The organism is Halomonas sp. A11-A, assembly GCF_003182195.1.
In the GTDB taxonomy this organism is placed as follows: domain Bacteria; phylum Pseudomonadota; class Gammaproteobacteria; order Pseudomonadales; family Halomonadaceae; genus Halomonas; species Halomonas alkalicola.
The window spans coordinates 1-55,358 of record NZ_QGTM01000021.1 but is presented as its reverse complement, the minus strand read 5'-3'; the positions used below and the strand labels follow the sequence as shown (position 1 = coordinate 55,358).

Here is a 55,358-nt window from a genome sequence, read left to right as displayed (position 1 = left end):
CACGCCGGGTGCGGGGGCACCGGGGGTGCCCAGCGTTGAGTTGGAGGGGGGCATGGCCACAGCGGGGCAATGTGAGCACGACATGACTAAGGATGGTGGATCGTTGGAAAGGCGACAGCAGCAACAGGCCGAGAACGCTCGGCTGCAAGAGGCCAGCGACGTGGGGGAAATGGTGCCGACGCACATGACCGTCGATGAGATGTGCGAGAGACTGATCTATATCAGCGAGGGTCCGCAGGTGGCTTACCTCGGCCCCCGCCGGACGCTGTTCCTCTCGGTCAAGGAGCTGGCAGGCCTTACGCTGTCGGCGGCGACGCTACCCTCGGAGGATGCCAAGAGACCGGTGCCCAACGCCCGGCTTTGGCAGGAGGATGCGCGCCGGGTGTCCGTCATGACGCGCACCTTCGCACCCGGACAGGAGATCATCTGCAAGGATCCCAATGGCACGCGAGCGGTCAATACCTGGCGGCCGATCAAGCGCTGGGCGCCCCGGTCCGATATCACCCCTTTTCTGGATCACTTGGCTTACCTACTCCCCGAGCCCGAGGAGCGGGAGGCCTTCCTGGACTGGTTGGCCCACCTCGAACAGAAGCCGGGTGAGCTGCCTCACTATGGCTGGCTGCATATCGCCAAGCACACCGGCTGTGGGCGTAACTGGCTGGCCTCCGTGCTGGCTCGCCTCTGGTGCGGCTACGTCGCTCCTAACGTCGACCTGGCGGGGCTGCTCAACAGCAGCTTCAACGGCATGCTGAGCGAAAAGCTGCTGGCCATGGTCGACGAGATCCAAGAAGGCGGCAACGACAACAGCTACCGATACGCCAACCAGCTCAAGTCGATCGTCAATGCCGAGCAGCGCCACATCAATCCCAAGTACGGGAGCCAGTACGTCGAGTTCAATGCCTGTCGCTGGCTGGTATTTTCCAACCACGCCAACGCCCTGCCGATCGATACCAACGATCGACGCTGGCGGGTGGTCATGCTGAACGCACCCCCACGGGATGCGGCGGTGTATGCTGAGCTCTACGCGGCGCTAAAGGACCCCGAGTTCATCAATGCGATCGGTGCCTATCTCGCCAAGCGGGAGATCACGGGCTTCAACCCCGGCGAGCGGCCCCCCAACACGCTCGACAAGCAGGCGGTGGTCAAGGCAGCCAAGTCGATGGTGCAACAGCGGGCCGACGAGATCATGGCTCACTGGCCAAGTGAGCTGATCACCAACGAAGACGTGGCGCTCATCTTTACGGAGGATCAGGAAAAGCGACTGACAACCGGCATGCGCCGGGCCATGGAAGACGCCGGCGCCGAATCACTGGATGACCCCAGGCGAGTCATCCGCGGCGAAGGACCGAAGCGTATCTGGCTACTCAGGCGGCCGGATTACTGGCGTCGCCAATCGGCCTCGCAACAGTTTCAGGACGAATACGCCAAGGCTCGGCATCGAGACGAACGCTACCCGCATAGTCCCTGCCAAGTGCTCGCCACGGCGGCCGAACGACAGGACATTGCACAGCAAGCCGCCTGAGCGCTGAGCCCTTGAGCCCCAGCACCGTTACAGCCTGTCCAAGCTGTAACGGTGCCGTTTATTTTATAAGTCATTGAAAATAAAAAGTAAAATATGGATATCACAGCCAAACCGTTACAACGTTACAGCCGCTCTAAAAAGGGCAAACCTATTTTTCGTCAGGAATAATAGAGGGGTGAGACTTATGGCAGATCCGGTAACGTTGTAACGAAATTGAGCAAGTTATTGAAATACAAAGACCTTTCTCGTTACAGACACGGCGGCATTTGTAACGGTTGGCCTCGGTGCGACCGGCCCTGGCACACAAGCCACGAAAAAAGGCACCTGCTCATCGGCACCTAAGGCGAACCCTCCTCGCTCTCACACGCCCCACCGGCCTCACTCCTCGACCAGGCCACGCAGGTAGCCGGCATGCAACGCCACGTCCTCGGCCATCTCCGCCACCTGGCGATCGAACCACTCGGCGGGCATTGGTGCGTTGGGGGCAGGGATACCCTGAAAGCGCAGATTGGCCGCGTCGCTGCACGCCCACATCACCGCCTCGACGGCCTCATCAGCCGGCGGCACCTGATCCCAAGCGACGCCCTGGTCCTGATGGAAGTAGACCCGGCGCAGGTAGTCCGGCAGCTGCTCCCGGTGCCAGGCGGGCAGGATGGCGACGCCTGGATGCCGGCCGGCGACGATCGCTGTGGCCCAGCGCACCTCGACGTGCTGGCGATAGTGCGCCTCGGCCTGGCTGATCTGACCACGCCACCAGGCATACCACGCCGCCCAGGTCATCGCCTGCAGCTCGTCCAGCAGCTGCTCCACCCCGCCTGGCGCATTGAGCCAGGCCTGCCCCTGGGCCTCGGCCTGTGCCTGGGCGTCCACGGCGGCGAGCGTATGCTAGGGTGGGGTAGGGGCCTGGTAGGCCTCTGATACGTCCCTCAGCGCCTCCTCGGCGGCTCTCTTGGGCGTCGCGGACTGACCTCCCGCCTGAGCCTCCTCCATCGCGAGACCGGGCGTCTCCTGGTCCACCCGGCACTGCCCCCTGAGCGCACAGGCCTCGGGTACTGGGCAGCAAGCGCACAGCGCCAGCGTCTCCATGGCGAATCCTGCCGACGGTTGTTCGCCCGGGTCTCCAACGGCCTCGAGCATGGCAGCCTCTTCCTGGCTGACCTCAGCCCGCCATGCCGCCAGAAACGGCCGTTGTGCCCCGCTACAGCGCGCCAGTACCCGACGACTACCTTGGGGTTGCCCTGGCCCCAGCGCCGCCCACAGGCCTTCCAGCAGCGTCGGCAGGTGAGTCAGCTCAGGGTCAGGCTCGGGATCACGCAGTCGATAGAGCTCACCCGGCGAAAAGGCCTTGCCCTCGTGGATCACGGTCAGGACCGCGACCCGCTCACGCTGCTCGGGGGGTAGCGGTTCAGGGAGCGCGTTCACCGCAGGAGCTCGGCAGTGGCCCGGGCATCGGGGGTAAAATGTAGCGCCTCGCCTATCCCGGCGATCGTCTCGCGCAGCTCCAGCGTGGCCAGCCAGGGGTCAGGGATCGCGGCCTCGCCGTGCATGGCCCCCAGCAGGTTGCCGGCGATGGCCCCGGTGGAGTCGCTGTCACCGTCGTGGTTCACCGCCAGCACCACGCCATGACGCAGGTCCTCGCTGACCAGGGCGCAGTAGACCGCGATGGCGAGCGCTTCCTCGGCCACCCAGCCTTCGCCCAGGGCCGCGATCGCTTCTGGGTAAGGGGTAGGGCACCCCGCCAGCCGCCACGCCTGCTGCAGGGCGTCTCGCGTCTCCTGGTGGCCCTCCTCGTCGGCCAGCAGCGCCAGGCTCAGGGTCACGCCTTCCTCCAGGCTGCTGCCCTCGACCAGGCGTTGAATCAGCACCGCCAGCACGCCGCCGGTCAGATACCCGCTGGGGTGGCCGTGGGTCAGCCAGGCCAGTTCCTTGCCCAGGGCAAACGTCTCGCGCGGATCGAGGCCATGGCAGGCCCCGAACAGGCCCACCGGCGCCACCCGCATCACCCCGCCGCAGCCCTTGCTGTCGTTCACCGCGCGCTCGCCCAGCACTGTCATCGCCCGCAGCGCCGACAGACAGGTATTGCCCGGGGCACGCTGGGCATGCAGGGCCGGTTCAGCCAACAGGGCACTGGCGTCTGCCTGAGCCGCATCTGTCAGGGTGCTACGTCCGCCCTGGGTGACCAGCCAGCGCTGCAAGGCCGCCGCCCCCGCCTGGCGATGCCCCTCAACCTCTCGAACGGCCCCCAGTGCCTCGGCGGCCAACAGCCCCTCGGCGGTGAACAGGGTCATCTGGGTATCGTCGGTGATCGCGCCCACCCGACCATAGGCCTTGAGGTAATCGGTAATGCCCGGCTCACCCAAGCGCGCGATGATCTGAGAACGGCGCCAGAACTCCACCGGCGCGCCCAGGGCATCGCCGCAGGCCCCGGCGAGCAGGCAGCCGCGGTATCGGCTAAGCCGGTCAGGGACCGAGGCGGAATCCAGCGAGCGGGCGGGTTGCCCGGTGGGGTGGGACGGTGTCTCAGGCATGGCGCAGGGCCTCCAGTAGCGGTTGGTCGTTGGGGTGGTGCAGCACCTCGCCGAGGCGCGCGAACGGCACCAGGCTCACCGCCTGGCTCTCCCAGCCCATGGCCGTCGGGCTGCCGCCGATCCGTCGGGCCAAGAAATAGCGGCAGACGCTGGTCGAGCGCGGCACGTCGACCAGCCAACGGATCAGGGCGATGACCAGGCCAGCCTCCTCGAAGGTCTCCTTGATCGCGGTCTGCTCAAGGCTCAGTCCGGGCTCCTGCTTGCCCTTGGGGAAGGTCGCCCGATAGCCCCCGAAGGCATTGCTGGGGTGGATCACCCACACCCGACCGTCAGGCTCCATGACCACCGCGCCGGCCGCGGGCGCCTTGCCCGGCAACAGGGGCAGGGAGGGGGCATCCTGGCTCCAGCCGCCGTCACCTTTGGCTTGGGTAGGCATCCGGTCCGGTGTCGCCCCTGCGGCTTCCCAGGGCCATTCGCGGCCCCTGGCCCCGTCGGCGGTCCATGGCGCCAGCGCCAGCCCGTTCAGCTGAGCCGGCAGCGGTCCGTCCGGCACCACCCTGGCGATCGCGGAGGGGTCGTCCCAGCAGGCCAGAGGTGTCGGGGTTGAGGGCGAAGCCAAGACCACCGGCGTTCCGGTATCGTCACGGCGAGGGTGCACTACAGGCATGGCATGGCCTCGAAAGCGGAAAGCACCAGACTAGCCCGAGACGGCCAGCATCGCCATGGAATCAGGGGGTTAGCCTGGCTGCTAATGTCTTGGCTGACTCAGAAAGGCAGGGGCGTGGTAAGCTACTGGCAGATCATCTGGCAAGGGCACTTCATGGCCAACCTACTCGACCCCAAGAACGACTACGTCTTCAAGCGGCTGTTTTCCGAAGCGCCGGATCTGCTGGTGGCGCTGATCAATGACCTACGGCCGGATCTACCCGATATCACGGCAGTCGAAGTGCTCAATCCCAACATCGAGCCCAGCGAGCTCACCGGCAAGTACATCGTTCTCGACGTGTTGGCCCGTGATGCCGATGGCCACTGCTATAATGTGGAGATCCAGGTTCGTCGTTACGGCGCCTGGCATAAGCGTGGTCTGTTTTACCTGGCGCGGACCCTCGGCCTGCAGCTGGACGCTGGCGAGGATTACCAGCACCTCAAGGCATCCGTCGGGATCCACCTGCTGGACTTCGATCTGTTCACGGCCACCGAGGCCCAGAAGCGGCAGGCTGTGTGGCGGTTTGAAATGCGCGACGAATCCCAGCCTGACGTGACGCTGGGGAACATCTTGCAGATGAACCTGATCGAATTGGGAAAGGCCGACCGCCTAAACCTTGCCCCCGGCCCGATGGCCGCCTGGGTGACCTTCTTCGAGCACTGGCAGGAGGAATTGACCATGGCAAATGTTGCCCATGAGCCCGTCAAGCAGGCCATGAGCCGTATCCGGCAGCTCAGCGCTGACGAAGAGGCACAGCGCCTGGCGTTTGTGCGGGAGCGGGCGCTACGCGATGAGGTGTCACTGCTCAATGATGCCCGGCGGGAAGGGCGTGAAGAAGTCGCACGGGCCATGATCCTCAAAACGGAAATGGATGATGCGTCTATTGCCGATATCGCCCAGCTCTCTGAGGATGAGGTAGCCCATCTCCGCGCAGAAATTCTACGTAGGGATTCTTGATGACTCATTCCTCGACGAGCTGTTCAAGCACTGACGCGGCGCGTCACTGAGGGAGGTATGACGGTTTCCTTCACACGCAAACGGCTGTATCGGGTCGGCTCACGCCCTCTAGAGCTTGCCGTCGAGGATGTGAAGCAGCTGGCCGAAGTCGTCTGGTACCGGGGCTATCGGCCGACGCAGGCGGAGATGGATAGGCTGCGCGACGTGATGTCTCGTGAGGAGTTCCAGCGGGCGCTCTGTGTACTCGAGCTGCTAAGCCAGTACCCGGTATGCCGCCGAGATACCGCACGACACCTGCAACAGCTCACCCGGCATTTCCATCGACAACTGCTGGGAGGCGACGGAATACCCACCCAAGGGCGATATTCCCCCAGCAAGCGATGGGGCCTGAACGATGCCACCGCGCCACTGCGCAAAGCGTTGCTTCCCATGCAGACCCGTACCTACGCCGACGCGACCGGGCACCGGCATGGTTTGAGTGCCTGAGGACGCATCCCCTCACTTAGTTACCGTCACGGCTCGACCCGCCACACCCCTAGCGATCGCCAGACCCCGCTGAGTGGGGTGTTCAGCGTCGAGAACGCCGGTGAGAGCTGGGAGGCCCTACAGCGCGCCGTGGACCGCATCGTGGCGATCATCCAGGCCGACCCCCACAAGGAGCGCATCGACCGGATCATCACCCGCTGGCTCAAGCGCCATTTGCATCGGCTGGGGGCCGGGATCAACCTGGACCGGCTCAATAGCCTGGTGGAGGACAAAGCTATGTTGGCAGAGAACCTAGAGAACCTGGTCAAGAAGGAGCGGCTCGAAGGCCGCCAGGAAGGTCGTCTAGAGGGTTTCGCTGGGCTGCTGCGCATGCAGTTGGCCTTCAAATTCGGAGATCTGCCCTCGTGGGTAGACGAGAAGCTCGCGTCAGCCACCGATGAGCAGCTCGGCGAGTGGGGCACGCAGATGCTGACGGCCAACTCTCTCGAGGAGCTGTTCAAGCACTGACCCCCTGGCGGATCATGGCTCGATCCGCCACGCCCCTCCCTTGGCGATCAACTCGCCGTCCAGCAGGCGCTCCGCGGCCAGCAGCGCCAGCTTCACTACCTCCTGTCGCGTCTTGCCGTGGGTCTGGCTCAGCCGGCGTAGCCTCTCGTCGCTGCCCGCATCCAGGCTCACGGTCACTTCCTTGTATCCTTGCGCCCGTCGGCGCTGGCGATAGCGCTGCTGGTGGCTGGCGGCCATGGGGGCAATCTCACGACGTGATGGGGAAGGTCCCAGTCTGTTGTCACGACGTGATGGGCAGCGCTGGCTCGTTGTCGGGTGGGCGGTCACTCATTTCTGAGTGGCGTGGCGCTCATGGTTGAGCGTGGCGACAGGGGGCTACCCAAACAAAGGCCGCCCCGTTTGGAGCGGCCTTGTCAGTCGGGGCTGCGGTATGGCGAGCGCCACCGCTCAGCCGTGGGCGTCAGGCCGCGAGAGGGGTTCAATCGTCAGGCGCAGTCCCAGGGCGTTGGCCACCTTGCTGATCGTGGAGAACGCCGGATTGCCCTCGCCGGACAGCGCCTTGTAGAGCCCCTCGCGGCTCATGCCCACCTCCTTGGCGAGCTGGCTCATGTTGCGTGCGCGGGCGACGTCTCCCAGCGCGGCGGCGAGCAGCGCGGGATCGTTCTCTTCCATCACCGCCTCGAGGTAGGCGGCAATGTCCTCCTCACTCTGCAGGTAGTCTGCGGCGTCGTAGTGGCTGAAGGTGACGGCTTGCTCAGTCATGGGATGACTCCTTCCATTGCGCGGCAATGGTCTTGGCCTGGTCGATGTCGCGGGGCTGGCTGGCTTTGTCGCCGCCGCAGAGCAACACCACGATCACCGGCCCGCGGTTGATGTAGTAGATGCGGTAGCCGGGGCCATAGGGGACGCGCAACTCGGAGACGCCTTCCCCGACCGGCTTCGCGTCGCCCGGGTGTCCCGCAGACCGCGCAGCCACCGATCGAAGACATCGGTTTTTATGAGTTCGATCATCTGTCCACTCTAGTTAACAGTCCGGATGGTGTCAACTTTGGTTCACACTCGCTGCCAGCAAGAAGGCCGCCCCGTTTGGAGCGGCCTGGCGCGGGCAAATGCCGGGAGCCCATACGGTCCCCGGCTATCGCTCATCCCACCATGCTCTGCGTCACCTCGACCGGTGGTGCCGGTAGATTGACCGGGCCGGCCAATGAGGCGCTGAGCATCGAGCCCACCCCGTTGGCCGCGCTCAGCAGCGTCTCCTGGGAGAGGTGGGCGTAGCGCTGGGTGGTGCGCACATGGTTGTGCCCCAGCAGGCGCTGCACCTCGTAGAGCGAGCGGCCGCTGTTGATCAGGAAACTGGCGAAGCTATGCCGCAGGTCGTGCAGGCGAACGTCCGCCAGGCCCGCCTTCTCCCGCGCGCTGTTCCAGCTGTACGTCACGTTGGTGAAGGGCTTGCCGGTCTGTGGATTGGCGAACACCCATTCCACGTCCTCGGGGACCACCTCGCGCCGCGCGGACAGGATCGCCAGCGCCTGGTCGGAGAGCGGCACGTGGCGCGCCTCGCCGGCCTTGGGCAGCGGAATCCGCCAGCGCCGCTGCTCCCAGTGGATATCGTCCCAGCGCGCCTTCAATACCTCGCCGCGCCGCGCGCCGGTCAACAGCAGCAGCCCCACGATCGGCGTTAGCAGCGAGTTGGGGGAGGCCTCGATGGCCTGGAACAGCCGCTTGGCCTCCTCCGGCGTCAGGTAGCGCTCGCGCTTGTTGTTCTCCTGGAACTGGCGAATGCCCTTGGTGGGGTTCTCCTTCAGCCCCGGGATCTCCCACTCCAGCGCCAGGTTGTAGACGTAGCGCAGCAGGTGCATCACCCGGTTGGTGCTGGCCGGCTTGTGGGTCTGGCGGTGGGCGTGGAACAGCGCGATCAGCTCCGCCTTGGTGATCCGGTCCAGCGGCTTATGGCCCACCTCGGGCAGCACATGGCAGCGCAGCAGGATCTCGTCGGTGATCCATGAACGCTTGTGGACCTTCACATAGGGCAGGTAGCGCTCGGCGACGAAGGCGGAAAGCGTCGGCACCTGGCGAGCGAGCTTGCGCTGCTCGGTGGGGCTCTCGCCCATCAGCACCTGGGCCTTGATCTCCTGGGCCAGCTGGCGCGCCTGGGACAGCTTCAATACCTGGGCATCGCCGAGCTTATGCTGGAAGCGCTTGCCGCGGTCGTCGGTGTAGCGCACATACCAGGTGCGCCCGCCGGATTCGCGCAGCTCCAGCAGCAGGCCGGTCACCTGGCGGTCCATCACGTTGAGCTTGCGCTTGCCCTTGGGGCAGGTCTGCTTGTCGACCAACGATTGCGTGAGCGAGAGGGTGGCCACTATGCTATCTCCTATGAGCCCAATGAACCAATAGGGTCAATATAGCAGAACAAGATTCAAAATGACTACTAAGAGTGCAATGCCATGAACCCGCACCCAGCATCACCTAGCCTCAAGGTGGCCTACCAGATCGCCATCCTGGTCAAATCCCTGCGCACCTTCTTTCGCCTCAGCCAGAGCGATCTCGCCAAGCTCTCACGTATCTCGCGTCCTACCCTGGACCGCATCGAATCCCTGCGTGGCATCGAACGGGCCCGGCAGGAGACCCTGGATCAACTGCTGGACGTCTTTCGCGACCTCGGGGTGACCATCACCGTCGATCCCGAGCAGGGCGCCCAGGTGAGCTACAGCCTCACCGCCATGGCGCTCAGCGTGGAGACCCTCACCGAGGGCACCGACCTGCCCGAGCAGCTCAGCCTGTTCGAACGGCCCGAGGCCCACACCCCGTCCGACTTCGATCGTCTGCTGGCGCTCACCGCCACTCAGCGCTCGCAAACCATGGATCGCTACCGGGACAAGCCGTTTCCCTCAGCCGCCGATCCCGCTTGGCAACAGGCCCAGCGCGAGGTACATGCCGTGCAGGCTCGCGCCCTGTCGCCTGGCGAATCCGCGCCTCCCACGGCGAAAGAGGGGGACGATCGGGGGACGGTGGAGGATCTGCCCGAGGCACCGCAACTAGCTGATATTATTGGGGAAGACACGATGGAGCGGATGCGGCGTTCAGCGGCCAAGAAACGCCCCGGGAGGACAAAGGGAGGAAAGGGCCCGGAGAGCGAATAGGCGAGGGCTAAGTGACTGATTACATTGCATGATTCAAAATGACTCACCTTGGCTCTCACTGAACTGCTGGAAGCCTACCTGGCTACTGTTGAGGCCAAGGACGACTTCCTGACCGACGCTGCTGCCATCGAGGCAATTGCCGCGATTCTGGCAGAAGATGCAGTCGACGCGGAAGATCCGACCAACGAAGAGATCGAAGCGGCTATTGCTGATTATCTGACCGATGCTCGCGGTGATCTGAACGGTTTCACCGCAGTTGGTACCACTACCACGGTTCTTGCTGGTGATTCCGACCGTGTCGTAGCCGCCAAGATCGAACAGATCACCGAAGACCTCGAAGAAGCTGTTGCTGATGCGCAGGAAGACGTCAACGACGTCCGTGGTCTGAATGGCCGTATCGACACCCTGCTGAATCGTAAGTCGCAGCTGGAAGCTTCTGCCGAAGCAGCCACCAAGCTCGATGTCGCTCTGAACGCGGAAATCGCCAAGTTTGAAGTGGCAACAGCTGATCTGACCGTTGGTGACCTCGAGATTGTGTACGGCACTGCTGGCGAGCGTGGCACCTTTGCTGTGCGTGATGCGACCACTACTGCTGAGGTTTATCTCGAAGTCAAGGATGGCAAGGTTGTCGTAGGCGAGACAGGCAAGGGTCTTGCTGGCATCGATGCGCTGCTGGCCGCAGGTCAGGCTCTCTACAGTGGCCTGGTGTCTGCCGATACCGCTCTGACCAACTTCGAGACTGCCCTGCTGCGCGTGGTTCAGCTGGAGGCCGAGTCTGAGGTGGATGGTTACGATGGCTCCATCGATGACCTGGTGGCTGCTGATTACTACACGCAGGATACCAGTGGCCCTGGCGGCGTTTGGGGTGTCGATGGTGATGGCAAGGCTGAAGATCCGACTATCGATCTTGAGGCAGGTCCGCTCACCGCTGGTTCCATCTCCCAGACTCTGATCGACGCTCGCCTTGAGCTGAGCGCTTTCCAAGTGGTCGTTGAAGCGTATCTGGAAGCCAAGTCCCTGAGCGAGCAGCTCGAGGCCCTGGAAGACGATATCGATGATGCGCTGGACGCACTGGAAGACGCTGGCTTCTTCGTCACCGTGGTTGACGACTCTGTCGACGGCACCATCGAAGATGATGTCTTCCTTTATGTCGAGGACACCGAGGCTACTGGCCTCGAAATCACCAACTTCAGCGACGAAGGCTCCGACGTCCTGTACGTCGGCGATGCATTCGCACAGCTGACTCGCCTGGAAGACGAGGCTGACCTGTCTGCCGAGCGTCTGGGCTCCAACGACGTCCGCGAGATCTTCGTGCAGCAGGACGGTAATAACACCATCCTGTTCATCGAAGCCGAGGCGGCTGCCGGTGGCGACCGTAACCTGGACGAGATCACCACCATCACGCTGACTGGCGTGAATGCAGACGATCTGGTTCTGGAGAACGGCTTTATCTCCATCGCCTAAGGTTCTCTGAACCTCGCTTGACCGAGAGGGTCGCAAGGCCCTCTGCTTGAGCCATGAACCCCCGGCCCACAAGGCTGGGGGTTTTTCATATCCACCGAGTGCTGCGAAAATGCTGTTCTGGTCCGTGCGACATTTCCTCAATGCTTGTCCACCATTTCGACCATTTTCAGGAGACCCCATGACCACACCCCTCGTCCTCAGCCCCAAGGAGTGCCAGGGCAAGACCTGGCACCCGCCCGTCGATCTCGCCTTTGCCACCCACCAGGCGCTGCTGCCCCTGCATGCCGGGGAGTTGGCCAAGGCCGCCGCCAGCATGCCCTTGGCGCTGGTCAAGGAGGGCCGCGAATGGCGCCTGGTGGGTGTCTGCGGCCTCGAGACCGGCCACAACCTGTTCCTCAAGGACGGCAAGTGGCTGGGCAACTACCGGCCCGCCTGGCTTGCCACCTGGCCCTTTGCCGTGGTCGCGGTGGGGGAGAAGGGCATCGTCACCTTCGACCGCGACAGCGGCCTCGAGGACCCCCACGGCGCCGGCGAGCCCTTCTTCGATGACGCCGGCCAGATGCGTGAGGCCGTGGCCACCCGCGTCGAGGCGCTCAAGACCCACCACCGCAAGCACCAGGCCACCCACAAGGCCCTGCAAGCCTTGGCCCGCGCCAAGGTCATCACCCCCTGGCCCGAAGCGCTGACGAGCCAGCTGGGCCTTGCCATCGACGGCCTGCACATGATCGACGAGCGGGCGCTGAGCCAGCTCGACGACGAGGCGTTCCTGGCCCTGCGGAAAGCCCAGGCGCTGCCCATCGCCTACGCGCTCAACCTCTCGATTCCCCAGACCCACCTGCTGGCTCGCCTGGCGCGGCTCAATCCCGCCAGCCAAGCTGCCCCCGACAACCTGGACGAGCTGTTCGGGGAAGGCGACGACGAGTTTGTGTTCAACTTTGACAGCTGAGCCACATCGATCCCCCTGACGTCGACTGAATGGAGCCAACGCCCCGGGCAGGAGACAAGCCGCACGCGACCACGAGCCGGGACCGCCCCGCCGGGGCCGGGGTGTCCCGCTTGTCTTCCGACTGCCTGGCGACTGCCGACATGACCACCCTATTGACCCCCACCGCGGCTGACCGCATGAGCCGCCTGATCCTCCTGCTGGTGCTGGCCCTGCTGGTGACGACCCCGCTGCGGGTTCACGCGCTGATTGGCGTGCTGCTGCTCTATGCCCTGGCCTACCTGGTCGCCCATCCCGAGGCGCGCCGCCTCACCCGTCAGGATGGCGTGATCCTGGCCCTGCTCGCGCTCTATGCCCTGAGCCACCTGCCTGTCTTCGTGCTGGACGGCTATGCCTGGCGCTACCTCAGTCCCGGGCTGCACATGCTGGTGCTGTTCCCGGTCTACCTGATGACCCGGCATGTGCTGTCCCGGCGGCAGGCCTCGGTCGCCGCCTACCGGGCGGCCATGGAGCTCGGGCTGTGCCTGGGCGGGGCCGGCGCCGCGGTGCTGGCCATCTACCAGACCCTGATCCTCGGCCACTACAAGGCCGATGGTTTTCTGTTCCACATCAACTTCGGCTACCTGGTCGCCTCCCTGGTACTGCTGGGGGTGGCCCTGCTGCCGGGCGCCCGCTGGCCCGCGCTGGTCGTCGCCGGCGTGCTGGGTGCCTTCCTGGCCACCCTGCTGAGCATCTCCCGGGGGGCGCTGTTCCCGCTGCCGCTGGTACTCGGCCTGGTGTGGCTCATCAACCTGCGCCGCTGGGGCGGGCGACGCGCCCTGCTGGCCCTAGGCGTGGCCCTGGTGCTGGTCACGGTCAGCGTCCTGGTCGTGCCCCTGGTCCAGGAGCGTCTGCTCTACACCTGGCAGGAGTTCAGCCACATCGCCGCCGGTAATCTGGCCGGATCCGAGTCCAGCGGTGGGCGGCTACAGCTGTGGATCGCCGCCGGCGAGGCCTTCCAGGCCCGCCCGCTGATCGGCCTCACCTATGCCGAGAGAGAGCTGCTCAATGCCCAGTTGGTCGAGGCCGGGCGACTCACCGAGTGGGTCAACGGCGTCTCCCGTGGCCACGCCCACAGCCAGTACTTCGAGACCTTGGCCACCGGTGGGCTGATCGGCATGCTGGCCCTGCTGGGCTACCTGGTGCTGCCCGCCGGGTACTTCGCGCTCGCCTATCTCAGACACCGCGATAACGCCCTGGCCTTGGCGGGCTTTGTGGTCAGCACCGGCTTCGTGCTGTTCTGCCTGACCGAGGTGGCGCTACAGCACGAGATGATCGGCACCTACTATGCCTACCTGCTGCTGACCCTGTTCCTGCTTTACCGGCGCAGCCGGGTCGAGGCCACCCTGGCCCCTGCCGAGGCCCACGCCCCTCCCCACGCCAGCGCCCATGCCGATCCTCAGACTCACACCTCCACTCAGGAGGTGCCCCGGTGAGGTGGGTCAAGGTCGATCTCGACGGCACCCCGCGCCGCTATCTGCTGTTCCAGCGCCACCATGCCGCGCGTCCCTACCGGCTGGTCAAGGACGCTCGGGCCCGCCGCCTGGAGAGCGTGGCCAGCAGCGAATTCTTTTTCGATCTCGACACGGGCGCTCTGGCCAAGCTCAAGGGCGACAAGCACGCTCGCTCTGGGCGCTTCTTCCGCTGGCTGTTTCGCGACTACCTGGACAAGCGGCTGTTTTTCCAGTTCGAAGCGCGTAAGGAGATCCGCAGCAAGCGGATCGTGCAGGCGGCTGGGCTGACCACCCCCGAGTGCGTCGCCTGGGGCGTCTCCCTGAACCCGCGAAATCCCCTTGGCTCGCTGCTGCTGATGGACCACGTCGAGGACGCCGTGACCGGCGCTCACTACTTCAGCCGCTTGGCGGAGGCCGACCGTCCGGCCTTCCTGTCGCGGCTGTGCGACGATCTGATGCGCCTGGCCAGAGCCGGCTACGTGCATCGCGACCTGCACATGAACAACTTTTTATGTCGGCCATCTGGGGCGCTTATTTGGGTGGATACTCATGTGCGCCCCTTGCCGAGGGGGAGGCGGGCCGGATGGCGGGCCATGGTGCGCTCGATCAGTCACCGCGGCCTGCTCGATGAGGGCTACCGGGAGCAGCTGCATGGGGAGCTGAAACGGCGCTGGCGGGAAGGGTGAGGTGGCCGAGCGGCCTCAAGGCGCGGACTCGGCAAGCTGGCCCCTGGTCGTGCACCGTTCCTCTGCGCACCAGGATGGGGGATGTTGAGCAGGGGAGGGGGAACGCCATGCGGATGGTGAGTATGGAGAGGTTGAAATGAAATGGAGATGGATTGCCCTGAGTATCGTGCTGCTGCTCACCGGCTGCGGCCGGGTGCCGTGGGTGCCGATTCTCTGAATGAGCACCTGTTCGGCGAAGGTGGCGATGAGCCGAGCTTTGATTTTGACCGTTGACCAAGGAAAGGATATGACGCGTTACCTGGCGCTACCGCTTGGCCTCACCCTCTGGCTGGCTCAGGCGGCCCACGCCGAGCCGTTCTCCCCCGAGGCGCACTACGACACCGTCTACCGCACCTGGGACATGGGCTGGGTCTGTGTCGACACCTCTCACGGGGGCATGAACCGGGAATGCGGGAGCTTTATCACGGCAGTGGAGAACGAGTACCTGGCCGCCGCTGAGCGATTCCATGCCGAGTCCGAGCGTATCGGTCACCTTATGCTGCGCACCTTCTCCGAGGAGGAGTGGGAGGATCTGGCGATCATGCAGCGCGAGATCAACGAGCTCTACGTCTATGCCGACCGGCTGCGCCAGGAGGCGCTGTCTGGGGCGCAGCGGCCATAACTGCTGGATGCGGACTCGGTCATGGATTCGCCATCACTCAAGGAGACGCCCCTGATGTACCTGTCATCCCCCGCCGAGCTGCAATCGGCGCTGGACAAGGTCCAACCACGACGCGTCGCCGTGGCCTACCTGGGCGCGGGCTGGCGTGACTACCTGCCCCTGCACAGCCTGGACGAGATCCTCGTGTCGCCGACCCTGGGCTCCAACCCCTGGGCGCTGGCGGGCCTGCTGGCCGAGGCGGAGCGCTGCGGCCGTCCGCGGGTCTACTTCCTCGAAGCCCTCCACGCCAAGCTCTACCATTGCACGGGCGAATTGGACTATAACGAGGCCGCAAGCGATGGCGAAGCCCACGCCAAGACCTTCCTCGAAGGCGATGATATCCGGGTCGGCGACTGGCTGCTGTGCTGGGAAGCGAGGGCCGATGGCCGCCTCTGGAAGGGCAATGCCGACGACTGGAGTGCCAGGATCGCCTGGCCGACCGCCCAGCGCTTCCTGGCGGAGCTGAAGGCGGCCTACTTGGCGGCTCACCCGCCTGCCGGGGACCACTGAGCGGTGGCACGCGGCATTGTCTTGCGCTTTTGTAGTTTAAGAACTACAATTGGCCGATGCTCGATATCAAACAGACCGACACCTATCGCAAGTGGGAGCGCAAGCTCCGGGATCAGCGTGCCAAGGCGCTGATTGCGGCGCGTGTTTTCCGGCTGGCCAATGGCTTACCGGGCGATGTGAAGCCCGTGGGGCAGGGGGTCAGCGAGCTGCGTATCCATCACGGTCCTGGCTACCGTGTCTACTACAAGCAGCGTGGTGACGAGATCATCATCCTCCTGTGCGGTGGCGACAAAAGCACCCAGCAAGATGATATCGAGACGGCACAGCGTCTGGCAGCCGAGTGGGAGGCGTCATGAGCGATAAGGTTTACGATTACGATCCGGCAGCGGCACTCGAGAGCGAGGAAGCCATTGCGGTCTTTCTCGCCGATGCCCTTGAGACGGGTGATACGGCTTACATTGCCAAAGCCATGGGCGTGGTGGCCCGCGCCAAGGGGATGACAGAGCTGGCACGCGAGACCGGGCTCTCCCGCGAGCAGCTGTATCGCTCCTTCAGCGAGCAAGGCAACCCGACCCTGAAAACCATGCTCGCCGTGATGCGCGCCCTGGGCGTGGACTTGACGGCACGTCCCCACAATACCCCGGCCGCGTGATGCGATGAGCGAGTCCAGCACGCCCCTGATCGCCTTCTATCGCGGCGAGGCCCGTGACCACCAGGGGCGAACGATTCACGACCTCTGGGCCTTGGAGCCGTTCTGGCTGGAACACACCCACGATTATATCCAGTGGCTGTTCCCGATTCCCGAGGCGGGGCGCTTCAACGGCTACGCGCCGCTGCTGAGCGACGCCGACCGCGCCGCCTTCGCCAATGACGAGGCGCTGCGGGCCAATCAACGCCGTTCGCTGGACGTGATGCTCAAGTTCTTCGGGCTCTCTCGCCGGGGGCTGACGATTGAGGCGCTGCCCGCGCTCAACATGCGCGAGCACATCTGGCTCAAGCGCGGTGGCCACAACCACCTGCGGATCTCGCGGATCATCCGCAGCCTGTATCTCTGCCACCAGCCCGAGCTCGCGGCGGCCTTCCAGCAGGCGATGATCGAGATCGGCACGACCCAGGGCGTGGTGTCGGAGCAGTCAATGGCTTACTGGCGTGCGGCCGCCCAGCCCTGAGGGCGTGTGACCGAAACCCGTTACCCCTGGATCTCGAGAATCACGATCTGGAACGCGCGATTGGCCATCGGCAGGTGGTCATGATTGAGGAACGGGTGCTGTGGTTCGGAGGCGATCAGGTTCACATCGAGATCGTCCAGCCCCTCAGCGTGCAACCTGTTGCCGATGCGTTCGATCAAACGGCCGGTGGTATCCCGGTTCGAGGGGCAGCGGCGGGTCAGCACCAAGTAGTTGGTCTTGAGGCTATGTCGTCCGGCATGGCGGCTGACCTTGGCCAGCCGGCGGATATCGCTGATCAGCCCGCGCATGGCATCACCCCGCTTGAACTCCAGGATATGCGCCGTGCGTCCCCGCTTGTCCGTGTGCAGTACCAGGTCGAAACGCCCGTCAGGGCGCAGGTCGGGTTCCCGAAGCAGCTCGGCGATGTCGTCGACCTGCATGTCCGAGGCCTCTAAAGTGCGCTTGACCTGCGCCTCCAAGCGATAGCCGAAATTGTCGAAATGGACAGCGAAGTAGTCGGCCACCCGCATGGCCATGAAGAACTCCGGCATGCGATGCAGCGAGGACCGCGACAACCGTTGAGCGTCGTCATGGGCGGCCAGCAGCGCCTCCATCATGGCGTTGAGGCGGTTGTTGGGTGAAGACCTCATGGGCGAGCTCCCTGGTCAGTAATAATGCCAAGACCATGACAGGCACGCTGAGCAGCCAGGCGATGATCGATACGATCGGCATCTCAAGCTCCCTTTGATGGCCGGTGACGTTGATACCGTATAGATCGGCAGATGGCGTGGATCCTTGAATGACCTCCCTGTCTCGCCGTATCACGAAGCCGCCCCGAGGCGCTGTGACCCCTCACGGCCGATTAGCCCGCGTCAGCCACCCCACACCCCGTACACCTCATCTCCAGCACACTGGCCCGACGCCGCGCCTGCATCACCCCCTGGCGACAGGCGTCGCAGCCATAGCCCACCGCCCGCCAGGCCTCGCCGATCATCTGGCCTTCCTCGCCACAGTCAGCCACAAAGCCCGGTATAGAGCGACAGTTACTCTGGCCGGCCGTGTTGCCTCGACGACGGCGGGTTGCCGATCGACAACAACCGGGCGGAGAACCTGATTCGCCCCTGGGCGTTGGGTCGCAGTAACTGGCTGTTTGCCGGGTCGCTGCGCAGTGGCCAGCGCGCCGCCAACATCATGAGCCTGATCCAGTGCGCCAAGCTGAATGGCCATAAGCCCTAGGCCTACCTGAAGGACGTGCTGGAACGGCTGCCGACCCAGAAGGCCAGCCAGCTCCACGAACTCCTGCCCCACAACTGGCAGCACACCGGCTGATCACTGACAAGCGGTGATGCCCGGCCGGTTACCGAGTTGCCGCCCTTTGCGCGCGTATATCGCAACATTGCGCTTGCTGTCTCTGCGCTAGTCTATGGCCTCCGGCAACAACGTGGAGTATTCACATGACCCCGACTGGCTGGCTTGGCGTGCTGGTGACCGTCCTGCTGCTTGCAAGCCTGATGCTCCTGAGTGCCGATGATCCCGTGGCCCTGCTGAACGTGCCGGGATTAGCTATTGTACTGCTTGGAACCTTGGGCGCCGTGCTGATCAGCTATCCCGTCAAGGAGCTGCTGCGGGTAGCGAGCCTTGTGGTGCGAGTGTTTCGTGATGGCGGGCGGCGAGATGACCGCGATATCGAGGCGCTGGTTCATCTCGCCCGGCTCTGGTTTACCGGTGACCCCAGGAAGGTGGAGACTGCTCTCAATGAGGTTCGCAACCCCTTTCTGCGCACTGGGGTCGAGCTGGTCATCGACAACACCCCAGAGCACGAGGTGCTGGACCTGATGCGCTGGCGAACCGTGCGCATGAAGGCCCGTGAGCGCGCTGAGGCGCAGATGTTTCGCACCATGGCACTCTATGCCCCCGCTTTCGGCATGGTGGGTACCGTGGTTGGCCTGATCAGCATGCTTGCCGTCATTGACATGGACAACTTGGCCCTGGTGGGTGAGCGCATGGCGGTGGCGTTGCTCTCAACCTTTTACGGGATCGTGCTGGCCAACCTCGTGTTCAAGCCCATTGCCGTCAAGCTTGAACGGCGCACCGAGGAGCGCCTGATCACCATGAACATGATCATGGAGGGGGTGGCACTGCTTTCTCGCAGACGCGCGCCCGCGTTTATCGAGGCAACGCTCAACTCCTTCGTGGTCCAGCACCAGGATGAGCTGCAGGATCCAGAGCCTAAGCAGAAGCTCTCATTAGGCAGTGGGCGAGGATGGCCGGGCCGCTGGTGGTTACGGTCGGGGGCGGTCGATTCCTTCGATGCCCACCGAGCCGGCGAATCCCGTGATTGAGGCGCACCGCGGCTCAAACCGCCATGATGACCTCCTCGACCCTGTTTTCGACGATGAAGGGCAGGGCGGCTGGATGATCAGTTACATGGATGTCATGACGCTTCTGGTAGCGTTGATGGTGCTGATTCTTGTGGCCTCAGGTCTGACTTCGCTACCCCTGCGCTCCGAGTCGACAGATATGGCGGACATGGATTCCTTCATGCCGCCGCTGGCGCTGGGGGTGCCGCTACCGAGCGAGCTCGTGCGAGCTGGTGTCGAGCATGACCCGCGCCGGTCCACCAGCGCGTTGCTGCCAGCCGCGATCAGCGCAGCCCTGGGCGTGTCGGGTCTGCCTCAGCGAGTCGGGCCGGTTCCGCTTCACGCGCAACGTGATTCAGGACCTATTTCTGCCTGGCCGCCCAGGCAACTCGGGACGGACCCGTCGGTCTCAGCGTCCTTGCCGGTGTTTGAGCCCTTGCCAGGTCTTGCATTGCCATCGGGCATTGATACTGCTCTACCGGTGAGTGGCTACCTTCGAGCGCTTGAGGATGATCGTCCGGGCAATGCTCCGCCACTGGCGGCGGGCGAAACGCAAGCGCAGTCACCGACGTCATCCTATGAGGCGTTCGAACTGCTTGATCTCCAGGGCGTGGTGGTGTCGAGAGTGCAGGAGGGCATTCGATTGAGGGTCGAGGACCATTTGCTGTTCGCGTCTGCCGAGGCCGAGCTGACGGAGGAGGGGATGGCCTTGGTGACTGACCTGCTCGAGACCATACAGCGCTATGCGGGCCGTGTCTCCGTGGAGGGCCACTCGGATGATCGACCTATCAGCACGCCCGAATTCTCCTCGAACTGGGCTCTCTCCAGTGCTCGGGCAATCGCCATCGTGCATGCCTTGGAAGCGGCAGGCGTGGAGCCTAAGCGCCTGCAGGCGGTGGGACTCGCGGATACTCGCCCGTTGGCGGATAATGCTAACGAAGATGGCCGGGCGATGAATCGGCGAGTTGAGGTTGTGATTCATGCGAAAGAGGGGTAGAGGAATGTCGGAAGCGTCGGTTAGGGTCAAGAATGTCGTTGTGCTGATGACTGGGCGATTCATAAAGCTGGTTGCCAATACCATAAAGGTGACAAGCTACGGATTTCATTTTTTGTTTCCTCGCAAGCGCTTCAGCTTGCCCGAGCACGCCGCGCCTTGGCTGAAAACACGGCAGCCAAATGGTGGCATTCCGCACGTTATCTGGCAGACCAACTTTACCAATAAGGTAACGTTTCCGGTATACCTTAACTATCTGTTTAATCGTCTGATGGCGCCGACCTTCGAATATCGCTTCATGATCACCGAGGCGCGCGGAGAGTTCATCAAGGCGAACTACCCTGATGATATCTACCAGAACTATTTGAAACTACAGATTGGTGCCGCTCAGGCCGATGTATGGAGGGTGCTCGTCCTTCTTAAGTATGGAGGTGTCTACATGGACATCGATGCCCATGCGGTATGGCCTCTCGCAAGCATTCTGAAGCGGGGAGGTGAAGAGCTTTTCGTGACGACGAGGAAGGGGGAGCTGAGCAACTACTTTATTGCCAGCATGCCCGGTAATTCCCGTCTCCAACTGGTTGCTGAACGGATCAATGAAAATATTGCCGAACGTCGCTATCCTGGCGTCTTCCAGTTGACCGGCCCAGGTGTCTTTAATGAGGTGCTTTCCCTGGATGAGGTGGATACGGTTTCGTATCGTCACGCCTGCAACCAGGGAAGTTTCACCAATCGCCACTTCCAGTACATCGACAAGAAGGAAGGGAAGTGGCATGAGCAGCAGCACAAAACTGAAGTCGTCCGAATAGATGATTGACGGTGCTCATGATGGAGCTAGCTCCTCAGCTAGTGTGCCCACCATAGTTTCGTTTTTCTAATGAATCAATTTCAGATGGCAAGCCGCTCTCCATTAAAATATTTGGTTCAATGCCGTACGCATTTATTTTGCTGCGCTGTATGTATCCAGTCAAATAATCTGCAGGCTGTCTTATTGGGTAAGCATTTTCAACAAGCTTTTTTGCACCATCCAATGATAGCCAATATCCTACTGCGCCAATGATTGTTCGTTTGGATCTTTTGCTTGGATGACGATATCTCGCTAATTTATAGCCATTTGCTAGAGTTCTTTTGATGGGCCATGACTTGGCTTTTCCATGATATAGGTAAACTATCTCTGATCGCTTCGGAATTTTTTTCATCAGTGCTGTGAGCACTTCCTTGAAGTTTTCAAGTGGCTTGGCGTCGTCTTCTAATATAATGGCGCTTCCAATCCCTTTTTCAATCATGTGTTCATACATGCGGATATGGCTAAGGGCACATCCTATCTCTCCCTTGCCTAGCCCATGTCCCCACTCCTTTTGGGTGTAATCAGTGTCAATTTCAGATAGCTCTTCATCGCTCAAGTCTTTTCCACTTATCCCATCCCAGAATTGAAACTTCACATCCATTTTTTTAAATTCGGCATGAATGTTCTCGCGTCTCTTTGAATTCGGTAGGGATATTATATAAATAGGCGGAAGTTTAGTCATTTTTCACTCTGTGGTTTTGGATTTTGGCTTTGCGATGATCGATATTTTATCGGATAATGATGGCAATTTTCAATCCTGTGATTATGAGGGTAAAGCTGAAAGATGAGGAAGTGGATCAACCGCCTGCGTGCCGGCCGTGACAGCCTCCGTATTGCCATCAGTCGCCGCCGCCATGATCGGCCCAAGCCATTGGTGGATCATGTCGATCATCTGAAGAGGGTGGTATTCATCCGCTGGGACGCGAAGTGGGGCGATTCAGTGGTGTTCTCCTTCGTTCCCAGGGCGCTGAAGGCATTCGACCCGGAGATCTCGGTGGAGGTGGTGTCAACGCCGGAGATGGCGCCCCTGTTTCGCGATACCTTCGCCGTAGATGTGGTTCATGAAACGGTGCGCAAGCCGGGCAAGGACGCCATGCGGACTCTTGCCGAGAAGATCGGCGAGGTGGATCTGGTGGTGTTCTTCAGCCACCTGATCAAGCATCGCGACATTTTCCTGCTCAGCCAGCTCAGGACTAGGCATATTGCCAGCTTGGATGACAGCGTGGGGCTGGTGGACCTGAAGCTTGGTGAGGCCACCCGCGGACGGCATATGGTAGACAAGTACCTGGTGATGCTCGAGAAATGCGGTATTACCGAGGTGAGCACCGAGTATGTGGTTCCGCGCAGCGATGAGGCCGAAGCTCGTATTGAGCAGTGGCGCGAGGGTCGCCCCCCCATGGTTACCTTCAACGCCTACAGCAAGGGCAGGGCGAGAAGCCTGACCCCCGAGACTTCAGAGCGGCTGATAGGGCTTGTACTGGAGCGTTTACCCGAGCATGAGGTGTGCGTGATGTCGGCGCCTGGCAAGCAGGCCGAGGTGGAGGGTCTATGCTCACGGTTCGAGGGTGGCCGAGTGGTCTGCCTGCCCGAGACACGCGCCATTCATGACAACATTGCCCTCATTGCCCACTCGGATGGCTTGATATCCGGAATCACCGCCACCGTGCACATGGCCGATGGGCTGGGTGTGCCGTCTTTCGTGCTGTTCCCCTACGATCCCGATGATCGAGACGATTGGCATAGCCGCCACCCTGCATCGATCAACCTGTTGTCTCTACCGGGCGACCCGCAGGATGTGAATCGGCTGGACTGGAGAGCCGTTGAGCGTGAGCTTGACGCCTTGGAGTGGAAGCGCCTTTGCTGAGCCAGCAACACTGCCATTCGTCGAGACGCCGAACCGCCCGCGGAGCGTGGCTACCATCAGTAGTGCCCATGGTGGTGACTAATCACGCTGCGTCGGTTTCTACCTCGAAACCCACGATCTGGCGCTTGTCGCGTGAAAATTCCACACCGATCAGATGTATCACCTTGCCTTGGCCGCGGTACTTGTCGGCGTAGCCCTTGTCCTTGATCTGCTGTAATGCGCGGCCTTCGGGGAGCTGCTCCACCACCTTGAACTCGAACAGGTAGAGGTGGCCGGCGAAGTCGACGGTCATATCGACGCGGCCATGGTGGCTGGCGTCTTCCACGGTGACGCGCAGGCCCAGGGCGGCGAAGTGACTGTAGAAGACGCTGGCATAGTGACCCTCATACTTCGCAATCGGGTTGTTTCGGTACCAGTCGTGGGGCAGGCCGGCGAAGAGCGCCTTGAGGTGGGCTTCCAGGCCGGGCAGGTCGGCGGTTTTCAGCAGGCGAGGCAGCCTTACCATCAACTCGTCGAGGCTGTCGTTGTTGATGCCCAGTGCCGGCAACAGCGCTTCGTTCAGGCTGGCCTCTACCTCCTGGTTGGGAAACCCCAGTGCATAGATCGGGCGGTTTGGGATTTCCTCGCGTATGGCCTTGATGGTCAGGTAGCCGGTCTGGAACAGCAGCGCCTCGGTGGCGATATCATCGACGTCGAACCTGCTCAGCAGTGCCGGTCGGCTATGCCAGGCCGTTAGCGCTGGGGTAAAGACACCGCGCTGCTTGAGCACCTCGACCAGGAAGGTCGGCGTGGCGCTCTCGAACCAGTAGGCGCCGAAAAGGCGCTTCTGAAATAGTAACAGGACATCGAAGGGATTGTAGACGGAGGGGGCCTCATGTCCACCCCACCGGTAGCCGTTGTACCAGGCTCGTATTTCGTTGCGATCGAGCGCCTGAAGCTCTGGGGCGAAGACGCTGTCGATGTCTTCGTCGGTGTAGCCGCAGATCGTGGCTAAGGGCGCATCCAGGGTGATGTCATTGAGGTTGTTTAGCCCGGAAAAGAGGCTGACCTTACTGAACTTGGAGACGCCGGTGAGCAGCACGAAGGCCAGGTGCGGGTCGGCATCCTTGAGCACGCTGTAGAGGTTCTTGAGCCCCTCGCGCAGCTCGCGGGCGCGCTCGGGCGTGAGCAGGTTGTCGAGGATCGGCTTGTCGTACTCATCCACCAGGATCACGACGCGCTGGCCATGCTGTTGGTGGGCCTTGTGGATCAGCTCGCGAAACCTGCCGGCAATGGAGATGTTGTCGAAGGCGACGGCATGGCGTGTGGCTTCGGCCTGCAGCAGCTCGTTGATGTGCTGGTCCAGGGCCTCACGGCTGCCGATGACGCCATCGGCAAAGCTCAGGCGGATGACAGGGTGTTGAACTCGCCAGTCCCACTTGTCGTGGATGTACAGACCGTTAAACAGGGCTTCGCGGCCCTCGAAGAGGCAGCGCAGGGTGTCCACCAGCAGGCTCTTGCCGAAGCGCCGCGGCCGCGACAGAAAGTAGTACTTGCCTTCTTCCACCAGGCGATGGATGTGGGGTGTCTTGTCGACGTAGTAGTAGCCGCCCTCGATGATATCGGCGAAGGTCTGGATGCCAATGGGCAGCTTCTTGCGAGTGAGGGTCAAGGCAACCTCCGGTAGGGGCACGCGTCGTCAAGGATAGCAGAGTTACCTGAGCCGCTTCTTGATGCTGTCCATCCAGCCAAGGGCACCCGGGGTGGCCTGGAAGAGGTCGCGCATCTCCTGGCGGTAATACCACGCCTGATCGGGGCCACCGATGGTCATGCGCTGGGGGTCGAGCTTCGGCGGCTTGCGTTTGCTGGCGATCAGGTAGTTGAGCACCTTGGGTAGCGCCCGATAGGCCTGGGAGAGGGCCTTTTCGGCGTCATGCAGGCGGTTGAGTCGCACCAGGGCCAGCACTCGGCCATAGCGGGTCTCGGCCAGTGCGTCGTCTGGGAACTGCTCACAGATGGCCAGCGCCGCTTCATCCTGCCCATCGCGCAGCAGGGCGTTGACCAGTGGGGCGCGCGCGCCAAGGTTGTCATTCGGGCAGAGGGCCAGCAGCTGCGAGAGGCCGCGAATGGCGGCGCCCTGGTCCTCCTGGTCGAGGGCGTGCTGCATCATCAGCCTGAGCAGGGGGCGATGTTCCAGCCATGCCCAGGGCAGTTGGCCGCCCTCGGGCAGGGCGTCCAGGATATGGGCAATCACTCGCTCCTGCTGCCGCTGCAGCGCCTTGTTGAACTGCTCGTGAGCGGTGCTGAAGGCAGCGCCGGCAAAGGCATCGAGCTGCTGTAGGAAGTCGGGGCTCTGCAGCAGCGCCGGTTGCTGGCGAATCAGCTCGGGGTCCAGCGGGTTCTGTGGATTGCCAGTCTGGTAGAGAGCCGCCTGGGCCTGCTCGACCTCGGGTGGCAGCATCAGCACCCACTGGGCTCCATCGCCGTCGGGGCCGGGCGGGCCCGGCTCGAATGTGACCGGGTAGAGCGGCTGGCGGAGTGCGCTCTTCAGCAGGCCGGCAATCGGCCTCAGTAGCTCATCCGGCGCGCCGAACAGGGCCATCAGGCGGTCGTCTTCCGGGGCGTCGTCGGCGAACGCTTCGGGCTCATCCTCGTCATCCGGGATGTCGTCCGGCAGGGTGGCCAGGCTGGTCTGCTCCTCGAAGAAGGCGATGGCATCCTCGAGTCCCAGCTCCCGGGCAACCGGCAGCCACTCCTGGGCGGTACGCTGGGCCTCGGCATCGGCGCCGATATCGCGCAGGCAGACCACCTTGAAGAGGCCGTTGGACAGGTTGTCCGGGTCCAGCGTCTCGGCCTGGTGGAGCAACGCCATGGCGTCGGCGGGGCGGCCATCCAGCAGCGCCTGCCCCGTCAGCCAGTGGAGCGCCTCGGCGGCGGCCGGCGGCTTAAGGCTGGGGAGCAGATCGCTCATGGCTTTTTCGCCGGCCGATTGATGGCCGAGGGCGTTATAGGCGTCGCCCAGCAGATGGACGGCCTGGGCCTGAAGGTCGGCCTCCAGGACGCCCTGCTTGAGCAGTTTCAACAGCTGGGTGCGCGCCTTGCCGGGGTGGTTGTCATCCAGTTCCAACTCGGCAAGCACCAGCCGCAGCCTGGGCGGTGCCTTGCTGGCGGCTTCCTTGCGCTGCTTGGCGGTGAAGAGTGACGCGGCGATCCGCAGCACCGGCAGCTCGTCGTCGAGGCCCAGGGGGAGTTCCTGCCGCAGCGGTTGGCAGCAGCGCTTGAACTTCTTGCCCGAGCCGCAGGGGCAAGGGTCGTTGCGTTTCGGCTCGGGAAGCGGGTCCGGCCGGAAGCCCCGCGAGGGCAACGGCGCGTTGTCCCAGAGGGTGTGCGCGATCGGCCAGAAGGGCATCTGCGGGTCGAACCATTCGGTAACGCCGCTGCGTCGGGTGATTTCGTCTAGCGCTGCGAAGTAGGCGTCGGCACTCTCGTACTGGAGGATGTGCCGTAATGACGCCTCCAGGAAGGCGTCGATGCTGATTTCGAGCTCTGCAGGAATCTCGGGAAGATCGGCGTCAACCATCGGTACCTTGTCTCTCCTGTCGAGTTCGTGATCGAAGGACATGAATCCTCTACGCTCAGGCGTTAACCACCTCGGCCCAGAGGTCATACTCGTCGGCATGGGTCACCCGGGCCCGAATGATCTGGCCGGGGCTGAGTTCAAGATCGGTCTCGAGGAACACCATGCCGTCGATCTCCGGGGCGTCGGCGTGGCTGCGGCCGATGGGGCCTTCGTCGGTGATCTCGTCCACCAGCACCTCGATCTCGCGGCCGATCTTGGCCTGCAGCCGGGCGGCGGAGATCTGCTGCTGGTGGGCCATGAAGCGCTCCCAGCGCTCCTGCTTGACGTCGTCCGGCACCGGCTCGAGTTCCATGTCGTTGGCCGGGGCGCCGTCTACCGGGGAGTACTGGAAGCAGCCGACGCGGTCTAACTGGGCCTCGGTGAGCCAGTCGAGCAGGTACTGGAAGTCCTCCTCGGTCTCGCCGGGGAAGCCGACGATAAAGGTAGAGCGGATGGTGAGCTCCGGGCAGATCTCCCGCCAGCGCTTGATGCGCTCGAGGGTCCTGTCCTCGAAGGCCGGGCGCTTCATCGCCTTGAGCACCTTGGGGCTCGCGTGCTGGAAGGGGATATCCAGGTAGGGCAAGAGCTTGCCCTCGGCCATCAATGGGATCAGCTCGTCCACGTGGGGGTAGGGGTAGACGTAGTGCAGGCGTACCCAGATGCCGAGCTCGCTGAGCGCCTCGCACAGCTCGGTCATGCGGGTCTTCACCGGGCGGCCGTTCCAGAAGCCGGTGCGGTACTTGAGGTCGACCCCGTAGGCGCTGGTGTCCTGGGAGATCACCAGGAGCTCCTTGACGCCGGCGCGCTTCAGCCCCTCGGCCTCGCTGAGCACCTCGCCCACCGGGCGGCTGACCAGCTTGCCGCGCATGGAGGGGATAATGCAGAAGCTGCAGCTGTGGTTGCAGCCCTCGGAGATCTTCAGGTAGGCGTAGTGGCGCGGGGTTAGCTTGACGCCCTGGGGCGGCACCAGGTCGATGCGCGGGTCGTGGTCCTGGCGGGGCGGCACCACCTCGTGGACGGCGCTGACCACCTGCTCGTACTGCTGGGGGCCGGTGACGGCGAGCACGCTGGGGTGAACGTCGCGGATGGCGCCTTCCTCCACGCCCATGCAGCCGGTGACGATCACACGGCCGTTCTCGGCGATCGCCTCGCCGATGGCATCGAGCGATTCCGCCTTGGCGCTGTCAATGAAGCCGCAGGTGTTGACCACCACCACGTCGGCGTCGTCGTAGCTCGGAGTGATCTCGTAGCCCTCGGTGCGCAGCTGGGTGAGGATCCGTTCGGAATCCACCAGCGCCTTGGGGCAGCCGAGCGAGACGAAACCGACCTTGGGTGTGGACATGCAATTGACCTTTGCTTGGAAACGCGGAAAGCGCGGATTTTACCGTGTCACGGGACCTGGGGCCACAGGAGGGGCCTGTCCTGGCATGAGCTGCCATGGCGAATGGAGGGCGGTGCCGAGCGGTGTGGGCTGTGACATGGCGCCAGAGGCGCTTGCATGCCCGATTTGCTATGCTGGGCGCAATGCTCTTGGGGTGGCAAGCACTGGGAGGTAAGTGACTATGCAGCTTGAAGAACTCATTGCTAAGGTGAGCCGTCTGCCGGAAGTTCGCCAGCAGGAGGTGATGGATTTCGTTACCTTCCTGGAGCAGCGCTACGGCCAGACCGATCCCGGAGAGGCGGAACAGCTCGATTGGTCTGAACAGCAGTTCCATGCCATGAGCATCGATCAGGCCATGCGTGATACCGAGGCCGAGCCCGACCTCTACTCTGAGGATGATCTGAAGGAAAGATGGCAATGACCCTCTCAAATGGTAATTGACCCCATGGCCACCATCGAACATAGCGCGATCCTCAAGGCACCGCCGGAGCGGGTCTTCGCCCTGCTGGAGCGGGTAGAGGACTTTGCCGACTACTCCGACCTGATCCACGCCATCGAACCGCTGGGGAAGGACCGCTACCGCTGGCACGTGCGGGCGGTGGGCCGCGACTGGCACTTCGACGTGGCGGTGACCGAGTCTCGTGCACCGGAGGTGCTCTCCTGGGAGTCGCTGGACGGCGTGGAGAACCAGGGCTGCTACCGCCTCACCCCGGTGAAGGAGGGCACCGAGGTGGCGCTGACCCTCACCTATGTGCTGCGCAACAAGCTGGTGGAGAAGGCCGTCAACAAGGCGGCGAGACCCCTGGTGGGGCGGGTAAGCCGGCAGATCCTCGAGCGGGTGGAGGAGAGGCTATAGCTTCCTCAGGCCTGATGGAGAAATTCTATTAGGCTGCTATCTACTTTTTCCGCCGCGATAGACCTATCATGACCTTGACGAGGCCGCCGGCCTCACAGAGGAATCCGCCATGATCAAGGGGCTTATGTGGTGCTTCGCCATCCTGGGCGTGCAGCTTGGCCTTTTGCGCTACATCGATCTGCGCGTGGCTGCGATGCCGCGGCTGCAGGACCCTTCCGAGGAGCCGGGCCATCCTGACTCTCAAGCCACCGAGGCCGTTGCTTCTGGTGGGAGCCACGCTCTGCGGGGCGAATAGGCGGATGGCGGCACCGCTGGGCGCCTGCGGCGCCATTCGCCGGGCGGAGCCCAGCTCCCACCAGTAACTTGAAGCGCTGGCAATACAGCCATTCGCTCGGCAGAGGCGGTCTCCTACCTGTGGCTTGGATGTGTGGCTTCTTTGGTCGCTGGCTAGGGCTTGGCGCTCTTTAACTAAATGTATTTTGATTGATGGGTGAGTTTAGTTAAAGAACCACGCTCTGCGGTGCAAGTAGACGGATGGCGACACCGCTGGGCGCCTGCGGCGCCATTCGCCGGGCGGAGCCCAGCTCCCACCAGTAACTTGAAGCGGTGGCTATCCAGCCATTCGCTCGGCAGAGCCGGTCTCCTATCGGTAGCGATAGACCCGCAGGCTGGGTAGGAAGGGCTCGTCCTCGAGCTTCTCGTCGCGCCTTCTGGCGCGGGTGCGCTGCTCGGGGGGCGCGAGCGGGGGGAGGTTGTGGTCCGGCAGGCGGCCGTCGGGGCTGGGCACGAAGAGCGGCAGGGCGACGTTCATGGCGCGGCGGCTGCGGCCGTCGTCGAGGGGCTCCCGGTAGAAGAGGTTGGCGCGCATCAGCGGGGCCTGGCGCTGTACCTGGGCCAGCGGCTCTGCGCTTGGGATGCCGGCGAGCTTGCGCAGCTGGATGCGCACGTGGGCGGCCTCCGTATCGAGCTTCGTCAGCTTCTGCTCCGCCTCCTGCACCGTCAGGCGCTTGATGGAGCGCCCGCTCGCGTACCAGGCGAGCCGCACCCGGGCGAGGGGCGCCTCGGCCACGGGGATCGCTCGCCAGCACTGCTTGAGGTGCACTCTGGCGAGGCCCTGGCCGCGCAGGTGATCGTGCAGCTCCGGGTGGCGGAAGGGCAGCACCGCCTTCGCCTCGGGAATCAGCTCGGGTTCGCACTCCTTGATGCGGGCGAGCAGGGCGGCGAAGTCGGCCTTGGCGATGTTGGTGCGTGCCACCGCGTCCATCAGGGGCTCATCGGCGGCCACCAGCCCGATATGGGTGCGGGTGGCGCGGCCGTCCTGGCCATCCTGGTACCAGACATCCAGCAGGGCGTGGCGCAGCCAGGTCTCAGCGCGTTCGGCGCTTACCGTTTCCGGCTCGCCAAAGATCCAGCAGGCGCCGGGGCGGTAGCGATAGGCGGCCGACACCGCCTCGGCAGCCTCGAGCAGGGCGTCGAAGGCAGCCTCCAGTTCGGCCAGCAGGCGGTACGCGGGGCGTGGCATGGTGCTCAACGCGAAATCACGCTGCAGCGCTCTTCAGCAGAGGCCAGGCACCCTGTTTGGATGCCTCCAGAATCACGACTTCTACAATGGAGCCATCCTCGGCGTAGCTGATATGGGTGTTCCAGTCCTGGGAGGCCTCCTTCACGATCGGCTTGTCGGCCAGGTGGAGCACCAGGATATCGTCTGCTTCGTCATAGGTGGTTCTCATTTCAACCCTCCCGCTCCTGCAGTCCACGCTCGGCGCGCAGGATCATCTCGTCGATCTCGGTCTCGTCCATGGCGGGCTCGCCTGCAATGCGGTGGCTGCCATCCGCCCAGGCGCCGAGATCCAGCAGGCGGCAGCGCTCGCTGCAGAAGGGACGGTAGGCGTTCTTCTCGCTCCACACGACCTTCTTGCGGCACTGGGGGCAGGCGACTTCCAGGGGGCGTTGGGTGTTGCTCATGGGGCTCCTGTGGGTCAGTGTCGTTTATCGGCTTTCATGTAGACGTCATTACGCTCGCGTTTGCCGATGGCAATCACGACGACAACCAGTTCATTGTTTCTTACCTCGTAGACGAGGCGGTAACCAGCACTACGAAGCTTGATCTTGTATCTGTCGCGGTTGCCATGCAGACGGGCCGCCGGAATTGAGGGTGAATCCAGTATGGCGGTCAGCTTCTTCTTGAACTGAGCGCGAACACTTCCGTCCAGCTTTCGCCACTCTTTTAGCGCCTCCTTGCGGAAGCGTAACTCATAGGTCATCCAGACTCACCGCAATTTCAGGTTGCTGGCTGCGCTCATCGGCTATCCGGTTAAGCTCAGCATCCTCGAGTTTCTCAAGCAGCTCCTCATAGGCAGCGGCCGGGATGCAGTAGAAAGCGGGTTCATTCCGGTTGAGCACGGCAACCGGGAAGCCCTCGCCCGCAGCGACGGTAGCCATCGGATTCTTCTTGAGTTCGGAGATGCTGGCGGTGGTGTTAGCCAGGATGGTATGGGGCATGTGAATCACTCCTTATGCTTCAACTGCCAGCATTGTAGACCTTTTAAAAGTCTTTTAACAGGTCTTGGATCGCTCGCTCGTCAGCTCCCGATACCGCCGATCCAGCTCGGCGACCCGGCGGCGCATCTCCTCTTCGCTGCCGCCATTGTCCAGCACATCGTCGGCCCGGGCCAGGCGTTCGGCGCGGGGCATCTGGGCGGCGACGATGGCGCGGGCCTGGGCCTCGTCGACGTCGTCCCGGGCGGCGGTGCGCTCGATCTGCAGCGCCTCGGGGACGTCGATCACCAGGCAGCGATCGGCCATCTCGCTCTGGCCGGATTCGAACAGCAGCGGCGAGACCAGCAGCACGTAGGGGGCGCCTGAGGCCTCGAGGCGCGCCAGGTGCTCGACCAGCCGCGCGCGGATGCGCGGATGGGTGACGGACTCCAGCCAGCGGCGCTCCGCCGGGTCGGCGAAGACGATCTCCCTGAGCGCGCGGCGATTCAGGGTGCCGTCGTCGTTGAGCACCCGCCGGCCGAAGCGCTCGTGGATCTCCGCAAGGGCGGGCTCGCCGGGCTCGACCACTTCGCGGGCCACGTCGTCGGCGTCCACCCAGGGCACGCCCAGGGCCTCGAAGGCCCTGGCCACGGTGGACTTGCCCGAGGCGATGCCGCCGGTCACGCCTATGATCATCCCGTCATGCTCTCCCTGCTGTCGTCAGCCGATGCTGTGGGTCCATACAGTCTATGGAGTTTGAGCGAGAAGAGCGAGTGGGCGCCATTCCTACGACTTTAGGCGCAAGTTGGCGGTTAATTCATGCCCGCTCATGGACTTGCCATGGGCAAGGTAAGACCATTGGATCGCGAGATGTCATATCCTATGGAGGCATCCGTAGTCTCATTAGATTCCATCAGGTTTCCCAACCGTTCCCGCTAGGAGAGTCGCATGAGTGCTATCGTTCTTCTGGTCCTGGGTCTTGCCGCGATGGCTGCCGGGTACTTCCTGTACTCGAAGTTCATTGCCGAGAAGATCTATCGACTGGACCCCGACTTCAAGACGCCCGCCCACGAGTACGAGGACGGCGTCGACTTCGTGCCAACCAACCGCTTCGTGCTGTGGGGCCACCACTTCACCTCGGTGGCCGGGGCCGCGCCCATTGTGGGGCCCGCCATCGCCGTGATCTGGGGCTGGCTGCCGGCCTTCCTGTGGGTGGTGTTCGGCACCATCTTCTTCGCCGGGGTGCATGACTTCGGCGCCATCTGGGCCAGCGTACGCAACAAGGCCAAGTCCGTCGGCGCCCTGACCGGCGACGTGGTGGGCAAGCGCGCCCGCAGCATCTTCATGATCGTCATCTTCCTGGTGCTGCTGATGGTCAACGCGGTGTTCGCCGTGGTGATCGCGGGCCTGATGATGAACTTCTCCAGCGCCGTGGTCCCGGTGTGGGGCGCCATCCTGGTGGCGCTGATCATCGGCCAGCTGATCTACCGTCGCATGCTGAGCCTGCCGATGGTCTCCATCATCGGCGTGGTGGCGCTCTATGCGCTGATCGGCATCGGCCCCTCGGTGCCGATCCAGATGCCCGCCGAGGTGGCCGGCCTCTCCGGCAACGCGGTGTGGATCCTGATCCTGTTCGCCTATGCGGCCATCGCCTCGCTGCTGCCAGTGTGGGTGCTGCTCCAGCCCCGCGACTACATCAACGGCCTGCAGCTCTTCATCGGCCTGATCATCCTCTACGGCGCCATCGTGCTGATGAACCCGACCCTGGTGGCCCCGGCGTTCAACACCAACGTACCGGCCGGCACGCCCTCGCTGTTGCCGCTGCTCTTCGTGACCATCGCCTGTGGCGCCATCTCCGGCTTCCACGGCCTGGTCTCCTCCGGTACCACCTCCAAGCAGCTCAACCGCGAGACCGATGCCCGCTTCGTCGGCTACTTCGGCGCCGTGGGCGAGGGCATGCTGGCCCTGGCCGCCATCCTGGCCGCCACCGCCGGCTTCGCCACCTTCGGCGACTGGCAGGCGATGTACAGCGCCTTCGGCCAGGGCGGCGTGAATGCCTTCGTCGAGGGCGGTGCCTTCATCATCCATAACGGCATCGGCCTGCCCGAGGCTACCGCGGCGACCCTGCTCACCGTGATGGCGGCGCTGTTCGCCGGCACCACCATGGATACCGGCCTGCGCCTGCAGCGCTACATCTTCCAGGAGTGGGGCGAGATCTATAATCAGCAGTGGATGAAGAAGCCGGCCATCGCCACCTTCCTGGCCGTGGGCAGCTGCCTGCTGCTGGCCTTCGGCGCCGGCGGCGCGGATGGCTCCGGTGGCCTGATCATCTGGCCGCTGTTCGGCACCACCAACCAGCTGCTGGCGGGCCTGACCCTGCTGGTGATTACCGTGATGCTGGTGCGTCTGCGTCGCCCGATGTGGTACACCCTGGCGCCGCTCTGCTTCCTGCTGGTGATGACCATTGCCGCGCTCCTGATCCAGCTGCGCACCTTCTATCAGCAGGGCAACATGTTCCTGCTGGTGCTGGATGTCGTGGTGCTGATCGCCGCGATCATGGTGGCCATGGAGTGCGCCTCGGCGCTCAAGCGCTCCCGCGCGGAGATGGCCGCCGAGCAGAAGTGATGAAGGAGTGACCCATGAACGATGATCATGACCGCGATCATGATCCTCGTCTCGAACGGATTCGGGCCTGGCTTAGCCAGGCCCGTTTCTTCGCGGAGGAGGTCTACTCCTCCCGCTACCGGGGCGCCATCGCCCGCGCCCGTCGAGACGAGGATGACCTCTTCATGCTGCTGGTGTTCTCCGAGATGATGGGGGTGCCCAACCCGGCGGCCTATTACACCCTGGAGCTGCAGCCGCTGCTGCTGGAGCGCTTCCACGACTGGCACCGGCGTATGGGCATGGAGCGCTCGCCGCTGGATCATTTCAAGTGTTGCTGAGGCCCTGATGAAAGAACTGCTGAACAAACGCCTGCTGTGGGTGGGCGGCAAGGGCGGGGTCGGCAAGACCACGGTGGCCGCGGCCCTGGCGGTGCTGGCGGCGCGACGGGGCAGGAAGGTGCTGGTGGTCTCCACCGACCCGGCCCACAGCCTTGGCGACGTCTTCGACCGCGAGCTTGGCGACGTGCCGCGCCGGCTGTTACCCAACCTCGACGCCATGGAGATCGACCCCGATGCCGAGGTGGAGGCCCACCTGGCGCGGGTCACCGAGCAGATGCGCCGTTACGCCGCCCCGGAGATGATGAAGGAGCTGGAGCGGCAGATGCGCCTGACCCGGCAGTCGCCAGGCACCCAGGAGGCGGCGCTGCTGGAGCGGTTGTCGCGGCTGATCACCGATGACGAGGCCGACTGGGACCTGATCATCTTCGACACCGCGCCCACCGGCCACACCCTGCGCCTGCTGACCCTGCCCGAGGCCATGGCCGCCTGGACCGACGGCCTGCTGGCTCACAATCGCAAGTCGGAGGAGCTGGGCAAGGTCCTCTCGCACCTGACCCCCAAGCGCGGCCGCGACGTGGCCACCCCCTTCGACGATCCCCAGGAGGACCCGCTCGCCGACCTGGACGACAAGACCCGCGACGTAGCGAAGACGCTGATCGAGCGTCGGCGGCTCTTCCACCGGGCGCGGCGGCGCATCGAGAACGCCGAGGAGACCGGCTTCTTGTTCGTGCTGACCTCGGAGCGGCTGCCGATCCTCGAGACGGCGCGGGCCGTGGCGACCCTCGAGGAGGCCCATGTGCCGGTGGCCGGCACCCTGGTCAACCGGGTGATTCCCGAGGATGCCGACGGGGAGTTCCTGCGCGCCCGCCGGGAGCAGGAGGCGACCTACCTGGCCCGCATCGATCAGGAGCTTGGCCACCTGCCGCGCCCGCGGCTTCCCTGGCTGCCCACCGACGTCCAGGGCATCGCGATCCTCGAGGAACTGGCCGACCGGCTGGAGGGTGAGGGCTTCTAGCCCTGCGTCAGGCGCCGCCGCGGTGGCGCTCCAGCAGAGCCTCGCGCACCCACAGCACACCGCGCCCTAGCCACTCGTGCAGGGCGCGGGTGCTTTCGTTGAGGTGGTAGGCGCGCGGGATCCAGCCGTGCAGCCCTGGCGGCGGCGCGCTGGCGAACTCGGTCGGCGCGGCGATCACCGCAAGCCCCGCGCGTTCGAACTCGGCGATGGCCCGCGGCAGGTGCCAGGCCTGGGAGACCAGCGCCACCCGCTCGATGTCGGCGCCCGCCAGCATGGCGGCGCTGAAGCGTGCGTTCTCCGCGGTGTTCCGGCTCTCGCCCTCCAGCCATCGCACCGGCACCTCGAACACCTCGCGCAGCGCCGCGGCCATCAGACTCGCCTCGGCGCTGTGCTCGTCATGGACCCGCCCGCCACTGACCAGGATCGGCAGGCCGCTGCCCCGGTGCAGGTGGGCGCCATAGGCGAGCCGCCGCCAGGTGGGGTTGGAGGGGGCATCGCCCCAGCCGAACTCAGGGGCTACGTAGTCGCGCCCGCCCCCCAGGATGACGATAGCCTGGGCGCCGCGCAAAGTGCCGGGACCCTCCAGCGGCGCGGGCTCGAGTCCCTGGCGCAGGGCGTGGCTGACCCAGGGGGTGGCGAGCAGCAGCAGGCTTACGAGGCCGAGTGCGACCAGCAGCCCACCGGCTAGGCGCCGGGCCCCCAGAAGCAGGCCTGCCAGCACCAGCAGGACGTTGATCAGCGGCGGCAGCGCCAGGTACTTGAGCACGTCCATCAGCGTGGCCTCCCGATGCCGGTCTCGAGCAGGTCGAGGCGCCGCGTGGGCCAGTGCACCACGGCGGTGTGGCGGTGCATGCGCTCGGCGAGCCAGGGGTGACGCTCCTGGATCACGCGGCTCGCGAAATCGGCCAGGAAGTGCGACTTGAGCTCGGCCCTGGCGCGATCCACCCCCACCGCCCGGTAGGGGGTGGAGGCGAGCAGCATGAGGCCGTCATCGGGAATGCGCCCAGCGGCCATGTTGGCATCGATGATGTCGGCCGCGGTGCCGATGGGCTCGGCCAGGCTCGGGCCGTAGGGGCCGATGATCAGCGCGGTGTTGGGAAGGTGCAGGAAGTCGAAGCCGCGCCCTACGCAGATCACCCATTCGCGATGCTCGATATCGAGCTGGCGAGCCACACCGCGCAGGCTCGCCGTATGGGCCAGGTTGCCCTCGAGCAGCGGCAGCAGATCGCGGAGGATATCGGCCGGCATGTCCGGGCAGAGCGTAGCCACCCGGTGGTCGAGGTTCTCGCCGTCGTCGGCCTCGAACGTCCCGATATCCAGGGTCTGTTCTCCCTCGCCGTGCAGGATCAGGGCGTCTGAGTCGGTCTCGAAGCCGCATACCAGCGGGTAGACGTGCTGGTGGTCGGTGCCGAACAGCCGCTCGGCCTGGGCGCGGATCTCGCGGGCATGGGCCAGGGCGGCGCCGGCATCGCAGCCGAAGCCGGCGCAGCCGCGCAGCCGCTCCCCCCGGGAGAAGTGGTAGGTGATCATCAGGAGCGACCCGTGGCCCGCGCGGATCCCCTCGGCCACCGCCTCGGTCACCAGCTCCCCCAGGTAGGGCCAGCCCAGGTCGAAGATGCCACCGAGGTTGCGAAAGGGGGTGATGATGCCCAGCGGCGTACGGGTGGCGTGGGGAATATGAATGCGCCCGTCCATGCACTTCAGCACCAGCAGGCGGGTGGGGTGACGGGCCAGGTAGCGCTCCCGGGCCAGGCTGGCCGAGGGGCTGCAGTAGGTGTCGGCGTGCTGGCGGGAGAGGGCCAGCAGCGCCGCGATGCGCTCGGCGATGGGGCGGTCGTGGAGTGGGATGGGCATGGGGCTCCGAAAGGGCTCTTGTCGTTATGGGCCTATCCTCGCCCAGCCGCCGGCGGCTGCCAACCCGCCGTTCGGCGCATGCCCCCAGCATGCGCCCTACAGCTCTGTCTTCTCCTTGAATTCGCAAAGGTCCTCGATGACGCAGCTGCCGCAGCGCGGCTTGCGCGCCACGCAGGTGTAGCGGCCGTGGAGGATCAGCCAGTGGTGGGCGTCCTGGCGAAACTCCTTCGGAACATGGCGCAGCAGCTTCTTCTCGACCTCGACCACGTCCTTGCCCTTGGCAATACCGGTGCGATTGGAGACCCGGAAGATATGGGTGTCCACCGCGATGGTGGGCTGGCCGAAGGCGGTGTTGAGGATGACGTTGGCGGTCTTGCGGCCCACTCCGGGCAGCGCCTCCAGGGCGGCGCGGGTCTCGGGGACCTCGCCGCCGTGCTTGTCGAGCAGCAGGTGGCAGGTCTTCATCAGGTTCTCGGCCTTGGTGTTGAACAGGCCGATGGTCTTGATGTGATCCTTGAGCCCCTCGAGGCCGAGCTCGATGATCGCCTGGGGGGTGTTGGCGATGGGGAAGAGCCGGGCCGTGGCCTTGTTGACGCCGACGTCGGTGGCCTGGGCCGAGAGCAGCACCGCCGCGAGGAGCTCGAAGGGGGTCGTCCAGTGGAGCTCGGTGGTGGGCTCGGGGTTGTGCTCGCGCAGCCGCGCGAAGATTTCAAAGCGTTTCTGGGCGTTCATGGCGTCTTTTTCGTTTTTCGGAAGCTCGGCCTTCGGGCTGTGTAAGTTATCCGGGCGCCTGCGGCGCCATTCGCCGGGCGGAGCCCAGCTCCCACCAGTAGTCTGAAGCGGTGGCAATACAGCCATTCGCTCGGCGGAGCCGGTCTCCTACCTGTAGCTTGGAGCGGTGGCGGCACAGCCGTTCGCTCGGCAGAGCCGATCTCTTACTAGTAGCTTGGGGCGGTGGCAACACTGCCATTCGCTTGGTGGGGCCCAGCTCCCATCAGTTGCCTGCTGCCACCGAGGCTGTTGCTTCTGGTGGGAGCCACGCTCTGCGGGGCGAATAGACGGATGGCGACACCGCTGGGCGCCTGCGGCGCCATTCGCCGGGCGGAGCCCAGCTCCCACCAGTAGTCTCCGGCCTTGGTGACTAACACGCCATCACCGTGACCTGCTCCTTCTGGGACCAGTAGGTTGAAGCGATTTAGACTTCGCCTTCGCCCAGCGGTGTGATTCCGCTTAATCGGCCGTGTCAGCCTGCTCAAGCGCGCTTCTGGCCTCGGCCAGCAGCCGCTCGGCCTCGGGGAGCTGGGCGCGGGCGGTGGCCTCGGCGTTGGCGTCGCCGCGGCGCCGGGCGCTCTCCAGCTGCTGCTGCACGCGCTTGACGGCCTGCTCGGCGGCCTTGAGGGCCATCTGGCGCTGTCGCTTCACCGCTGGGCCTGCGGTGGCAGGGCCCGAGCCGCCGGGGCGGCGCTGCTGCATCAGCCGCTTCTGGCGCTCCAGGCGCTTTTCCTTGGCCTCCCGGGCCAGGCGCGCCTGGCGGGCGCGGTGGCGGTTGCGCCCGAGCTCGGCACGTCGGGCCAGGTAGGTGTCGCGCTGCGCTTCGCTCTTTGCAGCCTGCCAGGCAGGGTGGGGGACGAGATCGATGCAGTCCACCGGGCAGGGCGCCACGCAGAGCTCGCATCCGGTGCACTCATCAACGATCACCGTATGCATGCGCTTGGCCGCGCCGAGGATGGCGTCCACCGGGCAGGCCTGGATGCACTTGGTGCAGCCGATGCACTCGTCCTCGCGGATCACCGCGGCCAGCGGCAGTTGGGCGGGCTCCGTCAGGGGCTCTACCGGCAGGCCGGTGAGCGCCGCCAGGCGTACAAGCGTTGCCTCGCCGCCAGGCGGGCAGCGGTTGATGGGCTCGCCCGCGGCGATCGCCTCGGCGTAGGGGAGGCAGCCATCGAAGCCGCACTTGCCGCACTGGGTCTGCGGCAGCAGGGCGTCGATGGCCGCGATCCGCTCGCGCTGGCTCACCGCCTCAGGTCACCCGCTGGCCGGGCTCGGCACCGGTGTCCGGCGAGAGCAGGTAGATGCCCTCGTCGTTGGCCGAGGCCAGCACCATCCCCTCGGAGAGGCCGAAGCGCATCTTGCGCGGGGCGAGGTTGGCCACCATCACGGTGAGCCGGCCCTCCAGGGCCTCGGGGGCATAGGCGCTGCGGATGCCGGAGAACACCGTGCGGGTCTCGCCGCCCAGGTCCAGGGTCAGCTTGAGCAGCTTATCGGCGCCCTCGACGTACTCCGCCTTGGCGATCCGCGCGATGCGCAGGTCCACCTTGGCGAAGTCCTCGAAGCCGATCTCCGGGGCGATGGGTGTCTCGGCCAGGGGGCCCTTCGGGGTCTCCTTGAGCTTCTGTTCTTCCACCAGGTCCTCCTTTGACGCCGCCATCATGGCGTCGATCTTCTCCCGCTCCACGCGGGTCATCAGCGGCTTGAACTTGGCGATCTCGTGATCCAGCAGCACCGAATGGCGGCTGTGCCAGTCGAGGCTGTCGAGCTTGAGGAACGCGCGGGCGTCCTCGGCCATGGCCGGCACCACCGGTGCCAGGTAGATCATCAGCTGGCGGAACAGGTTGAGGCCCACCGAGCAGATGTCGAGGACCTCCTGCTCGCGGCCCTCCTGCTTGGCCAGCACCCAGGGCTCGGCGTCGGCGATGTAGGTGTTGGCCTCATCGGCCAGCTCCATCACCCGACGCATGGCGCGGCCGAACTCGCGGGCCTCGAAGAACTCGGCGATCTCATCGCCGGCGGCGATGAAACGCGCCACCATCTCCGGCTCGGCGCAGTGGGACGAGAGCCTGCCGCCGCCGAGCTTCTTGACGAAGCCGGCGCAGCGGCTGGCGATGTTGACTACCTTGCCGACCAGGTCGCTGTTGACCCGGGCGGCGAAGTCCTCGAGGTTGAGGTCCAGGTCGTCCACCCGGGAAGTGAGCTTGGCGGCGAAGTAGTAGCGCAGGTACTCCGGGTTCAGGAAGTCCGCGTAGGTGGCGGCCTTGATGAAGGTGCCGCGTGACTTGGACATCTTGGCACCGTTCACCGTCACGAAGCCGTGGCAGTTGACTGCGGTGGGGGTGCGGAAGTCGGCGCCGTGGAGCATGGCCGGCCAGAACAGGGCGTGGAAGTAGACGATGTCCTTGCCGATGAAGTGGTAGACCTCGGCCTGGCTGTCCCTGTGCCAGAAGGCGTCGAAGTCCAGGCCCTTGCGGTCGCAGAGGTTCTTGAAGCTGGCCAGGTAGCCGATGGGGGCGTCCAGCCAGACGTAGAAATACTTGCCCGGGGCGTCGGGAATCTCGAAGCCGAAGTAGGGAGCGTCGCGGGAGATGTCCCACTCGTTGAAGCCGGCCTCGAACCACTCCACCAGCTTGTTGCGGATCTGGGGCTGGACGTGGCCGTCGTTGATCCACTCATGCAGGAAGTCGGCGAAGTCCGGCAGCTTGAAGAAGTAGTGGGTGGAGCTTCTCACCTCAGGGGTGGCGCCGGAGATGGCCGACACCGGGTCGATCAGCTCCGCCGGGGTATAGGTGGCGCCGCACGCCTCGCAGTTGTCGCCGTACTGGTCGTCCGCCTTGCACTTGGGGCAGGTGCCTTTGATGAAGCGGTCGGCCAGGAACAGCCCCTTGACCGGATCATACATCTGCTCGATGTCGCGGGTGGCGATATGGCCCTTGTCGCGCAGGCGGGTGTAGATCAGCTCGCTGAAGTAGCGGTTCTCGTCGGAGTGGGTCGAGTGGTAGTTGTCGAAGGCCACGCCGAAGGTGGCGAAGTCCGCCTGGTGCTCCTGGCTGACGCGATCGATCAGTGCCTCGGGGGTGATTCCCTCCTGCTCGGCGCGCAGCATGATGGCGGTGCCGTGGGCGTCGTCGGCGCAGACATAGTGGCACTCGTGGCCGCGGCTCTTCTGGAAGCGCACCCAGATATCGGTCTGGATGTACTCGAGCAGGTGGCCGAGGTGGATGGCGCCGTTGGCGTATGGCAGGGCGCTGGTAACCAGGATCTGGCGCTTGGCGGTCGTCGACATGTCGGCTCTGGATTCCCATGAAAATCAGGCCGTCGATTGTAGCGGTCTTGGGGCGTGGCTGCACCCGGGGGCGGTCTCACGAGGCGTCGTTATCCTGCCTAGTATCGTCGGCCATCAGCATGTCGTGGTCGCGGGGCGGCTGGCACTGGGTATGCGTGCCCGCGGCCAGGTAGTGGCGCAGGATCGGCTCCATGCCCTTGAGCACCTGAACCGGCAGGGCCGAGGTGAAGCGGAAGCGGTCCGACTCGCTGCCGGCCACGTAGGCGGTGAGGGTGCCGAAGTGGTCGTCGCCCAGGTAGAAGACGAAGGTGGCGGTGCGGTTGCGCGCTTCGGAGTGCACCACCTGGCCGGAGCGGGTGACGGTCTGGAAGCGGTTGTTGCCGGTGCCGGTCTTGCCGCCGAGGGTCAGCGGGGTGTCGTCGTCCAGCCGGAAGCTGCCCTGCAGGCGGCGGGCGGTGCCGCCCTCCACCACCTGGGAGAGGGTGTGGCGCAGCACCGCGGCCACCTCCGGCGCCATGACCTGGCGGGCGCGGCCGTGGTCAGGCAGGAAGCGGGTCTCGTAGGGGGTGCCCTCGGCCAGGTGCAGGTCGTCGATGCGTAGGGTGGGCAGCCGCACCCCGTCGTTGAGGATGATGCCCATCAGCTCGGCCAGGGCCGCGGGGCGATCCCCCGAGCTGCCCACCGCGGTGGCCAGCGACGGCACCAGGTGGTCGAAGGGGTAGCCGAGCCGCGCCCAGCGCTGGTGGATGTCGAGGAAGGCCTCGACCTCCAGCATGGTGCGGATGCGGGTGTCGCGGGCGCTACGGTGGCGGGTGCGCAGCAGCCAGCCGTAGACCTCCTGGCGCGCCTCGCGGCTGGCGGCCTCGGCGTCGGCATAGCCGGCGTCGGGCTGGTCCTGCAGGAAGCCCACCAGCCACAGCTCCAGCGGATGCACGCCGGCGATATAGCCCTGGTCGGAGAGGGTGAGGGCGCTGGGGTCGCTGCCCTCGAACAGCACGCTGGGCCGGAAGCTGGCGTCGCGGCCGCCCAGCCGCTCGGCGACGAAGGCGGTAAAGCCGATGGGGTCCGCCTCCGGGTAGAGATAGCGGTAGACCGCCGCCAGCCGCCGCGCGCCGGGGCGGAGCCCTCCGAGGAAGGCCTCCAGGCGCTCCTCGGGCGGCAACGCCTGGTACTTGCGCCAGAAGCGTTGCAGGAACACCCGGCCCTCGCGATCGGCGAAGCTCGCCAGGTAGTCCAGGCGGCGGGGGTCGCCGTCATCCTCGAGGAGCTGTCGCCGGTCGGCGTCCCGATGGATGCTGTAGTTCACGAGGTCGCGCATCACGCGAATGAAGGGCAGGTTGAGGGACTCCCGCATGGCCTCCTCGAGGGTGGGGTTGCGGCCGTTGTCCTCGCGCCGGAAGTTGCTGAAAGTGTGGCGCCCGCCCCCGGTGAAGAAGGCCTCGTGGGGGCTCGCCGAGTAGCGGCGCTGCATGGCCTGGGTGAGCAGCTCGTCGAGCGGCACCTCCGGGGTGGCGATCAGCCGCTCGATCACCCAGCGGCTCAGGTGGTCCTGGCGGTCCACCGGGATCTGGCGCAGGGTGTCGGCGGGCAGACCGGCGTGGCGGGCGTGCAGCTCGGCGATCACCTCCAGGTAGGTGGCCAGCACCCTGAGCTTGGCGGTGGAGCCAAGCTCCAGCTTGCTCCCCTCGTTGATATCGAAGGGCTGGCCGCTGTTGTCGGTCTGCACCCGCACCCGGAACCCCTCCTCGCTGCGCTCGAAGAGGGTGAAGCTGTAGCGCACCTCGGCGGTCTTCTCCGGGGCGAGCAGGCGCTCGCCGAAGAGGCCGATCTCGCCGGCGAAGGCCGGGTCGGCGATCCGATACAGGTAGTCGGTGATCTCGACCTGCAGGTCGGGGTGCAGGGTGGTGCGTGCGGTCAGATCCAGGCGGTCCAGCTCGTGGAGCGAGACGCCCAGCATCCCCGCCAGGCGGGTGCGTGCCACCTGCAGCCCCTTGTCGCGGGGCACCCGATGGGCCACCGGGGCCGCCTGGAAGTCCCGGAACACCAGGCGCTGGGCAAGGGCCGCCTCGCTCAGCTCGACGGGCAGCACGCCCTCGCTGGCGAGCAGCCTCAGGTGGCTGTCGGTCAGCCGTTCCAGGGCCTCTCGGCCGCCCCGCAGGTACCAGGAGGGGCGGCGCTGGGCGATCATCAGCGCGAGCACCTGGCGCGTTGCCAGCCCCCGGCGCGCCAGGGCATCGGGGCCGTTGAAGTCCGGCACCAGCAGGCGGTTGATCTCGTCGGGGTCGGCGCCGAACCAGACCCACAGGCCGTCGGCGAGGCCATGCACCTCGCCGTGGCCGGGGGCGGCGGCCAGCGGCACGCTGTTGAGGTAGTCCAGGGCGATATCCTGGCGGGCGGTGAGGGTCTCGGGGCCGTGGCGATACCCGCGTACGCTGGCCGAGGCCATCTGGCGCAGCTTTTCCATGGGGGTGTCGGTGCGCCCGCCGGGGGAGTGACGATACTTCTCGATCTGGGTGGCCAGGGTGCTGCCGCCGGCGGACTGGTCCGAGACATCCAGGGCCCGGCTCGCCTGGGATAGGGCGGCGCGGGCGAAGCGTGGCCAGTCCACCGCGGGGTTGGCGTTGGGGGCGCTGGCGTCGAGCAGCTGGCGGTTCTCGATGAACAGCAGCATCTCCAGCACCAGCGGCGGCACGGCGTCGAAGTGGGGAAAGTGGCGCCCGGGGTGGCGGTAGGCGTAGAGCCTCTCGCCGGTGCAGCTCTCCAGGGTCAGACCGGTACGGGTCTTCTCGTCATAGGGGGGGAAGAGCCCGTGGTTGACATACTCCATCAGCGCCGGGGAGAAGCGCGCCTGGCGCTCCACCAGGAAGCCACGCTCCACCAGCCGCGACTGGAAGGCGGGCAGCCGGGTGTAGCCGAGCCGCTCGTCGAAGGGGCCGTGGGTAGGGGCGAGCAGACGCTCGCTGCGTCCCGGGGCGACAGTCCAGGTCAGGGTGGCGGCGTAGCGGGAGAGCTCCTGGGACTGGAAGCGCGAGGTGCGCGCCTCGGCCACCAGCAGGGTCGCCAGCGCACTGGCCACCAGCGCGAGGAACAGCAGCAGCCACAGGCCGAGGTGCCGCCGCTTCCTGGGTGGGGGCTCGGCCGACAGACCGGCGCCCGGTGGCCGCGGCCAGCCGGGATCGAGAAGCGGCTCCTGGGAGTCCAGCCTGCCCATACGCTACCTCCGCCATGGCCCGGTACGAATGCGTACTTCCTTCCATGAGCGTAGAACGATTCTGGCGTTTGAGTAGCGGAATGTAACTATCTGGATGCGGTGTTTCGATAGACGCCGAAGTGGGTGAGGCCGCGATCATGGAGGTGCAGGGCCTGCAGGCGGCTCATCACCCCCTGGTCGCAGTAGAGGAGGTAGCGGCGATCGTCCGGCAGGGCCTCGGCTCGCTGCTGCAGCTCGTAGAAGGGGATCTCCAGGCGCGGTACCTCGGGCAGTGCAAGGGGGGCCTCGTCACGTTCGTGGGGGGCGCGGATATCGATCACGCTGATGGCCTCGTCCGTATCGAGGGCTTCCTTGGCGCTGAGCGTCAGCGGCTCGGCCGGGCCGGCGTCGGTGGCGGCCGGCGGGGCGGCGAGCTCGTCGGAGCGGGTGAGCGTGGCGGCCTCGATGGCGGCATCCAGCACGCCGAAGTCGAAGCCCGCCTCGGCCTCGGCGATCTGGTCGCGGCGCGCCCGGGTATTGGGACGGCGGGAGATGACGCCGCAGTACTCCGGCATCGCCTCGGCGAAGCGTGCGGTATCGATCCGACGGGCCTGGTCGATGATCGCCTGCTTGTCCTCGGTGAGCAGCGGGCGCAGCACCGGCAGGGAGCTTGCCTCGTCGATCAGCGCCAGGTTGGTCAGGGTCTGGCTGGAGACCTGGGCGATGGCGTCGCCGGTGACCAGGGCCGGCACCCGGGCGCGCTGGGCGATGCGCGAGGCGGCGCGCACCATCATGCGCTTGAGCACCACCCCCATGAGGCTATCGGGCACCGTCTTGAGGATCTCGGCCACCACCGGCTCGAAGGGCACCGAGATGAAGTTGACCCGATGCGACAGGCTGTAGCGCTGCCAGAGGTGGTGGGTGACCTCGCGAACGCCGCGCTCGTGCTCGGGGCCGCCCAGGTTGAAGAAGAGGAAGTGGGTCTTGATGCCGCGGCGAATCATGCGCCAGGCGGCCACCGGCGAGTCGTAGCCGCCGGAAATCAGCGCCATGGCCTGGCCCTGCATGCCCAGCGGATAGCCGCCGAGCCCCGGCCAGCGCTGGCGGATCAGGCGCAGGCGAGCGTCCACCACCTGCACCGGCACCTCGACCTCGGCGTGGCGCAGATCGACCCGCGCTGTGGGGGCCGCGGCAAGCAGCTGGGTGCCCAGGTGGCGCTCCATGTCGGCAGAGGTGAAGTCGTGCTCGCCGCGGCGCTTGGCGGTGACCCGGAAGCGCCGCCCGGCGATGGCTTGCTGCCATAGCGGAACCACCTGCCTGGCGATGTCCTCGAGGCCGGTGAAGCCGACCTCCTCGACCGCCTGTACCTCGTGGATACCGGGAATGCGGGTCAGCCGTGCCTGCATCTCCTCCCGATGCCCAGGGGAGAGATCCTCGGGCACCGCCACCTGCAGGATGTCCCAGCGCTCCTGGACCTTCACCCGCGGGTCAAGCGGGCGCAGGGTATTGCGTACGTTGGAAGCGAGGCAGCGGATCATGTGGCGCCGCACGGAGCGTGACTTGATGGTGATCTCGGGGAACAGCTTGAGCAGATAGTACATCGTGAAAATTCTGTAAAGCTTTTGTAGAAACAGTGCCTTACAGTTTACCAGACTCGGCGGGCAGGGGCCCGCAACGATGACGCCCGGCAGGGCCGAGCGTCCAGGGCGTGCTTGAGAGATGCCGGAAAGGCGGGGAGGGGGTGGGCAGAGGCGGCCGCGAGCGGCGTTCAGTAGAGCGCCTGCTCCTCATCCACCACTTCCTTGAGCAGTTCCAGGAAGAGTCGGTCGGCCTCGGAGTGCTCGGCCGGATCCTCGGGGATGTGAACGCTGGTGGTCTCCGAGATCTCGTTGGCGATACGCGCCATCACCGCGCTGCCGCCGCCCTCGGGCAGGTGGCGCCGGGCGATCTCGAGGGACTGGTCGAGGATCTTCGGATCCTGCAGCAGCTTCTTGATGAAACCACGCAGTTCGTTGATGACCCGGGTCTTCTGGATTTCCGATGAGGACATGGCCTTCTCCTTGGGTAGCGTTGCCGTGCCGCAGTGGCGTGACGATATCACGTTTGATCGCTTCGGGAGAGAGGCGGGCGCTGACCCTGGGCGGGGCATCGACGGGACGGGACGCTACAGTGTAATCCCTGGCTTACGTCAAGAAAGTGCGATTTCGTCGGCTCGCCGAAGCGAAGTGAGTGGACAAGTGGCCACATAAGATTACACTGGGTAACAAACAGGGCGGGCATCAGTCTAAAGTGCTGAGCCTCTCCTCTGGCTGGCGACTACCTTTCTGGTAATCCCGCTGGCTCAGGAGCTAGGAGCACGGGAAAGGATGCGCCATTCCGGCGAGCAGGAGCTGCGCCGGGAATGCGACCCGAACAAGAAACAACACACTCCAGCCGGGTATCGACCGTCGTCAGCGCCCGGGGATCATGCAAAAGGGAACCATCATGACACGCGCCACCGTAGTTACCCGTTACCTTCACGACCGGCGTCGTCTCGCCGGCGCCGCCGTCGTCGGCTCCGCCCTGACGCTGCTGCCGCTGGCCGCCGCCGTGGCCCAGAGCCTGCCGCCGGGGCTCGCTCAGCCCGGCTCCACCGACTTGACCGAGGTGGTGCGCCAGGCGCTCGCCACCAACCCTGAGGTGCACGCGGCCTGGAACGGCCTGCGCGCCGCGGGCAACGACGTGGGCGTGGCCCGCGGCAACTACCTGCCGAGCATCGATGCCGCCGCCGGTATCGGCCGTGAAGACCGCCAGGATGATGGTCGTGGCAGCTATGAGACCACCTTCGCCGAGCTGACCCTGAGCCAGATGATCTGGGACGGCTTCGCTACCCGCAGCGAAGTGGAGCGGCTCGATCGGGCCAAGCTGGTGCGCTACTACGAACTGCTCGGGGCCAGCGAGAACGTCGCCCTGGAAGCCTCCCGCGCCTACCTGGACGTGAGCCGCTACCGCGAGCTGGTGCGCCTGGCCCAGGACAACTATGCCGACCACCTGCGCGTCTTCAACCAGATCGAAGAGCGGGTGCAGTCCGGCGCCGGGCGCGGCGTCGACCTGGAGCAGATCAGCGGCCGCCTGGCCCTGGCCGAATCCAACCTGATGACCGAGGCCTCCAACCTCCACGACGTCACCGCCCGCTACCAGCGCATCGTCGGCCGGCTCCCCGCCGAGAACCTGGCGCCGGCGCCGCAGCTGGATAACCGCCTGCCGCCCAGCGTGGCCGAGGCGGTGAACCTGGCCTTCCAGGGCAACCCCGAGTTCCACGCCGCCATCGAGAACATCGAGGCGAGTCGCGCCCAGCAGGCCGGCACCCGGGCCGGCTTCCAGCCGCGCCTGGACCTGCGCGGCCGTGCAGGCACCTACGACAGCAACGACGGCAGCTTCGATCCGCTGGGCCGTCGTGACCGCCACAGCATCGAGCTGGTGGCCAGCATGAACCTCTACCGCGGCGGCAGCGACCTGGCCTCGTTCCGCGCCGCCAGCGACCGCGTCGAGCAGTCGATCAACCAGCGCGAGGTGGTGTGTCACAACATCCGCCAGACCACCCAGATCGCCTACAACGACACCCGCCGCCTGCGGGAGCAGATGCAGTACCTGAACCAGCACCGCCAGTCCATCGATCGGGTGCGCGGCGCCTACCAGCAGCAGTTCGATATCGGCCAGCGCACCCTGCTCGACGTGCTGGACAGCGAGAACGAGTTCTTCGAGGCCAGCCGCGCCTTCGTCAACGCCCAGTACGACGTGGCCCTGGCCGACGCCCGCACCCTGGCCGCCATGGGGCAGCTGATGCCCACCCTGGGCGTGGTGCGCGACGACATGCCGACCCTGGCCGAGATGGGCAGCGATGGCGTGGCGCTCAACCCCGACGTGGTCTGTCCGGTCGAGGGGCCCATGGGCTTCACCCTGCAGGACTTCACCGGCGGGATCAGCGCGCCGGCTCCGACGCGGGCACCGGACGTGACCCTTTCCGCCGATGCGCTGTTTGCCATCAACAGCGCCGAGCTCTCCGCCGAGTCCCGCGGGGAGCTCGGCCAGTTGGCGCAGCAGATTCGCGGCATGAGCAATCTGGAGCGCGTGTTTATCGCCGGCCACGCCGACAGCACCGGTAACGATGCCATCAACGATCCGCTCTCCCAGCGGCGCGCCGACAGCGTGGCCGGCTATCTGGTGAGCCAGGGCGTGGAGCGCGGCCTGGTGCAGACCCGCGGCTACGGCTCCCGCCAGCCGGTGGCCACCAACGATACCGTGGAGGGACGTCGCCAGAACCGCCGCGTGGAGGTGACCCTGGAGCGGGTGGGCGAGAACCTGGATCTCGGCTTCGCGCCGGTCGAGGCTCAGCCGCAGGCGCTGGCCGCTGGCAGCGATGCCGTCTCGCGGGCCTGGGCCGAACCGTCCCCGGTCACCCTCTACACCGAGGCCGGTGTGATCCGGGCAGAGCTCGAACAGGTCGCCGAGGTGGCCCCTTCCGGCACCTTCCTCCAGGTCGCCGCCCTGCGTGACCAGCACAGTGCCCTGGGGCTTGGCGAGCGGCTCTCCACCGAGCTGAACCTGCCGATGCAGCTGGACAGCTCGGGCAGCCTGCACCGCGTGCAGCTGGGCCCGGTCGCTCCCGCCGAGGCGCGTGCACTTCAGCAGCGGCTCGCCGCGATGGGGTACGGTGACAGCTATACGGTAAAGGGATGATCGTGATCTGATGCGGGGTGTCACCACTGACCCCGCTTGTCCTCTCTCCTTCGGCCCTGCCAGCCTCGCTGGCAGGGCCTCTCCCCTGATGAGGTGTTCGTGAGCCAGAGAGAATCCCTGGACCCCCCGGAGGCGCCGGGCTCCCGCTCGGCGGTTCACGATGAGCTGCTGGAGTGCCTGCAGAGCGTCGCCACCCTGCATGACCAGACCACCACCGCCGAAACCCTGACCGCTGGGCTGCCGCTGGAGGAGGGCAGGCTGACGCCGGGAGTCTTCCCGCGTGCCGCGGCCCGGGCGGGCATGACGGCGCGCTTGGTCAAGAGCCGCCTGGTGCAGCTCAACCCGGCGCTCTTCCCGGCAGTGCTGCTGCTGGAGCCGGGCCGCGCCTGCGTGCTGGTGGCACTGGACATCAAGGCACGCCGCGCCCGGGTGATCTTCCCGGAGCTGGGTGATGCGATCAGCGAGGTGAGCCTCGACGGCCTGCAGACCAGCTACTCCGGCCAGGCGATCTACGTGCGGCCGCGCTTCCACTTCGATGCCCGCGGCCCCGAGGTGAACAAGCAGCGCAGCCGCCACTGGTTCTGGGGCGTGGTTCGCGAGAACCGCAAGCTCTACCGCGACGTCATCGCCGGCTCGGTGATGATCAACCTCTTTGCGGTGGCGATGCCGCTGTTCGTGCTCAATGTCTATGACCGGGTGGTGCCCAACCACGCCACCGAGACGCTCTGGGTGCTGGCGGTGGGTATCTTCATCGTGCTCTGTTTCGATCTGGCGCTGCGGCTGATGCGCAACGCCTTCGTCGACCTGGCGGCGAGCCGGGCCGACGTCAAGCTCTCCTCCTCGATCATGGCCCGGGTGCTGGGGCTGCGCATGGAGGCGAGGCCCGCTTCCACCGGCTCCTTCGCGGCCACCCTGCAGTCCTATGAGTCGGTGCGGGGCTTCATCGGCTCGGCCACGGTGGTGGCCCTGGTCGACCTGCCCTTCGTGCTGATGTTCGCCGCCATCATCGCCCTGATCGGCCCGCCGCTGGTGATCCCGGTGCTGGTGGGCATCGCCTTCGTGCTGCTCTATGCCCTGGCGGCCCAGGGCAAGCTGCACGAGCTCTCCGAGACCACCTGGCGGGTCAGCGCCCAGCGCAACGCCACCCTGGTGGAATCGGTCTCCCAGCTCGAGACGGTCAAGGCGCTGCGCGCCGAGAGCCGCATCCAGGGCGTCTGGGAGAAGGCCTCGGCGTTCCTCTCCCGCACCTCCGCCCAGCTGCGCCTGGTGAGCTCCTCGGTCTCCAGCGTGGCGCTGTGGGCCCAGCACTCGGTGGCGGTCTGCGTGATCATCATCGGGGTCTACCTGATCATCGATGGCAACCTCACCCAGGGTGGGCTGATCGCCGCCTACCTGCTCTCCACGCGGGCCATGGCGCCGGTGAGCCAGGCCGCGGCCCTGCTGGCCCAGTACCACCAGTCCTCCACCGCGCTGCAGTCCCTCAACGGGGTGATGGAGCGACCGGTGGAGCGCCCCGAGGGCAAGGCCTTCGTCAGCCGTCCGGCGCTGCGCGGGGAGATTGCCTTCGACAAGGTCACCCTGCGCTACCCCGAGGAGGAGCGCGAGGCGCTGCGCGACGTGACGCTGAAGATCGACGCCGGCGAGAAAGTGGCGCTGCTGGGCCGTGTCGGCTGCGGCAAGACCACGCTCAACAAGCTGATCCTCGGTCTCTACCAGCCCAGCGCCGGGGCGGTGCTGGTCGATGGCGTCGACCTGCGCCAGATCGATCCCATTCAGCTGCGTCGCCAGATCGGCTATGTGCCCCAGGATGTCAGCCTCTTCTACGGCACCCTGCGCGAGAACATCGTCGCCGGCGGCGGCAGCGAGGGTGTCGACGACGAGGCGCTGCTGCGGGCGATCCGGCTCAGCGGCCTGGAGAGCCTGGTCAACGCCCACCCCCAGGGGGTGGACCTGCAGGTGGGCGAGCGCGGTCAGGCGCTCTCCGGCGGCCAGCGTCAGGCGGTGGCCATCGCACGGGCCCTGGTCAACGACCCGCAGATCCTGCTGCTCGACGAGCCGACCAGCTCCATGGACCACGCCAGCGAAGAGACCTTCAAGGCCAACCTCAAGCAGTTCGCCCGGGCCAAGACGATGATCGTCGTGACCCACCGTACCTCGCTGCTCTCGCTGGTGGATCGCATCATCGTGATCGACGGCGGCAAGGTGGTCGCCGACGGGCCGCGAGACAAGGTGGTGGAGGCCCTGCGCAAGGGCCAGATCGGGAGGGCGCGCTGATGGCCGGCAAGAGCAAGGACATGCGCAGTGCCGAACAGCGCGGCTTCGAGGCGATCGGGCGATTCTCCGAGAGCGGCGGCAAGGTCTTCCGCCCCTTCATGGATCGCCTCTTCGCCCGGCGCGTCACCGCGGCGCACCTCAACCGTGACTGGGCCAGCGACGCCGACTGGGCGCGCATGCAGCAGGACCCCATCCGCGCTCGTGCCTTCCTCTATGTGGTGCTTCTCACCGTGGTGGCACTGCTGGTGTGGTCCTGGTTTGCCGCCATCGACGAGGTGACCCGCGGCGCCGGTCGGGTGATTCCCTCCAGCCAGCTGCAACGGGTGCAGACCTTCGACGGTGGTGTGGTGCAGGAGATCCTGGTGCGCGAGGGGCAGCTGGTGGAGGCGGGTCAGGTGCTGATGCGCATCGACCCCACCCGCTTCGTCGCCACCTTCCGGGAGAACCGCGCTCAGGCGCTGTCGCTCCAGGCGCGGGCCGAGCGCCTGCGGGCGCTGATCACCGACACGCCCTTCGACCCCTCGGAAGAGTTGCGCGCCGAGGCGCCGGGTATCGTCGCCCAGGAACGGGAGGTCTACGAGAGCCGCCGCGAGGAGCTGCGCGAGCAGGAGAACATCCTGCGCGACCGCATTCGCCAGCGGGAAGAGGAGCTGCGCGAAGCCCAGGCCCGGCGGGATACCGCCCAGCGCGAGGCCAACATGGCCAGCCAGGAGCTCAACCTGACCCGGCCGCTGCTGCAGTCCGGGGCGGTCTCCGAGGTGGATATCCTGCGCCTGCAGCGCGAGGTCTCCCGCGCCACCGGCGAGCGAAACCAGGCCGCTGCCTCGGTCTCGCGTCTGGAGTCGGCCGTGGAGGAGGCGCGCACCCAGCTGCGCGAGCTCGGCATCGAACGGCGCAGCGACTGGCGCAACGACCTGGCCCAGGTGATGGGCGATCTCTCCGCCCTGGACGAGTCCAGTGCCGGCCTGCAGGACCGCGTGCGCCTGGCCGAGGTGCGCTCGCCGGTGGACGGCGTGGTGCAGCGGCTCAATATCAACACCATCGGCGGGGTGGCCCAGCAGGGGCAGGAGGTAGTGGAGATCGTGCCCAGCGACGACCAGCTGCTGGTCGAGGCGCGCATCGCTCCTCAGGACATCGCCTTCCTGCGCCCCGGGCAGCCGGCCACCATCAAGCTCACCGCCTACGACTTCGCCATCTACGGCGGCCTGCAGGCGGAGCTCGACCACATCAGCGCCGACACCATCACCGATGACAACGACAACACCTTCTATCTGGTGCGCGTGCGCGCCCTGGACGGCGAAGAGGTCAACCAGCAGCTCGCCGTGATTCCCGGCATGACCGCCCAGGTGGACATCATGACCGGCAAGCGCACCGTGATGCAGTTCATGCTCAAACCCGTGCTGCGGGCCTGGAGCGATTCCTTGGGAGAGCGATAGATGGCGATCTACTTCATCAGTCAGGGACGCGACGAGATCCCCCGCTGGCGCGAGGCCTTCGCCACCGCCCGGTACATTGGGCCCGGGGAAGCGAGCGCGCATGTCGCAGAGGGCGATCTAGCCTGGGTGGTTTGCTCGCAGGCGGCATGGCCAGCGCTGGTGAATGAACTGGCCAAGGCGGGAGCGCGTGTCGCCGTGCTTAGCTACCGGCCGGAGGCGCGGGAAGCAATGCAGGCCCTGGAGGCTGGGGCGCGAGGTTACGCCCATGTGCTTTCGCCTCCGGCGCTGCTTCGACAGCTGGAAGTGGTAGTGGCCAATCAGGGCGTCTGGGTCCCCCCGGAGCTGATGGCGCGAGTCGTAGGTGGGGCGTTTCAGGCCCTGGGTGGACTGGCGCAGACTCAGCTGGAGGAGCTCGAGGTGCTGACTGAGCGCGAGCGAGCGGTCACGCTGGCCGTGCTCGAGGGGCAGAGCAACAAGGAGGTGGCCCGCGAACTCGGCATCACCGAGCGCACCGTCAAGGCGCATCTCGGAGCGGTGTTCCACAAGCTCGGCGTGCGAGACCGCATGCAGTTACTGCGCCGCCTATCGCGGGTCAGCGGTGCCCTGCTTGATACAGGTCAGGCCTGAGGTCGTTTCGCCCGTGGTGACATGGGCGTTTTCCTGCCGCGGTACCACACTTTTGATACAGGCAGCCTGACTCTTCTCGTAGCTGCCCCCTGCAGGAGTGACTGCCATGAGCACTGCGACTCTCATCGCCCTGAATGGACAGGCCTGGGCTCGCACACCCGATGGCCAGCTTCGTGAGCTGAGCATCGGTGATGCCCTGCAGCCCGGGGAGTTTCTCGTCACCGGTACCAACAGCCGCGCCGTTCTGGATGTGATTGACTCGCCGGCTACTCTTGAAATAGGTGGCGGTCGAGTGGTCGAGATGGCCCCCGAGGTGCTCGAGACGGCGGCTGGCGCCGCGAGCGACAGCCCCCGCGACGATAGGGAGCTAGAGGCGCTGCTCGCCGCCCTGGAAGAGCCTGAGGTCGATCTGCTGGCGGTTCTTGACCCCGCTGCCGCTGGGCCGGGCGCTGGAGGCGAGCAGGGTGGCCATGACTTCGTGCGGCTGCCCCGGATCGTCGAGAACGTCGACCCCTTGAGCTACGAATTCGACCAGGCCGGTGGACGCGAGCTGCCGGAAGCCCGAGATACTGCTCCGGTAGCGCCTGCTTCGCCCGCCGAGGCGGCCACTGCCGTGCCCGTGGCCCCTGAGCCCCCGGCTGAGCCGGAAGACCCCACCGAGCCAGACGATCCGACCGAGCCGGAAGATCCCGCCGAGCCGGAAGACCCGGTCGAGCCGGCAGATCCCACCGAGCCGGAAGACCCGGTCGAGCCGGAAGATCCCGCCGAGCCGGCAGACCCGGTCGAGCCGGAAGATCCCGCCGAGCCGGAAGACCCGGTCGAGCCGGAAGACCCGGTCGAGCCGGAAGATCCCGCGCCAATTACCTATATCGCCCATGCGCATACCGTCGGGGCCTCCAATGCGGGCACCATGGCCAATGCCAACGCCCTCAAGGAGACCAACCATCAGAGTGCGGATGTTTATCGTACTGATGACGGGTTCTACGCCGTGGACCACCGAGCGGCAAGCGATGACCCTGCCGCCATCGAGCCAGGCGAGGCGCTGCTGTTCCAGCTCTTCGAGCCAGTCGATACTGTCTCCTTCGAGGTTACTGGGCCAATCATTGGCGCCTCCTACCATCTCTATAACCCCGACGGTGTAAGAATCTTCGAGGGCAGCCTGGATGCGCTGGCGTCCGATCAGGGTGTTGTTGTCATCGAGCACGATAGCGACTTCAGCTACATTGCCTTTCTCGGTGGCAGCAGCGGCCCCGGACAGAGCGGAGAGGGCAGCGCCTTTGCAGTCAGGCCCGTCGCACTCGAACCCGGGGGGGCGATGGTCGGCAGCGACGTTGACGCGGACGCGGACAGTGAGCTTACTTCACTGGAGGGTGTCCTGATGATGGGTGAGGCTGCCATGGACGACGAGGGTGAGGCGCTCACCACCTACCGACTTGGCGAGGATGGGGCGCTGGATCTCCGCGACCTGCTAAGCGAGTGGGAGGGCGACAGCGATACTCTGAGCGTAACCGGTCATTCCAAGGCGTGCCGGTTTCCGCTTGCCTTATACGTCGCGTAGTGGCTGGATCAGGGCCACCGCGACCTTCCACTGCCGGTGATCTTCCGACTGCACGAGGACGGTCTTGCGGTTGATCTTGATGACGCGACCGAACACCTGACCCTCGCGACTCTCAAAAGAGACGGCCTGCCCCAGGGTCAGGCGGCTCAACACCGCCATCTCCTGACGGGCCTGGAGTTCATCGATACGGCGGCAGATAAGGTCGTTGAGCGCCAGGAGCTGGTCGAGGCTCATGTCGTCGATACGCATGGGAAACCGGGTCTCGTGCATCGGGAAAGGCGCTACCTTGCCCGATGCGCAGGAGAGTGTCGATTCAGCGTTCGATGTCGGAGCGCAGCGGCGTGTCGGCGAACTGGGTCTTCCAGCGACGCGGTGTCAGCTCGTCGACCCGTGAGGCGGGATGAAGCGCCACGCGCTGGAGGACATCGACCAGATAGGTGTAGGGGTCGACGCCCTGCAGCCGGCAGGTGGTCAGCAGGCTCTGCACGATGCCG

The 55,358-nt window shown here is 65.4% G+C and carries 56 protein-coding genes and 2 pseudogenes (1 of these 58 running past the window's edge); 30 read left to right on the top strand and 28 right to left on the bottom strand.

Annotation, left to right across the window (positions count from 1 at the left end):
- Positions 1 to 1,522 carry the 3' portion of a DUF5906 domain-containing protein gene (locus DER72_RS12620; RefSeq protein WP_110070340.1) on the top strand. The gene continues 1,112 nt to the left of window position 1, outside the view, so only the last 1,522 of its 2,634 coding nucleotides appear in the window; the start codon falls outside the window, past its left edge; its stop codon occupies positions 1,520 to 1,522.
- A 378-nt stretch (positions 1,523 to 1,900) separates the two neighbouring features.
- Here DER72_RS12620 and DER72_RS12615 read toward each other — a convergent pair whose 3' ends face one another.
- From DER72_RS12615 to DER72_RS12595, 3 genes are all read right to left on the bottom strand, one after another.
- The gene (locus DER72_RS12615) at positions 1,901 to 2,392 is read right to left on the bottom strand and encodes a hypothetical protein (protein WP_110070339.1); all 492 of its coding nucleotides are present in this window, start codon (positions 2,390 to 2,392) and stop codon (positions 1,901 to 1,903) included.
- A 548-nt stretch (positions 2,393 to 2,940) separates the two neighbouring features.
- The gene (locus DER72_RS12600) at positions 2,941 to 4,050 is read right to left on the bottom strand and encodes an ADP-ribosylglycohydrolase family protein (RefSeq protein WP_110070336.1); all 1,110 of its coding nucleotides are present in this window, start codon (positions 4,048 to 4,050) and stop codon (positions 2,941 to 2,943) included.
- A complete protein-coding gene (locus DER72_RS12595) occupies positions 4,043 to 4,486 on the bottom strand; it encodes an NUDIX hydrolase (RefSeq protein ID WP_219983278.1) in 444 nt (147 codons plus the stop codon). The genes DER72_RS12600 and DER72_RS12595 overlap by 8 nt, the downstream gene beginning before the upstream one ends.
- Positions 4,487 to 4,870: 384 nt before the next feature.
- On the opposite strand from DER72_RS12595, the gene DER72_RS12590 reads away from it, so the two are divergent.
- The 3 genes from DER72_RS12590 to DER72_RS16480 all read left to right on the top strand — a co-directional run bounded on the left by DER72_RS12590 (position 4,871) and on the right by DER72_RS16480 (position 6,706).
- Positions 4,871 to 5,713: an Rpn family recombination-promoting nuclease/putative transposase gene (locus DER72_RS12590; protein WP_110070349.1), complete on the top strand. Its 843-nt coding sequence runs from the start codon at positions 4,871 to 4,873 to the stop codon at positions 5,711 to 5,713.
- A gap of 57 nt (positions 5,714 to 5,770) precedes the next feature.
- Positions 5,771 to 6,199, top strand: a complete 429-nt coding sequence (locus tag DER72_RS12585) for a hypothetical protein (RefSeq protein ID WP_110070334.1) — start codon at positions 5,771 to 5,773, stop codon at positions 6,197 to 6,199.
- Between the two features lie 78 nt (positions 6,200 to 6,277).
- Positions 6,278 to 6,706, top strand: coding sequence for a DUF4351 domain-containing protein (locus tag DER72_RS16480; RefSeq protein WP_258306296.1), 429 nt, complete (start codon positions 6,278 to 6,280; stop codon positions 6,704 to 6,706).
- A 12-nt stretch (positions 6,707 to 6,718) separates the two neighbouring features.
- Here DER72_RS16480 and DER72_RS12575 read toward each other — a convergent pair whose 3' ends face one another.
- From DER72_RS12575 to DER72_RS12560, 4 genes and pseudogenes are all read right to left on the bottom strand, one after another.
- Positions 6,719 to 6,943, bottom strand: coding sequence for a hypothetical protein (locus tag DER72_RS12575; protein ID WP_110070333.1), 225 nt, complete (start codon positions 6,941 to 6,943; stop codon positions 6,719 to 6,721).
- A gap of 210 nt (positions 6,944 to 7,153) precedes the next feature.
- Complete coding sequence (locus DER72_RS12570; protein ID WP_110070332.1) at positions 7,154 to 7,468, bottom strand: addiction module antidote protein; 315 nt, start codon at positions 7,466 to 7,468, stop codon at positions 7,154 to 7,156.
- Positions 7,461 to 7,703 (bottom strand): annotated as a pseudogene (locus tag DER72_RS12565) (type II toxin-antitoxin system RelE/ParE family toxin); the annotation flags it as partial. The pseudogene DER72_RS12565 and the gene DER72_RS12570, both read right to left, overlap by 8 nt.
- Before the next feature lie 145 nt (positions 7,704 to 7,848).
- On the bottom strand, positions 7,849 to 9,069 hold the full coding sequence (locus DER72_RS12560; RefSeq protein WP_110070330.1) for a site-specific integrase: 1,221 nt from the start codon (positions 9,067 to 9,069) through the stop codon (positions 7,849 to 7,851).
- An 84-nt stretch (positions 9,070 to 9,153) separates the two neighbouring features.
- Here DER72_RS12560 and DER72_RS12555 point away from each other — a divergent pair, with 84 nt between their 5' ends.
- From DER72_RS12555 to DER72_RS12505, 10 genes are all read left to right on the top strand, one after another.
- A complete protein-coding gene (locus DER72_RS12555; RefSeq protein ID WP_146209060.1) occupies positions 9,154 to 9,849 on the top strand; it encodes a helix-turn-helix transcriptional regulator in 696 nt (231 codons plus the stop codon).
- A 48-nt stretch (positions 9,850 to 9,897) separates the two neighbouring features.
- Positions 9,898 to 11,313: a hypothetical protein gene (locus DER72_RS16050; protein WP_146209059.1), complete on the top strand. Its 1,416-nt coding sequence runs from the start codon at positions 9,898 to 9,900 to the stop codon at positions 11,311 to 11,313.
- A gap of 178 nt (positions 11,314 to 11,491) precedes the next feature.
- Positions 11,492 to 12,259, top strand: a complete 768-nt coding sequence (locus DER72_RS12540) for a SapC family protein (protein WP_181395669.1) — start codon at positions 11,492 to 11,494, stop codon at positions 12,257 to 12,259.
- Positions 12,260 to 12,399: 140 nt separating this feature from the next.
- Positions 12,400 to 13,731 (top strand): O-antigen ligase, encoded by a 1,332-nt coding sequence (locus DER72_RS12535; protein ID WP_146209058.1) that lies wholly within the window; start codon positions 12,400 to 12,402, stop codon positions 13,729 to 13,731.
- Positions 13,728 to 14,435 (top strand): lipopolysaccharide kinase InaA family protein, encoded by a 708-nt coding sequence (locus tag DER72_RS12530; protein WP_181395668.1) that lies wholly within the window; start codon positions 13,728 to 13,730, stop codon positions 14,433 to 14,435. The genes DER72_RS12535 and DER72_RS12530 overlap by 4 nt, the downstream gene beginning before the upstream one ends.
- 286 nt (positions 14,436 to 14,721) lie before the next feature.
- Entirely contained in the window at positions 14,722 to 15,096 is a 375-nt protein-coding gene (locus DER72_RS12525; protein WP_110070323.1) for a hypothetical protein, read from the top strand.
- A gap of 54 nt (positions 15,097 to 15,150) precedes the next feature.
- The gene (locus tag DER72_RS12520) at positions 15,151 to 15,645 is read left to right on the top strand and encodes a hypothetical protein (protein WP_110070322.1); all 495 of its coding nucleotides are present in this window, start codon (positions 15,151 to 15,153) and stop codon (positions 15,643 to 15,645) included.
- A 56-nt stretch (positions 15,646 to 15,701) separates the two neighbouring features.
- Complete coding sequence (locus tag DER72_RS12515; RefSeq protein ID WP_110070321.1) at positions 15,702 to 16,001, top strand: type II toxin-antitoxin system RelE/ParE family toxin; 300 nt, start codon at positions 15,702 to 15,704, stop codon at positions 15,999 to 16,001.
- A complete protein-coding gene (locus tag DER72_RS12510; protein ID WP_110070320.1) occupies positions 15,998 to 16,297 on the top strand; it encodes an addiction module antidote protein in 300 nt (99 codons plus the stop codon). Before DER72_RS12515 ends, DER72_RS12510 begins: the two co-directional genes overlap by 4 nt.
- A 4-nt stretch (positions 16,298 to 16,301) precedes the next feature.
- Positions 16,302 to 16,814 (top strand): opioid growth factor receptor-related protein, encoded by a 513-nt coding sequence (locus DER72_RS12505; protein ID WP_110070319.1) that lies wholly within the window; start codon positions 16,302 to 16,304, stop codon positions 16,812 to 16,814.
- 20 nt (positions 16,815 to 16,834) lie between these two features.
- On the opposite strand, the gene DER72_RS12500 is transcribed toward DER72_RS12505, so the two are convergent.
- Positions 16,835 to 17,464, bottom strand: a complete 630-nt coding sequence (locus DER72_RS12500; RefSeq protein ID WP_110070318.1) for a hypothetical protein — start codon at positions 17,462 to 17,464, stop codon at positions 16,835 to 16,837.
- A 415-nt stretch (positions 17,465 to 17,879) separates the two neighbouring features.
- On the opposite strand from DER72_RS12500, the pseudogene DER72_RS12495 reads away from it, so the two are divergent.
- The 4 genes and pseudogenes from DER72_RS12495 to DER72_RS12480 all read left to right on the top strand — a co-directional run.
- Positions 17,880 to 18,143, top strand: a pseudogene (locus tag DER72_RS12495) (transposase domain-containing protein); the annotation flags it as partial.
- Positions 18,144 to 18,268: 125 nt separating this feature from the next.
- Positions 18,269 to 19,156 (top strand): motility protein A, encoded by an 888-nt coding sequence (locus DER72_RS12490; protein ID WP_110070317.1) that lies wholly within the window; start codon positions 18,269 to 18,271, stop codon positions 19,154 to 19,156.
- Entirely contained in the window at positions 19,125 to 20,171 is a 1,047-nt protein-coding gene (locus tag DER72_RS12485; protein ID WP_258306295.1) for a flagellar motor protein MotB, read from the top strand. Before DER72_RS12490 ends, DER72_RS12485 begins: the two co-directional genes overlap by 32 nt.
- Positions 20,172 to 20,175: 4 nt before the next feature.
- Entirely contained in the window at positions 20,176 to 20,985 is an 810-nt protein-coding gene (locus DER72_RS12480; RefSeq protein ID WP_110070316.1) for a glycosyltransferase family 32 protein, read from the top strand.
- A gap of 25 nt (positions 20,986 to 21,010) precedes the next feature.
- On the opposite strand, the gene DER72_RS12475 is transcribed toward DER72_RS12480, so the two are convergent.
- On the bottom strand, positions 21,011 to 21,697 hold the full coding sequence (locus tag DER72_RS12475) for a glycosyltransferase family 25 protein (RefSeq protein ID WP_110070315.1): 687 nt from the start codon (positions 21,695 to 21,697) through the stop codon (positions 21,011 to 21,013).
- A gap of 102 nt (positions 21,698 to 21,799) precedes the next feature.
- Here DER72_RS12475 and DER72_RS12470 point away from each other — a divergent pair, with 102 nt between their 5' ends.
- Positions 21,800 to 22,879, top strand: a complete 1,080-nt coding sequence (locus tag DER72_RS12470; protein ID WP_110070314.1) for a glycosyltransferase family 9 protein — start codon at positions 21,800 to 21,802, stop codon at positions 22,877 to 22,879.
- Positions 22,880 to 22,961: 82 nt separating this feature from the next.
- On the opposite strand, the gene DER72_RS12465 is transcribed toward DER72_RS12470, so the two are convergent.
- The 3 genes from DER72_RS12465 to rimO are packed head-to-tail and all read right to left on the bottom strand — an operon-like array spanning position 22,962 to position 27,819.
- Positions 22,962 to 24,530 carry an ATP-binding protein gene (locus tag DER72_RS12465; RefSeq protein ID WP_110070313.1) on the bottom strand — a complete coding sequence of 523 codons (1,569 nt, stop codon included), beginning with the start codon at positions 24,528 to 24,530 and terminating at the stop codon, positions 22,962 to 22,964.
- Between the two features lie 42 nt (positions 24,531 to 24,572).
- Entirely contained in the window at positions 24,573 to 26,480 is a 1,908-nt protein-coding gene (locus DER72_RS12460) for an SEC-C metal-binding domain-containing protein (RefSeq protein ID WP_219983276.1), read from the bottom strand.
- A gap of 13 nt (positions 26,481 to 26,493) precedes the next feature.
- On the bottom strand, positions 26,494 to 27,819 hold the full coding sequence (gene rimO, locus DER72_RS12455) for a 30S ribosomal protein S12 methylthiotransferase RimO (protein ID WP_110070311.1): 1,326 nt from the start codon (positions 27,817 to 27,819) through the stop codon (positions 26,494 to 26,496).
- Positions 27,820 to 28,039: 220 nt separating this feature from the next.
- Between rimO and DER72_RS12450 the strand changes: the two genes are divergently transcribed.
- From DER72_RS12450 to DER72_RS12440, 3 genes are all read left to right on the top strand, one after another.
- Positions 28,040 to 28,279, top strand: a complete 240-nt coding sequence (locus DER72_RS12450) for a DUF2281 domain-containing protein (protein ID WP_110070310.1) — start codon at positions 28,040 to 28,042, stop codon at positions 28,277 to 28,279.
- Between the two features lie 24 nt (positions 28,280 to 28,303).
- Positions 28,304 to 28,714, top strand: coding sequence for an SRPBCC family protein (locus DER72_RS12445; RefSeq protein ID WP_110070347.1), 411 nt, complete (start codon positions 28,304 to 28,306; stop codon positions 28,712 to 28,714).
- Positions 28,715 to 28,823: 109 nt separating this feature from the next.
- A complete protein-coding gene (locus DER72_RS12440) occupies positions 28,824 to 29,009 on the top strand; it encodes a hypothetical protein (RefSeq protein WP_110070309.1) in 186 nt (61 codons plus the stop codon).
- Between the two features lie 348 nt (positions 29,010 to 29,357).
- On the opposite strand, the gene DER72_RS12435 is transcribed toward DER72_RS12440, so the two are convergent.
- Genes DER72_RS12435 through coaE form a run of 6 tightly spaced genes read right to left on the bottom strand, consistent with a single transcriptional unit; the run spans position 29,358 to position 31,888 of the window.
- Positions 29,358 to 30,236 carry a DNA replication terminus site-binding protein gene (locus DER72_RS12435; RefSeq protein ID WP_110070308.1) on the bottom strand — a complete coding sequence of 293 codons (879 nt, stop codon included), beginning with the start codon at positions 30,234 to 30,236 and terminating at the stop codon, positions 29,358 to 29,360.
- A 16-nt stretch (positions 30,237 to 30,252) separates the two neighbouring features.
- Positions 30,253 to 30,444, bottom strand: coding sequence for a DUF2283 domain-containing protein (locus DER72_RS12430; RefSeq protein ID WP_110070307.1), 192 nt, complete (start codon positions 30,442 to 30,444; stop codon positions 30,253 to 30,255).
- Between the two features lies 1 nt (position 30,445).
- A complete protein-coding gene (yacG, locus tag DER72_RS12425; RefSeq protein ID WP_110070306.1) occupies positions 30,446 to 30,679 on the bottom strand; it encodes a DNA gyrase inhibitor YacG in 234 nt (77 codons plus the stop codon).
- 14 nt (positions 30,680 to 30,693) lie between these two features.
- Positions 30,694 to 30,978, bottom strand: a complete 285-nt coding sequence (locus DER72_RS12420) for a type II toxin-antitoxin system RelE/ParE family toxin (RefSeq protein ID WP_110070305.1) — start codon at positions 30,976 to 30,978, stop codon at positions 30,694 to 30,696.
- Entirely contained in the window at positions 30,968 to 31,216 is a 249-nt protein-coding gene (locus tag DER72_RS12415) for a type II toxin-antitoxin system Phd/YefM family antitoxin (protein ID WP_110070304.1), read from the bottom strand. The genes DER72_RS12420 and DER72_RS12415 overlap by 11 nt, the downstream gene beginning before the upstream one ends.
- A 54-nt stretch (positions 31,217 to 31,270) precedes the next feature.
- Complete coding sequence (gene coaE / locus DER72_RS12410; protein WP_110070303.1) at positions 31,271 to 31,888, bottom strand: dephospho-CoA kinase; 618 nt, start codon at positions 31,886 to 31,888, stop codon at positions 31,271 to 31,273.
- 252 nt (positions 31,889 to 32,140) lie between these two features.
- Between coaE and DER72_RS12405 the strand changes: the two genes are divergently transcribed.
- From DER72_RS12405 to DER72_RS12395, 3 genes are read left to right on the top strand one after another with little or no spacing between them, the layout of a single operon-like run.
- Complete coding sequence (locus DER72_RS12405; RefSeq protein WP_110070302.1) at positions 32,141 to 33,817, top strand: carbon starvation protein A; 1,677 nt, start codon at positions 32,141 to 32,143, stop codon at positions 33,815 to 33,817.
- Positions 33,818 to 33,831: 14 nt separating this feature from the next.
- Positions 33,832 to 34,134: a cory-CC-star protein gene (locus DER72_RS12400; RefSeq protein WP_110070301.1), complete on the top strand. Its 303-nt coding sequence runs from the start codon at positions 33,832 to 33,834 to the stop codon at positions 34,132 to 34,134.
- A 7-nt stretch (positions 34,135 to 34,141) separates the two neighbouring features.
- Positions 34,142 to 35,149 (top strand): TRC40/GET3/ArsA family transport-energizing ATPase, encoded by a 1,008-nt coding sequence (locus DER72_RS12395; RefSeq protein WP_110070300.1) that lies wholly within the window; start codon positions 34,142 to 34,144, stop codon positions 35,147 to 35,149.
- A 7-nt stretch (positions 35,150 to 35,156) separates the two neighbouring features.
- Here DER72_RS12395 and DER72_RS12390 read toward each other — a convergent pair whose 3' ends face one another.
- The 8 genes from DER72_RS12390 to DER72_RS12355 all read right to left on the bottom strand — a co-directional run bounded on the left by DER72_RS12390 (position 35,157) and on the right by DER72_RS12355 (position 46,300).
- Positions 35,157 to 35,921 carry a YdcF family protein gene (locus tag DER72_RS12390; RefSeq protein WP_110070299.1) on the bottom strand — a complete coding sequence of 255 codons (765 nt, stop codon included), beginning with the start codon at positions 35,919 to 35,921 and terminating at the stop codon, positions 35,157 to 35,159.
- Positions 35,921 to 37,003 carry a hypothetical protein gene (locus DER72_RS12385; RefSeq protein ID WP_110070298.1) on the bottom strand — a complete coding sequence of 361 codons (1,083 nt, stop codon included), beginning with the start codon at positions 37,001 to 37,003 and terminating at the stop codon, positions 35,921 to 35,923. The genes DER72_RS12390 and DER72_RS12385 overlap by 1 nt, the downstream gene beginning before the upstream one ends.
- Positions 37,004 to 37,099: 96 nt before the next feature.
- A complete protein-coding gene (gene nth, locus DER72_RS12380; RefSeq protein WP_110070297.1) occupies positions 37,100 to 37,735 on the bottom strand; it encodes an endonuclease III in 636 nt (211 codons plus the stop codon).
- Positions 37,736 to 38,233: 498 nt separating this feature from the next.
- Positions 38,234 to 39,019: an RnfABCDGE type electron transport complex subunit B gene (locus DER72_RS12375; protein WP_110070296.1), complete on the bottom strand. Its 786-nt coding sequence runs from the start codon at positions 39,017 to 39,019 to the stop codon at positions 38,234 to 38,236.
- A gap of 4 nt (positions 39,020 to 39,023) precedes the next feature.
- Positions 39,024 to 41,060, bottom strand: a complete 2,037-nt coding sequence (gene metG / locus DER72_RS12370) for a methionine--tRNA ligase (RefSeq protein WP_110070295.1) — start codon at positions 41,058 to 41,060, stop codon at positions 39,024 to 39,026.
- A gap of 76 nt (positions 41,061 to 41,136) precedes the next feature.
- Positions 41,137 to 44,271, bottom strand: coding sequence for a transglycosylase domain-containing protein (locus DER72_RS12365; protein ID WP_110070294.1), 3,135 nt, complete (start codon positions 44,269 to 44,271; stop codon positions 41,137 to 41,139).
- A gap of 86 nt (positions 44,272 to 44,357) precedes the next feature.
- Entirely contained in the window at positions 44,358 to 45,851 is a 1,494-nt protein-coding gene (thiI, locus tag DER72_RS12360; protein ID WP_110070293.1) for a tRNA uracil 4-sulfurtransferase ThiI, read from the bottom strand.
- Between the two features lie 167 nt (positions 45,852 to 46,018).
- Entirely contained in the window at positions 46,019 to 46,300 is a 282-nt protein-coding gene (locus DER72_RS12355; protein WP_110070292.1) for a hypothetical protein, read from the bottom strand.
- A gap of 434 nt (positions 46,301 to 46,734) precedes the next feature.
- Between DER72_RS12355 and DER72_RS12350 the strand changes: the two genes are divergently transcribed.
- The 5 genes from DER72_RS12350 (at position 46,735) to DER72_RS16045 (ending at position 54,864) form a co-directional block, all read left to right on the top strand.
- Entirely contained in the window at positions 46,735 to 48,969 is a 2,235-nt protein-coding gene (locus DER72_RS12350; RefSeq protein ID WP_110070291.1) for a TolC family outer membrane protein, read from the top strand.
- A 99-nt stretch (positions 48,970 to 49,068) separates the two neighbouring features.
- Positions 49,069 to 51,243: a type I secretion system permease/ATPase gene (locus DER72_RS12345; RefSeq protein ID WP_110070290.1), complete on the top strand. Its 2,175-nt coding sequence runs from the start codon at positions 49,069 to 49,071 to the stop codon at positions 51,241 to 51,243.
- Positions 51,243 to 52,679: an HlyD family type I secretion periplasmic adaptor subunit gene (locus DER72_RS12340; protein ID WP_110070289.1), complete on the top strand. Its 1,437-nt coding sequence runs from the start codon at positions 51,243 to 51,245 to the stop codon at positions 52,677 to 52,679. Before DER72_RS12345 ends, DER72_RS12340 begins: the two co-directional genes overlap by 1 nt.
- A complete protein-coding gene (locus DER72_RS12335) occupies positions 52,680 to 53,306 on the top strand; it encodes a response regulator transcription factor (protein ID WP_110070288.1) in 627 nt (208 codons plus the stop codon).
- 106 nt (positions 53,307 to 53,412) lie between these two features.
- Positions 53,413 to 54,864 carry a retention module-containing protein gene (locus DER72_RS16045; protein ID WP_146209057.1) on the top strand — a complete coding sequence of 484 codons (1,452 nt, stop codon included), beginning with the start codon at positions 53,413 to 53,415 and terminating at the stop codon, positions 54,862 to 54,864.
- Here the strand turns inward: DER72_RS16045 and DER72_RS12320 are convergent.
- Together DER72_RS12320 and DER72_RS12315 are read right to left on the bottom strand one after the other, a co-directional pair.
- Positions 54,850 to 55,113, bottom strand: coding sequence for a transposase (locus tag DER72_RS12320; RefSeq protein ID WP_110070346.1), 264 nt, complete (start codon positions 55,111 to 55,113; stop codon positions 54,850 to 54,852). The two genes, DER72_RS16045 and DER72_RS12320, sit on opposite strands and share 15 nt — an antisense overlap.
- 64 nt (positions 55,114 to 55,177) lie before the next feature.
- A partial coding sequence (locus DER72_RS12315; RefSeq protein ID WP_146209056.1) for a transposase domain-containing protein occupies positions 55,178 to 55,358 on the bottom strand: 181 nt, incomplete at its 5' end.

Coding starts and splice junctions, on each gene's coding strand:
- DER72_RS12320 (WP_110070346.1), bottom strand. CDS start 55,113: ATGCGTATCGACGACATGAGCCTCGACCAGCTCCTGGCGCTCAACGAC.
- DER72_RS12475 (WP_110070315.1), bottom strand. CDS start 21,697: ATGACTAAACTTCCGCCTATTTATATAATATCCCTACCGAATTCAAAG.
- DER72_RS12365 (WP_110070294.1), bottom strand. CDS start 44,271: ATGGGCAGGCTGGACTCCCAGGAGCCGCTTCTCGATCCCGGCTGGCCG.
- DER72_RS12405 (WP_110070302.1), top strand. CDS start 32,141: ATGAGTGCTATCGTTCTTCTGGTCCTGGGTCTTGCCGCGATGGCTGCC.
- DER72_RS12590 (WP_110070349.1), top strand. CDS start 4,871: ATGGCCAACCTACTCGACCCCAAGAACGACTACGTCTTCAAGCGGCTG.
- DER72_RS12385 (WP_110070298.1), bottom strand. CDS start 37,003: ATGCCCATCCCACTCCACGACCGCCCCATCGCCGAGCGCATCGCGGCG.
- DER72_RS12445 (WP_110070347.1), top strand. CDS start 28,304: ATGGCCACCATCGAACATAGCGCGATCCTCAAGGCACCGCCGGAGCGG.
- DER72_RS12525 (WP_110070323.1), top strand. CDS start 14,722: ATGACGCGTTACCTGGCGCTACCGCTTGGCCTCACCCTCTGGCTGGCT.
- DER72_RS12420 (WP_110070305.1), bottom strand. CDS start 30,978: ATGACCTATGAGTTACGCTTCCGCAAGGAGGCGCTAAAAGAGTGGCGA.
- DER72_RS12335 (WP_110070288.1), top strand. CDS start 52,680: ATGGCGATCTACTTCATCAGTCAGGGACGCGACGAGATCCCCCGCTGG.
- DER72_RS12450 (WP_110070310.1), top strand. CDS start 28,040: ATGCAGCTTGAAGAACTCATTGCTAAGGTGAGCCGTCTGCCGGAAGTT.
- DER72_RS12435 (WP_110070308.1), bottom strand. CDS start 30,236: ATGCCACGCCCCGCGTACCGCCTGCTGGCCGAACTGGAGGCTGCCTTC.
- DER72_RS12355 (WP_110070292.1), bottom strand. CDS start 46,300: ATGTCCTCATCGGAAATCCAGAAGACCCGGGTCATCAACGAACTGCGT.
- DER72_RS12585 (WP_110070334.1), top strand. CDS start 5,771: ATGACGGTTTCCTTCACACGCAAACGGCTGTATCGGGTCGGCTCACGC.
- DER72_RS12460 (WP_219983276.1), bottom strand. CDS start 26,480: ATGTCCTTCGATCACGAACTCGACAGGAGAGACAAGGTACCGATGGTT.
- DER72_RS12390 (WP_110070299.1), bottom strand. CDS start 35,921: ATGGACGTGCTCAAGTACCTGGCGCTGCCGCCGCTGATCAACGTCCTG.
- yacG (WP_110070306.1), bottom strand. CDS start 30,679: ATGAGCAACACCCAACGCCCCCTGGAAGTCGCCTGCCCCCAGTGCCGC.
- DER72_RS12535 (WP_146209058.1), top strand. CDS start 12,400: ATGACCACCCTATTGACCCCCACCGCGGCTGACCGCATGAGCCGCCTG.
- DER72_RS12505 (WP_110070319.1), top strand. CDS start 16,302: ATGAGCGAGTCCAGCACGCCCCTGATCGCCTTCTATCGCGGCGAGGCC.
- DER72_RS12430 (WP_110070307.1), bottom strand. CDS start 30,444: ATGAGAACCACCTATGACGAAGCAGACGATATCCTGGTGCTCCACCTG.
- DER72_RS12400 (WP_110070301.1), top strand. CDS start 33,832: ATGAACGATGATCATGACCGCGATCATGATCCTCGTCTCGAACGGATT.
- DER72_RS12500 (WP_110070318.1), bottom strand. CDS start 17,464: ATGAGGTCTTCACCCAACAACCGCCTCAACGCCATGATGGAGGCGCTG.
- DER72_RS12395 (WP_110070300.1), top strand. CDS start 34,142: ATGAAAGAACTGCTGAACAAACGCCTGCTGTGGGTGGGCGGCAAGGGC.
- DER72_RS12340 (WP_110070289.1), top strand. CDS start 51,243: ATGGCCGGCAAGAGCAAGGACATGCGCAGTGCCGAACAGCGCGGCTTC.
- DER72_RS12520 (WP_110070322.1), top strand. CDS start 15,151: ATGTACCTGTCATCCCCCGCCGAGCTGCAATCGGCGCTGGACAAGGTC.
- DER72_RS12415 (WP_110070304.1), bottom strand. CDS start 31,216: ATGCCCCATACCATCCTGGCTAACACCACCGCCAGCATCTCCGAACTC.
- DER72_RS12595 (WP_219983278.1), bottom strand. CDS start 4,486: ATGCCTACCCAAGCCAAAGGTGACGGCGGCTGGAGCCAGGATGCCCCC.
- nth (WP_110070297.1), bottom strand. CDS start 37,735: ATGAACGCCCAGAAACGCTTTGAAATCTTCGCGCGGCTGCGCGAGCAC.
- DER72_RS12440 (WP_110070309.1), top strand. CDS start 28,824: ATGATCAAGGGGCTTATGTGGTGCTTCGCCATCCTGGGCGTGCAGCTT.
- DER72_RS12540 (WP_181395669.1), top strand. CDS start 11,492: ATGACCACACCCCTCGTCCTCAGCCCCAAGGAGTGCCAGGGCAAGACC.
- rimO (WP_110070311.1), bottom strand. CDS start 27,819: ATGTCCACACCCAAGGTCGGTTTCGTCTCGCTCGGCTGCCCCAAGGCG.
- DER72_RS12470 (WP_110070314.1), top strand. CDS start 21,800: ATGAGGAAGTGGATCAACCGCCTGCGTGCCGGCCGTGACAGCCTCCGT.
- DER72_RS12350 (WP_110070291.1), top strand. CDS start 46,735: ATGACACGCGCCACCGTAGTTACCCGTTACCTTCACGACCGGCGTCGT.
- DER72_RS12570 (WP_110070332.1), bottom strand. CDS start 7,468: ATGACTGAGCAAGCCGTCACCTTCAGCCACTACGACGCCGCAGACTAC.
- DER72_RS12490 (WP_110070317.1), top strand. CDS start 18,269: ATGACCCCGACTGGCTGGCTTGGCGTGCTGGTGACCGTCCTGCTGCTT.
- metG (WP_110070295.1), bottom strand. CDS start 41,060: ATGTCGACGACCGCCAAGCGCCAGATCCTGGTTACCAGCGCCCTGCCA.
- DER72_RS12515 (WP_110070321.1), top strand. CDS start 15,702: ATGCTCGATATCAAACAGACCGACACCTATCGCAAGTGGGAGCGCAAG.
- thiI (WP_110070293.1), bottom strand. CDS start 45,851: ATGTACTATCTGCTCAAGCTGTTCCCCGAGATCACCATCAAGTCACGC.
- DER72_RS12575 (WP_110070333.1), bottom strand. CDS start 6,943: ATGGCCGCCAGCCACCAGCAGCGCTATCGCCAGCGCCGACGGGCGCAA.
- coaE (WP_110070303.1), bottom strand. CDS start 31,888: ATGATCATAGGCGTGACCGGCGGCATCGCCTCGGGCAAGTCCACCGTG.
- DER72_RS16045 (WP_146209057.1), top strand. CDS start 53,413: ATGAGCACTGCGACTCTCATCGCCCTGAATGGACAGGCCTGGGCTCGC.
- DER72_RS12480 (WP_110070316.1), top strand. CDS start 20,176: ATGTCGGAAGCGTCGGTTAGGGTCAAGAATGTCGTTGTGCTGATGACT.
- DER72_RS12485 (WP_258306295.1), top strand. CDS start 19,125: ATGCCCACCGAGCCGGCGAATCCCGTGATTGAGGCGCACCGCGGCTCA.
- DER72_RS12555 (WP_146209060.1), top strand. CDS start 9,154: ATGAACCCGCACCCAGCATCACCTAGCCTCAAGGTGGCCTACCAGATC.
- DER72_RS12510 (WP_110070320.1), top strand. CDS start 15,998: ATGAGCGATAAGGTTTACGATTACGATCCGGCAGCGGCACTCGAGAGC.
- DER72_RS12600 (WP_110070336.1), bottom strand. CDS start 4,050: ATGCCTGAGACACCGTCCCACCCCACCGGGCAACCCGCCCGCTCGCTG.